Below are 56,681 nucleotides of genomic sequence, written 5' to 3'. Positions count from 1 at the left end.
CGGCGTCCGCGGTGGCCGACACCCGCAGGCGCCAGCTGCCGTTCAGCGACAGGGACCGCGCGTCGGAGGACGCGTACCAGGCGCGGGGCGGCAAGGACCCGCTGCCCGGGGAGACGTCCTCGACGTAATCGACGGATGGGGTCGTGCGGTAAGACATCGGTCTCCTAGCTCAGCCCTTGATGCCGGTCTGTGCGATCCCCTGCACCAGCCAGCGCTGGAGGAAGAGGAAGACGAAGACCAGGGGCAGGATGGATACGGCCGTGGCCATGAAGATCATGTGGAACACGACGGTCTGGTTGGTCATGTAACTGGACAGCGCGACCTGCACCGTCCAGGAACCGGGGTCCTGGCCGATGACCAGAGGCCACAGGAAGGCGTTCCAGCCGTTGATGAAGGTGATGGTCGCCATCGCCGCGAAGAAGTTCAGCGAGTTCGGCACTACGACGCGCCAGTATGCGCCGAAGTAGCCCAGCCCGTCCATGCGTGCCGCCTCCTCCAGTTCCTTGGGGAACCCCAGGAAGTACTGCCGGAACAGGAAGCAGGTGAAACCACTGAACAGCCCGGGAATGATCAGACCCCGGTAGGTGTCGACCCAGCCGAGTGAGGAGACCAGCACGAAGCTCGGGACGAAGGTGACCGCGGTCGGGACCATCAGGGTCCCCAGGACGGCGTAGAAGACCTTGTTGGCGTGCTTGTAGGGGATGCGGGCCAGACCGTAACCGGCGAGGGAGCACACCAGCAGGACGCCGACGGTGTGCAGGGTGGCCACGACCGCCGAGTTCCACAGGGACTGGGCGAAGGGGACCGTCTCGTCGGTGAACAGCTCCTTGATGTTCCCCCACTGGATGTCCGTGGGGAAGAACTTCCAGTTCTCTCCGGTGATCTCGGCGTCCGTGGAGAGGGCGTTGCGGACGAGGATGTAGAACGGGACCAGGAACAGGAAGGCGGCGACGCCGGTGGCGATGTAGAGGCCGGTGGAGCTCATCACGCCGCCGGAGCGCCTGACCCGGCTGGGCGCGTCCGGTGCCGGCGCGGCCTTGCGCACCTTGGTCATGGTGGTGGTCACTTGGACTCGTCACCCCTTCCGAAGCCCATGATCTTGCCCTGGAGCAGGGTCACGGCACAGATCAGCACGGTCAGGATGAGTGCGCCCGCGCTGCCGGCGCCGTAGTCCTGGCTTTCGCCCAGAGCCTTGTAGTACAGCTCGACGAGGGGCGGACGTCCCCAGGTGGTCTTCGACAGCAGGTTGAAGAACTCGTCGAAGGCCTGGTAGGCGGCGACGAGCAACAGCAGGATCACCGCGGTGGACGTGGCGCGCAGCTGGGGCAGGGTGATGTACCGGAAGGTCTGCCAGCCCGACTTGGCGCCGTCGATGGCGGCGGCCTCGTAGAGCTCGTCCGGGATGTTCTGCAGCGCGGCGATGAAGAGGATCATGTAGAAGCCGGACTGCAGCCACAGCCGGGCGGTCACGATGACCAGCCAGTACCAGGGCGGGTTGGGGTCGATCAGCCAGGCGATGTTCTCGACCCCGAACCAGCCGAGGACCGTGTTCATCAGGCCGAAGCGGACGCCGCTGAAGATGGACATCTTCCAGATGAGCGACGCGGCGACATAGCTGACCGCGGTGGGCAGGAAGAAGACCGAGCGGAAGAACGCCCGCATGAAGCGCATCCGGTTCACCAACAGGGCGAGGCCCAGCGACAGCGCCCAGGTGGTGGGCACGATGAACGCGGCGAAGACGGTGAAGGTACCGAGCGAGCCGACGAAGTCGTCGTTCGTCAGCATGTACACGTAGTTGTCGAAGCCGACGAACTCGTCCGGCGTGACGGTGAAACGGGCCTCGAAGAAGCTGAGCCAGAGGCTCCAGAGGATCGGCGCGTAGACGAAGATCGCCAGGCCGATCAGGAACGGCCCGGTGAAGAGCCAGAAGGCGAGGGCGGGGCTGCCCCGCAGGCCCCGCCGCGGCTTGGCCGGTGAGGCCTTCGCCGAGGCGGAGCCCGCGAGGGCGGGCTCGGTGGTGGTCGACATGTCGTGGTCCGTCCCGCGGCCTATCCGAACAGCTTCTTGAGCTCGCGGTTGACGGCCGCGTCGGCCTTGTCGAGGGCCTTCTCCGGGTCCATGCTCTTGCGGACGGAGTTGGCGAAGACGTCCTCGAGGGCGGTGATCATCGCCTGGGTCCAGCCGATGTTGTCGAAGTGGCCGAACTCGTTGAAGAGCTTGACGCCCTCAGCGGCGTTGCCCGACTTGAGCTTGTCGGCGGTCTTGGCGAGCGAGGTGCGCGGCGGGATGTGGAAGCCGTAGGAGGTGGCCCAGTCCTCCTGGTACTGCTTCTGGTCGATCCACAGCCACTTCACGTACTCCTTGGCCGCGTCGACGTCCTTGCCCTTGGCGTTGACGAACATCGACCAGCCGCCGTTGTAGACGGACTGCTTGCCGGAGTCGACGGTCTTCGGGAAGGGGAAGACGCCCCAGTCGTCGCCGAGCGCGTCCTGGATGGCCGGCATCGCCCACATGCCGCAGAACTGGATGGCGCACAGGCCCTGGTTGAACGAGGACGGGTCCCAGGACTCGGTCGGGGCGCCGAGGAGGAGGTCGCCGCTGGTGAACAGCTTGCGCATCTTCTTGATGCCCTCGACGACGCCGGGGGTGTGGTAGGCGATCTCGTTCTTCTCGTTGAGGGTGTCCGCACCGGCCGACCAGATCATCGGGTTGATCACCGAGTGCAGGTCGTTGCCCATGTACAGGCCCTTGACCTTGCCGGTGGTGAGCTTGGCCGCGGCCTCCATCAGCTCGTCCAGCGTGGTCGGCACCTCGACCTTGGCCTTCTCCAGCATCGACTTGCGGTAGAAGAAGAACTGCGGGTCGTCGATCATGCGGACGCCGTATATCTTCCCGTCGACCGTGTGCGACTTGATGTCGGCCGGGTTGAAGTCGTCCTTGACCGGGTCGATGATGTCGGTCAGGTCCGCCACCTGGCCGCTCTTCACCATCTGGATCTGCGGGTGGAACTCGAACAGGTCCGGCGCGCTCTTGGTGAGCAGGGACGAGAACAGCTTGCTCTCGTAGTCGGCGCTGGTGATCCACTGCGTGGTCACGTTGGCCTTCTTGTACGCCTTCGCGTACTTCTTGATGGCCTGCTCGGTGCCCGCCTCACCGTACGCGTGGAACATCTGCGTCAGGTTGGTGCCCGAACCGGAGCCGCCGCCCCGGCCGTTGTTGCCGCCGCACGCGGCCAGTCCGCCCGCGGCGGCCAGGCCCATCGCGGCCCGCAGTACGTTCCGGCGGTCCCAGTTCATGTTGCTCGATGCCGACATGCTGACGTCCTTGTCTCGAGTGCGGCTGCGGCTCTGCGGCTCACTGCCTGATGGCTCACGGCCCGAAGGCTCGCGCCAGATGGCTCAAAGAGAGGTGCGGTGCGGGACGCTAGAGCTTCGGCTAAGGCTTCGGCAAGGGGTTGGACGAAGTCTGTGCGAAGCGTTGCATCACGTTCGCGATTTCGAACGAGGGGGAGGGGTGGAGGAGTTGGTTCCGCCGTTACGAGGGTGGGGTGGTGGTACGGCTCCGCACGGGGGCGGCGCGTTTGCCGTTCTTCTGCCCGACGGTCTGCAGCGCGCCTTCGAGCGCGAACGTCGCCGCGCCGAGGCACACCGGGTCGGTGGGGATCGGGGAGAGGACGACCTCCGTGGCGGCCAGCGGCCGCGGCAACGCGTGCCGGGTCACGGCCTCGCGCACCTCGTGCAGCAGCGGCTCGCCCAGGGTGCGGGCCACCCAGCTGCTCAGCACGACGATCTCGGGGTTGAACAGGTTGACCAGGTCCGCGACGCCGGCGCCCAGATAGCGGGCGGTGTCGTGGACGATCCGGCGCGCCACGGGGTCGTCCGCCGCCACCCCGCGGGCCAGGGCGTCGATGGTCGCCGTCTGGTCGTCGGCGTGCAGCAGCGGGCTGTCGGGAGCGAGCTCGCGCAGGTTCTGCATGATGCCGCGTGCGCCGACGTAGGTCTCCACGCACCCGTGGTTGCCGCAGCGGCACGGCCGCCCGTCCAGCACCATCGTGGTGTGGCCCCACTCGCCGGCGCTGTTGCTGACCCCCCGGTGCAGTCCGCCGCCCAGGACGAGTCCGGCGCCCACGCCGGTGCCCAGGTTGACCACCACCGCGTTCCCGCGCCCGCGCGCGGCCCCGAACCACAGCTCGGCGACCGCGCTGGCGCGCAGCGGGTTGTCCAGGTACAGCGGGTAGGCGATGTGCTCGGTGAGCAGGTCGAGGAGCGGTACGTCGTGCCAGTCCCAGTTGGGCGCGTACTCGGAGACGCCGGTCGCGCGGTCCACCTGCCCCGGCACGCTCACCCCGACGCCCAGCACCCGGGCGCCCTCGATGCCGGCCTGCGTCACGACCGAACCGACGGCGGTGACCACATGCCCGACCACCTGCTCGGGCAGGCTCTCGCCGGGCCGGACGTCCTCCTCGGCGCGGGCCAGCACGTTCAGCCCGAGATCGAACAGCTCGACGTGGACGTAGGTCTCGGCGATGTCGACGCCGATCAGCGCGCCGCCCGAGGCGTTGACGGCGACCAGGCCCCGGGGGCGGCCGCCCGCGGAGTCCTCGAAACCGACCTCGGTGATCATGCGCAGGTCGAGCAGCTCGCCGACGAGGGTGGCGACCGTCGCGAGGCTGAGCCCCGTGGCGGCCGCCAGCTCCTGCCGTGACGTGGGTGACTCCGCGATGATCTGGCGCAGCACCTCGTAGCGGTTCGCGGTGCGGATGTCACGTGATGTGCGCTTCACCGGGGTGCCCCATTCCTTCCCAGACCGGCCGGGCCGGATCGACGTCGGCACCGGCGCGGCGCAAGGCTATGGGCTGCCGGGACTTTCGACAAGGGGTTTGGAAAGGGGCTTTATAAAGTGCCCGCCCGGTGAGGACTGGTGATGGCCGGAGGTGGCCGGAGGTGGCCGGGTGGCCTGGCCATGATGCCTCAGGACGGGTGTGACGGACCCCGGCGGGTCAGTCCGGCTTCCCGGCGGGGCCGCCGGTGCGGTGCGTCGGCACCTCGTCCGGGCGGTCGGCACCGGCGACCGCGGCGGCCAGCTGCCGCTGCACCCGCTCCGGCAGGGTCGTTCCCCCTACCGTGCCCACCAGGTCTCCGGCCAGATCGTGCAGTTTGGTGTTGGTGTTCTGGGAGGTCCTGACCAGCACACTCCAGGCCGCCTCGGGAGTCAGGCCGAAGGAGGCCATCAGGATGCCGCGGGCCAGGTCGATGGTGGGCCGGGTCTGCATGGCACGGCGCAGCTGGGCGACTTCGGCGCGCAGGTCCTGGCCGTCCTCCTCCGGAGGGGCCGTGCCGGACGGGGCCGGGGGCGCGGCGTCCTCCGCCCGGCCGGGGCCCGTGAACAGCTCCCGGGTGCCCGTCAGGTCGAGAACGCGCTCGACCGCGACCCCGCAGGAGCGGACGGTGACCGACTTGCCCTGATCGACGGCGCGGGCGTGCAGGTCCAGCAGGGCGTTGAGGCCGGAGCAGTCGCAGAACCCGACGGCGTCCAGACGCAGGTCCATGCCGCCGCCCGACAGGGTGAGCATGTCGTACAGCTCGGGCAGCAACCGCCGGCTGCCCAGGTCCAGCTCACCCCACATCGTCACGGTCATCCGGTCGCCGTCCGGAACGACGTCCATGGTCGCCATGCAGGGCGGGATCGCCGCCGGCGCACTGCCTCCCGCCGCGGGCGCGGCGTCTTCCCGGGTGTGAGACCGCGCAGCGTACGCAGGCTCCGGCATGGCCCTGTTCTCCCTCGTCCGTTCGCCTTGCCCTCGCTTCCAGCGTTGCCTCTCTACCCCACGACCGTCAACCAATACATGAAACGCAGTACGTGTTTTTGGGTGCGTGAATGTTCTGTCGCTAGAGTTGGAGCATGGATGGAGTGCCCGAGCCACACACCGGATGGACGTTCCTCACCAACCATGCGCGTGTGCTGGCTGCCATTGCCGACAACCACAGTGCTCGTATCCGGGACATAGCGGCCCACTGCCGCCTCACCGAACGAGCCGTGCAGAAGATCATCGCCGACCTGGAGCACGACGGGTACCTCTCCCATACGCGCGAGGGGCGTTCCAACGCGTACCGGATCGACCCCGGCAAGGTGCTGCGCCACCCGGCCGAGGCGGGACTGACCGTCGCGTCCCTGATGTCCCTGCTCGTCAAGGACGAGGTCGACCGCGCCACGACCACCGCCACCCGCACCCGCCCGCACGCCGCGACATGACCGCGGGCCCACCGCACGTCGTGGCCTGACGCGGGCGGGCCCGTACGCCGCCACCCGAAGAGTCCGCTGCGCGGAGCGACCCGAGTGGCCCCCGGCGCCGATCCGCACCCGGTGGGCGACGGCTCGCCCCCACGCCCCCGCCTACGCGAGCACATCCCGTACGAAGGTGTTGGCGAACTTCCCCCGCGGGTCCAGCTCCCGCGCCAGTGCCCGGAAGTCGCCGAGGCGCGGGTACAGCTCGCGCAGGGCCGGAGTGGGCAGGGTGAACACCTTGCCCCAGTGCGGGCGGGCCCCGAACGGGGCCAGCGCCGCCTCGACCCGCCGCACCACCGGCAGGACCGCCCGCGTGTCCTCGACCCAGGTGAAGTGCGCCGCGACGGTGTCCCGCCCGTGCGAGGGGCTCAGCCACTGGTCGTCACCGGCGACCGTGCGCACCTCGCAGGTCTGCAGGACGGGGGCGACGTGTTCCCGGATCGCGTCCAGCGCGTGCAGCATCTCCACGGCGTACCCGCGCGGCAGCAGGTACTCCGACTGCAGCTCCGCCCCGCTGCTCGGCACGAACTCCGCGCGGAAGTGCGGCAGCCGCTGGTGCCACGGCCCCGGCACACCGAACTGCTCCGTGCAGTTGACGGCGGGCATGCCCGGCACCGGATGCATCTTCTCCGTGGCGGGAGCCGCCCACGGGAAGGCGGGCAGCGGCTGGTCCGTACGCCGCTTCAGCCACACCTGCCCGAATCCCGGCTCGCGCCAGTCGGTGAACAGGCTGACGCTGTACCCCGTCGCCATCACCGTCTCGAACACCCCGGAGTCCAGCCCCTCCAGGGGCAGCCCGGTGAACACGTGCTGCTCGACCTCGAAGGCCGGCTCCAGGTCCAGGGTGAGCGCGGTGACCACGCCGAGCGCGCCGAGTGAGGTGACGGCCCCGCCGAACCGCTCCTCGTCCCGGCCTATGGTCACCACCGAGCCGTCGGCCGTGACCAGCTCGACCTCACGCACGGAGGCCGAGAGCGGGCCGTTGAGCACCCCCGAGCCGTGTGTTCCGGTCGCGACAGACCCGGCCACCGAGATGTGCGGCAGGGACGCCATGTTGTGCAGCGCGAGTCCCTGCCCGTGGACCCGGCGGGCCAGTTCCGCGTAGCGCACACCGCCGCCGACCCGGACCGTGCGGGCCACCGTGTCGATCTCCACCCGAGGAGGCAGGTCCGCCAGCGACAGCAGGACGCCGTCGGGGCCGGGTTCGGCGATCTCGTTGAACGAGTGCCCGCTGCCCAGGACCCGCACCCGGTCGCTGTCCGCGACCAGTGCTCGCAGCGCGGTCGGCGAGGCGGGCCGGTGGAGCTCCTTGGCCGCGTAGGTGATGTTGCCCGCCCAGTTGGTCACGGTCGCGTTCATCCGTCGTCCTTCCCCGAGACAGCGGGGACAGGAAAGCCCCCCGGGCGGAACGTACCCCGGTCGGCGTCCGTTGCCGCCGCCGTTCGTACCGGCCTACGGTAGAGACCTTAGAGAGCGGTTTCTGTCCCTGGTGGCCGTTCCAGCAGCGTCCCCGAGCCGGAAGGTCACCTCCTTGAGTCAGCGCCCCCAGGCACTGTTCGCCCTGGATGCCGAGAACGTGCCGCAGGTCTTCCCGCCCGAGGTGCTGGCACGGTTGCGGAAGTCCCTGGACATCGATCCGGACCTCGTGGCCCGGGACTTCGCCGACCCGCGCGTCCGGGACGCGCTGGCCCGGACCGAGGTCCTGGTGACCGGCTGGGGATGCCCCCGGATCGACGAGACGGTGCTCGACGCCGCTCCCCGGCTGCGGGCGGTGCTGCACTCGGCGGGTTCCGTGAAGTCCTTCGCCACCCACGCCCTGTGGGAGCGGGGCATCGCCGTCTCCTCGGCCGCCGTCGCCAACGCGCTGCCGGTCGCCGAGTACACCCTCGCCATGATCCTGCTCGCCGGGAAGGACGTCCTCGCCGCCCGCGACCGGATGCGCACGGACCGCCCCTCCACCGGCTGGGGTGTCGTCCCCGGCATCGGCAACCACGGCCGCCGGGTCGGTGTCATCGGCGCCTCCCGCATCGGCCGCCGCGTCCTCGAACTGCTCCGCCCCTTCGACCTGCGCCCCGTCCTCACCGACCCCTACGTCGACGAACGCGGAGCCGCCGCCCTCGGCGTCCCCCTGCTGCCCCTGGACGAGCTGCTGCGCACGTCCGGCATCGTCACCGTGCACGCCCCCGAGACGCCCGAGACCCACCACATGATCGGCCGCCGCGAGCTGGCCCTGATGCCCGACGGAGCCGTGCTGATCAACACCGCCCGCGGTGCGCTGGTCGACCACGACGCCCTCGTGGCCGAACTGCGCACCGGGCGCCTGACCGCGATCCTCGACGTCACCGACCCCGAGCCGCTCCCCGCCGACTCGCCCCTCTACGACCTGCCCGGCGCCTTCATCACCCCCCACCTTGCCGGCTCCCAGGGCAACGAGCTGGCCCGGCTCGGCCTCACGGTCGCGCAGGAGGCGGAACGGCTGCTGGCCGGCGAGCAGCCGGCGCACGCGGTCGACTGGGCGGCACTGGAGCGCGAAGCCTGACGATCACCGCAGGACAGAGGGTGACGAACGGGGCATTCCACCGGCTCGGGGGGACCCGGGTACCGGCCCCGCGCACCCAGGGGCATACCGTGAGGAGTCGTACGTCCGAACCGGGAGGAGAGACGGGATGGGCAGCCGTACCGCGCTGGTCGAGGATCTGATGGAGCGGTTCCCGCACGTACCGCGGGAGGCCGTCTTCAAGGAGGACCTGCTCCGCGGCGGCGTCGCCTTCGACCCGTCCGCGCTCAGCGACAACGAGGGCGGCGAGGTCAAGCCGAAGTCGTACTTCATCTTCTCCTTCGACCACGGCACCCTGCCCGAGCTGGGCGAGGCCGCGCTGCGCCGCCCGCCCGAGGAGATCATCCTCACCGGCGGCCCCTACGACCTGCGCCGCACCGTCGTCTCGGTGCGCGTGAACCCGTCCTCGCCGTACCGCGTCGCCGCGAACGACGACGGCATGCTCGGTCTCTACCTCGACGGCAAGCGCATCTCCGACGTCGGAGTGCCGCCGATGCCCGAGTACTACCGGCACACCCTCGCCAACGGGAAGTCGGTCATGGAGGTGGCCCCGACCATCCAGTGGGGCTACCTGATCTACCTGACCGCGTTCCGCGTGTGCCAGTACTTCGGTGCCAAGGAGGAGTGCCAGTACTGCGACATCAACCACAACTGGCGCCAGCACAAGGCGGCGGGCCGCCCGTACACGGGAGTGAAGGACGTCGACGAGGTCCTCGAGGCGCTCGAGATCATCGACAAGTACGACACCGCGAAGGTGTCCACCGCGTACACGCTCACCGGTGGCGCGATCACGTCGAAGGTCCAGGGCCTGGACGAGGCGGACTTCTACGGGCGGTACGCCAAGGCCATCGAGGAGCACTTCCCGGGCCGCTGGATCGGCAAGGTCGTCGCCCAGGCGCTGCCCAAGGACGACGTCCAGCGCTTCAAGGACTACGGGGTGCAGATCTACCACCCCAACTACGAGGTCTGGGACGAGTACCTGTTCAAGATGTACTGCCCGGGCAAGGAGCGGTACGTCGGCCGGGACGAGTGGCACAAGCGGATCCTCGACTCGGCCGAGATCTTCGGGGCGCGCAACGTCATCCCCAACTTCGTGGCGGGCGTGGAGATGGCCGAGCCGTTCGGCTTCAAGACGGTCGACGAGGCCATCGACTCCACCACCGAGGGCCTGCGCTTCTTCATGTCGCACGGCATCACGCCCCGCTTCACCACCTGGTGCCCGGAGCCGACCACGCCGCTCGGCAAGGCCAACCCGCAGGGCGCGCCGCTGGAGTACCACATCCGCCTGCTCCAGGCCTACCGGCAGACCATGGAGGACTTCGGTCTCTCCTCGCCCCCCGGCTACGGCCCGCCCGGCGCCGGCAACGCGGTCTTCTCGGTCAGCTCCTTCATGGACAGCCTCCCGGCCGACGCACCCACCGCCGTTTGATAACGCTTCGATGACAACGCCCCTCCGTACGAGGCGGCGTCGAGTCGCAGGGCGGCCGCACCCGTATGACACTCCGAGGCCGGAGCTATGGGGTGACGCCGCCCTGTCCTGATATCCGAACAGGGCGCTTGTCAGTTGTGTGGGAGGCGTGAAAAGCTCTTGCACTGCCGCGAGGTTCCCCCCAACTACAACACCGATGTGGTGAGTTGACCTCGCTCGTGGATGCAGGAGACCCATGCCCGACCTGCCGACCCCTCAGGACGCCACCGAGGCCGCGCTGTTCTCCGAGTGCTGGGACGCGGTCCTCGCGTACGCGGACCTGTGCACGTCCGGTTCCACGGCCGCCGCACAGCTCGGCCGCGAGGCGTTCGCGCACGGCGTGCGCGAGGCCCGGGCCGCCGAGACCGGCCAGGTCCGCGGCACCGCCCGCCGCCCTGCCCGGCTGCCCCGCATACCCCTGCTGCTGACCTCGGTACGCACCACGGCAGCGGCCTGGGAGGAGGCGGGACAGGGCCACAAACTCGACCCCGACCTGCGCCTGTGGCTCAACTCGGACGCGGCCGCCCGCTACACCGGCCCGCCCCTGCAGCGCCCGCTCGCGCTGCGCGGCCTGCGCGACCTGCAGCAGCCGGACGCCGAACTGCTCTGGTTCGCCGAGGTGGAGGCGCTGCCGCTGCCCCTGGTCGCCCGCCGCCTGGGACTCGATCCGGCCGGCGCCGCCGAGGAACTCCAGCAGGTGCGCACCCTGTTCCGGGACCGCTGCCACCGCAACCACCTCGACACGCCCATGGACGGCCGGTGCCGCAGCTACGCCCGCCTGCTGGACGCCGTCACCCGCTCCTCCGCCGCCGAGGCCCCCGGCGACCTCTCCCGCCACCTCGCCACCTGCGTGCAGTGCGCCGAGGCCGCCGCCTGTCTGCGCCTGCACGGCGGCGCCCTGCCCGGGGCGCTGGCCGGCGGCGTGATCGGCTGGGGAGGCCTCGCCTACCTGGAGCGCCGCCGCCGCGCCGCCGAGGTGCGGCTCGGTGCCGGCCGGCCCGGCTCGGCGGACAGGACGGGCGCGGAACCGGAGGACGGCGAACAGAAGGCGCGCGTCGCCCGCAACGGCCTCCTCGTCGCCGCGGTCCTGGTCTCCGTGCTGGCCCTCGGGGTCTCCCTGATGCCCTTCGGCGGCGACGGCGACGACCTCGGCGCACCCGGCGGCGACCGGCAGCCGGTGGCCGACAGCGCTCCGCCCCTGCCGTCCGCCCCGTCCCTGCCGCCCGCGACGTCGCAACCGGCCGACCGGAACACCCCGACCTCGAAGCGGCCGGAGAAGTCCCGCAAGCCGGAGGACAAGAACCGCCACACCGAACCGCAGGGCACCTCCTCGCCCACCGACCGGGCCGAACCCGACGAGAACGAGGAACCCGTCTGCAGGGTCGAGTACGACCTGGTCAACCAGTGGCCCGACGGCTTCCAGGCCACCGTCACCGTCACCAGCACCCGGCCCCTCGACGCCTGGCGCGTCGCCTGGTCGTTCCGGGACGGCCAGCAGGTCGGCCAGATGTGGGACGCCTCCGTCTCCCAGGACGGCTCCCGCGTCAGCGCCACGGCCGCCGACTACAACAAGTCGGTCCCCGCGGGCGGCGACCTGGCCTTCGGCTTCCTGGCCTCCTGGCGCGGCAAGAACTCCGCGCCCTACGACTTCGAGCTGAACGGCCAGGCCTGTGTGAAAAGCGGTTGACGCACCCGCGTCACGGCGGGATACCGTGACGTCGGTTCCGCGCACACCGCGGTTCCGTGCACGGGTTCCGTGCGGAGCGAAGTACCGAGCGACGAGGAGGTGTCGACCGATGGCTGTCATTGCGATGAGCGCTGCCCGCATCCAGTTCATGAAGTCCACCTCCATGGCCGCCGGCTGATCCGACCGACCGTCGGGCCGGGGCCGACCTCGGAAGGGTCACCCTTGTCTTCCTCCTCTGCTTCATCCGTTTCCTCCGCGCTCACCCCCTACGGCTGGGACGACGCCTGGGCCGAGGCGTTCGCCCCGTACGAGGCCGAAGGGCTGCTGCCCGGCCGGGTCGTGCGGGTCGACCGCGGGCAGTGCGACGTCGTCACCGCCGGCGGGATGCTGCGGGCCGACACCGCCTTCGTCACCCCGCACGACCCCCTCCGGGTGGTGTGCACCGGCGACTGGGTCGCCGTCGAACCCGGCGGAAACCCGCGCTACGTGCGCACCTATCTGCCGCGCCGCACCGCCTTCGTCCGCTCCACCTCCTCCCAGCGGTCCGAGGGACAGATCCTCGCGGCCAACGTCGACCACGCCGTCATCGCCGTGTCCCTCGCCCTCGAACTGGACCTTGGGCGCATCGAGCGCTTCCTCGCGCTCTCCTGGGAGTCCGGGGCCCAGCCGGTCGTCGTCCTCACCAAGGCCGACCTCGTGCCGGACGCCGTGACCCTCGCGCACCTCGTCCAGGACGTGGAGACGAGCGCGCCCGGCGTGCCCGTCGTGCCGGTCAGCTCCCAGGAGGGGGACGGGCTCGACGTGCTCGCCGCGATCGTCGGGTGGGGGACGTCCGTCCTGCTCGGTCAGTCCGGCGCGGGCAAGTCGACCCTCGCCAACGCGCTGCTCGGCGAGGACGTCATGGACGTCCAGGCCACCCGCGACGTCGACGGCAAGGGCCGCCACACCACCACCACGCGCAACCTGCTCGCCCTGCCCGGCGGGGGCGTCCTGATCGACACCCCGGGGCTGCGCGGCGTCGGCCTGTGGGACGCCGGGACCGGTGTCGGGCAGGTGTTCTCCGAGATCGAGGAACTGTCCGAGCGGTGCCGCTTCCACGACTGCGCCCACGAGGCGGAGCCGGGATGCGCCGTGCTGGCCGCCATCGACAGCGGTGAGCTGCCGCAGCGCCGGCTGGAGAGCTACCGCAAGCTGCTGCGGGAGAACCAGCGCATCGTCGCCAAGACCGACGCCCGCCTCCGGGCCGAGATCCGCAAGGACTGGAAGCGGAAGGGGGCGATGGGCCGCGCCGCGATGGAGGCGAAGCGGGGAGCGCACTGGCGTGCGTGAAGTTTGCCCCGGCTCGCTCGGGTCCACTGCGGTGGGCGCCCCGCTCACCGCCGTGCGCCCTGCCCAGCGTCGTGTCCGATTCCCGCCAGCGGTCGTGCGGTCGCGGGCGGGAGACTGGACCTGTGACGAACCAGGAAACGGACGAGGACACCAGGTACGAGGCCGTGCGCAGCCGGGACGCCCGTTTCGACGGCGTGTTCTTCTTCGCCGTCGAGACGACCGGCATCTACTGCCGGCCGAGCTGCCCCGCCGTCACCCCGAAGCGGGCCAACGTACGGTTCTTCGCCACGGCCGCCGCCGCGCAGGGCTCGGGCTTCCGGGCCTGCCGGCGGTGCCGCCCGGACGCCGTGCCCGGCTCCGCCGAGTGGAACGTCCGCGCGGACGTGGTCGGCCGGGCCGTCCGGCTGATCGCCGACGGCGTCGTCGACCGGGAGGGCGTCGCCGGGCTCGCCGGACGCCTCGGCTACAGCGCACGGCAGGTCCAGCGGCAGCTCACCGCCGAACTGGGCGCCGGACCGGTCGCGCTCGCCCGGGCCCAGCGGGCCCACACCGCACGCGTCCTGGTGCAGACCACCGAGCTGCCCATCACCGAGATCGCGTTCGCGTCGGGCTTCGCCAGCGTGCGGCAGTTCAACGACACCATGCGGGCGGTGTACGCGTCGACGCCGAGCGAGCTGCGCGCCGCCGCACCCGAACAGGGCCGGGGCCGCCGCACCGCCACCCCTGACGCCGGCATCCCGCTCCGGCTCGCCCACCGCGGCCCCTACCAGGCGGGACCCGTCTTCGACCTGCTGGAACACGAGGCCGTGCCCGGTGTCGAGGAGGTGAGCGGCCCGCCCGGAGCCCGCACCTACCGGCGCACTCTCCGCCTCCCGTACGGCACCGGCATCGTCGCCGTCGACGAACGCCCCGGTACCGCCCGGACCGGGCCCGGCGCCCACCCGGGCGGCTGGCTCGACACCCGGCTGCACCTCACGGACCCGCGCGACCTGACCACAGCCGTCCAGCGGCTGCGGCGGCTGTTCGACCTCGACGCCGACCCGTATGCCGTCGACGAGCGCCTCGCCGCCGACCCCCGGCTCGCACCCCTGGTCGCCGCCCGGCCCGGGCTGCGCTCGCCGGGCACCGCCGACCCGGAGGAACTCGCGGTGCGTGCCCTGACCGGCCGGACGGAGGCGGAACGGCTCGTACGCCGCTACGGCAAGGCGCTCGACGCCCCCTGCGGAAGCCTCACCCACCTCTTCCCCGAGCCGGCCGTGCTGGCCGGGGCCGAGCCCGCCGGTGCCCTCGGGGCGCTCACCGCCGCCCTCGCCGACCAGGCCGTACGCCTCGACCCGGGCGCCGACCGGGACGAGGCCCAGGACGCCCTGCGGGCCGTGCCCGGTCTGGACGCCCGTACCGTCGCCGAGATCCGCGCCCGTGCCCTCGGCGATCCTGACGTGGCCCCGCCCGGCCTCGACGCCCCCGACAACTGGCGCCCCTGGCGCTCATACGCCGTGAACCACCTGCGCGCAGCAGGGGAGTGGGAGTTGCGATGACCTGCCCGACGTACTGGACGAGTGTGCCCGGCCCCCTCGGGCCGCTGCTCCTCACCGCCGCCCCGACCGGCGAGCTGACCTCCCTGTCGGTGCCCGGGCAGAAGGGCGGACGCGAGGTGCGGGACGACTGGCGGCGCGACCCGGGGCCCTTCCGGGAGGCCGAGGAGCAACTCGGCGCGTACTTCGCCGGGGAACTGAAGGAGTTCCGCCTGGCCTGGCGCACCGAGGGCACCGCCTTCCGCGAGAAGGTCTGGGCCGCGCTGGACGACATCCCGTACGGCTCGACGGCCACGTACGGCGAGATCGCCGCGCGCATCGGAGCGCCCCGGGCAGCGGTACGGGCGGTCGGCGGTGCGATCGGGGCGAACCCGCTGCTGGTGGTCCGCCCGTGCCACCGGGTGATCGGGGCGGACGGCGCACTGACCGGATACGCGGGCGGTCTGGACCGCAAGATCCGGCTGCTGACCCACGAGGGGGTGCTGCCGTCCTGAGGCTGCCGGCTCAGCCCCAGAGGACCGCGCCCAGCCAGGCCGCCGCGATCAGCTGGCAGGTGAACAGTTCGGTCAGGATGCCGGAGCCGCCCGCGCGCATGATGGTGCGCAGGGCGGCCATCGCGTCGGTGTGGCGGCCGAGGCGGAACCGTTCGAAGAGGTAGACACCGCCGAGGAAGCCGGGGATCGCGCCGAGGACGGGTATCAGGACGAAGCCCAGGACCGAACCGGCCCCGGCGCAGGCCAGCATGCGCCGGGTGGTGCGGTTCATACGCAGCCGGCGGGGCGGGAGCGCCCAGCGGACGGCCTGGGAGACGAGCAGCAGGACCGTGGCTGCGACCAGCACCCACCAGGCGACGGGCTGCGGATCCTTCAGCGCCCACCACAGGACCGCTGCCCACACCAGCAGCGATCCCGGCATGGCGGGCAGCAGCACTCCGCACAGCCCGAGCAGGATGACCAGCCCGACCAGCAGGAGGTCCCACACTCCCATCTGACCAGACTGCCGGAACACCGGAGAACGCGCAGGTCAGAAGCGTGGACGGGGCCCAGACCCGCAGGTCAGCCACGCGCGCCGCGCCGGGCTCCGCATTTCGCATGACCGTTCTACGGATCACTCGACGTGCCGTTCACCGTCCCTTGGAGGACCGGTTTTTTCCACAAGCCCCGTTTTCATCCGGCTCGTGCGGTGGACAATTACGGGCATGAGCCAGCAGGGGGGAAGGCCCACCGGTCACGAGGACGACTGGTGGAGGGAGTTGTACGACGACTCCGCCGACGACACGGGCCCGGCACCGGCGCGGGATTCCCTCGACGACCGGTTCGCGTCGGCGTCGGGGGCGGTGACGGACGGGACCCGGGGGCGGACCGGTTCCTCGGGCCGGTCCGGCTCCTCGGACCGGCCAAGCTCCACGGACCGGCCGGGTTCGTCGGACCGACCGGAGGACCGAACCCTCGCAGCGGGGCCGGTCGTCCCGGCGCCCCGAGCCGGGGCCGACGACATGCCGGACGTCCCCCGCCCGAACAGCGGGCCGCCGCAACGCGCGCCCTGGGAGCCGCCGCGGCCCGGCCCCACCGGGCCGGTGAGCTTCCCGGCCGCGGCGCGCCCACCGCAGCGGCCCGGCCGGCCCGCGGGCCACGCACCCTCGGACGAGCGCCCGGGACCCTCCGCTTACGCGTCGGAGACTTCGGGGCTGCCGCCCGCGCCGACGGTTCCCGACACGGAGACGCCCCGGATCCCGCCGCCTCCCGCGGTCCCTCCGGCCTGGCCGAGCTCCGAGGCCCTCTCGGCCCCTGGGGCCGCCCCGGCGCCGCCAGGCACCGCGCCCGGCGAGTCCGCGCCCCACCCACCCGCCACCGAGCCGGGCCGTGCCGCGTCCCTCACCCCGACCGACCGGCCGCCCGTGCCACCGCGTCCCACCGAAGCGCCGCCCGTGCCACCGCGTCCCACCGAAGCGCCGCCCGAGGCGCCCTCACCCCCGGCCACCGACCCCTCTCCCGACGAACACCGCCCCCGGATCGAGCGCCCCGTGCCCGACTCCCGGTCCCGTGGCCACGTCGGCACCCGGCCGCCCACCTACGACGCCGAACCCACCGCCCTCCCGGCCGCCGATCCGGACGATCTCGGCGACCTCGTGGCGGACACCGTGCTGGACGGGGCCCGGTACGGGGCGTGCACGGTGCGGGCCGTCTCCCTGCGGGGGGACTCCGCGCGGTACCGCGGAGAACCCCGCCGCGACGCGCTGCTCACCGCCCGGTTCGGCGCGGGGGAGCACGCGCTGCTGCTGGTGGCGATGGCGACCGGGGCCAGGGCCACGCCCGGAGCGCACCGGGCCGCCGCCGAGGCCTGTCACTGGATCGGGCGAGCCGTCGGGCGCAGCCACGCACGGCTGGTGGAGGACATAAGGGACGGCCGGCGCGGCGATCTGAAGTCCGGGCTGCACCGGCTCACCGACCGCAGCCTCGGCAAGCTGCGGGCCAGCGCCTCCGAGCAGGGCGTCGACCCCGGGGAGTACGCGGCCAGCCTGCGCTGCCTGCTGCTGTCGGCCGACCCCGAGTGCCGGACCCGGGTGTTCTTCGGGGTCGGACCGGGTGGGCTGTTCCGGCTGCGGGAGGGGGAGTGGCAGGACATCGAGCCGCAGGTCGCCGAGGTCAAGGGCGACCCCGTCATGGGCTTCGGCTCGCCGTCCTCCGAGACTCCCGAGGGCGACCGGCTCACCATGGACCTGGGCATCCCGACGCCGCCCAGCCCGTACGAACCGGCCCCGGCGCCACCCCGCGAGCCCTTCCGCTTCCGCACCTCCGTCGCCCGCCCGGGTGACACGCTCCTGGTGTGCACCGGCGGCCTCGCCGACCCCTTGCGCGGCGAGCCCGAACTGGGCGAGTACCTCGCCGAGCGGTGGTCCCGCCCCGACCCGCCCGGCCTCGCCGCGTTTCTCGCCGACTCCCAGGTACGGGTCAAGGGTTATGCGGACGACCGCACGGCCGCCGCGGTGTGGGAGGCGTGAGCGCCACCGGTGTGACTTGATGGAACCCGGAGGGATCCCAGGAGACCGAAGGGGCAGACGAGAACCATGGCCAAACAGAACGTCGCGGAACAGTTCGTCGACATCCTGACCCGCGCCGGAGTCAAGCGACTGTACGGAGTCGTCGGCGACAGCCTCAACCCGATCGTCGACGCCGTCCGCCGCAACTCCGCCATCGACTGGATCCACGTCCGGCACGAGGAGACCGCCGCCTTCGCCGCGAGCGCCGAGGCGCAGATCACCGGCTCGCTCGCCGCCTGCGCCGGTTCCTGCGGCCCCGGCAACCTCCACCTCATCAACGGTCTCTACGACGCCCACCGCTCCATGGCCCCGGTCCTCGCCCTCGCCTCGCACATCCCCTCCAGCGAGATCGGCCTCGGCTACTTCCAGGAGACCCACCCCGACCGGCTGTTCGCCGAGTGCAGCCACTACAGCGAGATGATCTCCAGCCCGCAGCAGATGCCGCGGCTGCTCCAGACCGCCATCCAGAACGCCGTCGGCCGCAGCGGCGTCAGCGTCGTCACCCTGCCCGGCGACATCGCCGACCGGCCGGCCCCGGAAAAGACCGCCGAGACCGCCCTGGTGACCTCCCGTCCGACGGTCCGACCGGGCGACGCCGAGATCGAACGTCTCGTCGAGATGATCGACGAGGCCGGCAAGGTCACCCTCTTCTGCGGCAGCGGCACGGCCGGAGCGCACGCCGAGGTCATGGAATTCGCCGGGAAGATCAAGTCCCCGGTCGGGCACGCCCTGCGCGGCAAGGAATGGATCCAGTACGACAATCCCTTCGACGTCGGCATGAGCGGACTGCTGGGATACGGGGCCGCCTACGAGGCCACCCACGAGTGCGACCTGCTGATCCTGCTCGGCACCGACTTCCCCTACAACGCCTTCCTCCCCGACGACGTGAAGATCGCCCAGGTCGACGTCCGGCCCGAGAACCTCGGCCGCCGCTCGAAGCTGGACCTCGCGGTTTGGGGGGACGTACGGGAGACACTGCGCTGCCTGATCCCACGGGTGAAGGAGAAGAAGAACCGCCGCTTCCTCGACCGGATGCTCAAGAAGCACGCCGACGCGCTGGAGGGGGTGGTCAAGGCGTACACCCGCAAGGTCGAGAAGCACACGCCGATCCACCCCGAGTACGTGGCGTCCGTGCTCGACGAAGTGGCCGCAGACGACGCCGTGTTCACCGTCGACACCGGTATGTGCAACGTCTGGGCCGCCCGCTACATCTCCCCCAACGGCCGCCGCCGGGTCATCGGTTCCTTCTCGCACGGCTCGATGGCGAACGCGCTGCCCATGGCGATCGGCGCCCAGTTCACCGACCGCAAGCGGCAGGTCGTGTCGATGTCCGGCGACGGCGGCTTCTCCATGCTGATGGGCGACTTCCTGACGCTGGTGCAGTACGACCTGCCCGTGAAGGTCGTCCTGTTCAACAACTCCTCGCTGGGCATGGTCGAGTTGGAGATGCTGGTCGCCGGCCTCCCGTCGTACGGCACCGCCAACAAGAACCCCGACTTCGCCGCCGTCGCCCGCGCCTGCGGTGCGTACGGGGTGCGCGTCGAGAAGCCCAAGGACCTCTCTGGGGCCCTGAAGGACGCTTTCAAGCACAAGGGACCCGCCCTCGTCGACATCGTCACGGATCCCAACGCGCTGTCCATCCCGCCGAAGATCAAGGCCGAGATGGTGACCGGGTTCGCCTTGTCCGCCTCGAAGATGGTGCTGGACGGCGGGGTCGGCCGGATGCTGCAGATGGCCCGCTCCAACCTGCGCAACGTGCCCCGGTTCTGAGAGGGCTCTAGTTGTAGGGCGTCCATCCGCGTGCGGAGGTGTCGTACACGTAGCGGGGCAGGCCCTTGATGCCGCTGGTCCGGAACGGGCGGCCGTCGTCGTCGATCCGGACCGTCCCCCTGCGGCCCTGGGAGGACCAGTCCAGCTCCAGGTACCAGCGGCAGTCGCACCCTTGCGTCCGGGCGTTGACCAGCAGCACCTCGGGATCCTGGGCGGAGACGCGGTAGGGCATGCGCATCGCCGGGATCGGCGTACCGGTGTCGTTCCCGGCGACCGCTCGGGCGATGGGGCGGTCCTTGTCCAGATTGACGTCGAAGGAGCGCGGGGTGACGGCACCCCCGCAGCCCCGGTCCATGGCATACGAGTTGCCCTGTGCCGGGGCCGTCCGTCCCACCACGCGCACGCGCAGCGCCTCCAGTACGACGGCCGTGTCGGTGCGCCCCTGCACGGACAACCGCACGAGCGTCTCGCCGCCGTGCACCGCGTTCTGCGACGCCGCCCAGACTCCGGCGTCCTGCGGCACCGGCGGCGGTGGGACCTGCGCGGGCGGCTTGGCGACGACGTAGTCGTGACCGCAGCCGAGCTTCCAGGCCTGGGAGTCGGCGGACCAGGTCAGGGGTGGGGCGGAGGTGCCCCCGCTTGGAGGTGAGGCGGTGCGGGTGGAAGGGGACGGGGAGGGCTTCGGCTGCTCCGGGGTGGCGGAGGGTGAGGAACGCCGGGGAGCGGGGGATGTGCCGTTCGGGGTGGGGGAGGGGCTCTTTTGGTGCGGCCCTTGCGTCGTCGCCGTACCGGTGGAGGCCGGGCCGGTCACAGGCGTCCGGTCGCCGGTGGTCGTACGCCGGTCGTCCGGCAGCGCGGCGAGGCTCGCGAGCACCGCGAGGGCCGCGCAGGCGGCGGCCAGTCCGGCCGCGACGCTTCTGCGGCGATACCAGGGGCGGCCAGGGGTCGTGTCCGCCTCCGCGGTGTCCGTGTTCGTGTCCGGGTGCGTGTCCGTCTCCGCGCCTGCTTCCGCCGTACCGGCAGCGTTCGCCGTCCGGGGGCGCTGCCGCGCCGCCACGGCCAGGAGCCAGCGGCGGTGCAGTTCCAGACGTTCCTCCGGTGACGCCCCGCACAGGGCGGCGAAGCGCTCCACCGGGGCGAAATCGACGGGGACCGCGTCGCCCGCGCAATAGCGGTGCAGCGTCGAGGTGTTCATGGCCAGGCGGCGGGCCAGCGAACCGTAACTTCGGTCCGTGCGCTCCTTGAACGTCCTCAGCAGCGCCGCGAACTCCCCGACGTCGTCGACGTCGTGCTGTGCCGACACCGTTCCCCCGCTCCGTAGCTCCGAACCCGCCCGGAACGGCATCCCAGGCGCCCCATGTACCTGCACGTCAGACGGGCTGGGATGGTTCCACCGGGCCCGATCGGATGCGGGCTGTTGCATCCGGGCCGTGGGACCGCTGATGCTCTTGGTGTCGCACCGGCCGGGCCCGGGCCGACCAGCCGGCCTGGCCGCGGCATCCTCATCCACGCACTCACCCACGGGGGAACACCCATGCCCATGCGCATGCGAGCAAGCGCTCTCACCGCACTCGCCGTAGCCGCCCTCGCGGCGGGCACGGTCATCACGGCACCGGCCGCCGGTGCCGCGCCGAAGGCCACCGCACCGAAGTTCCTGTCGGCGTCCCAATTGCCGCCGCACCCGACGTCGGCCTGGACCGCCGGCCCGGTCACCGAAGGGTTCCCGGAGGGACTCGGCTTCTGTGTGAGTACGGAGGGCGTGCCCTCCTACGACTACCGGCACCGGGAGTTCCGCACCGATCTGGACACGGGCGCCGTGCAGTTGACCGTCGTGGCGGACACAGCCGCCCTGGCCAAGGCCTTGGCGAAGCACTACGACGACCTGATCCGCACCTGCGCCGACCGCATCGAGAAGAACGACCCGGACGTCGAGGCCGAGGGCCGGGACTACGGTTCGCTGCCCGTCGAGGAAGGCGCCCGGGTCCGGGGCCTGCACACCGAGACGTCCTGGGGCGCCACGGACATCTCGCTGCTGTCCGTCGGCCGGGACGGCAGGACCGTCACCGTCGTGTCGTGGGGCCAGATGGGCGACTTCGACGACGCCCCCGTCGCCGCCTTCAAGAAGACGACGACCACCGCCGTCGACAAGCTGTACTGACCGGGCGTCCGCCGGAAGACCGGGGCCGTCCTCCCGCCACGGGGGTGGGGAGGACGGCCCCGTACCGGTTGCGGCGCCCGTCAAGACCGTCGTACTTCGGCCAACTTCACCGGAGCGCCCCGCAGGGGGGCGGTCGCCCCGGTGCTTCGCCGCGTACGCAGGGATCGGCAGCCGGCCGTCGGCTCATCGTCCGATCTCCGGCGGTCAGGATCCGTCCGGGGACGATGACCGGCTACCCTCTTGTCCCCCTCCCCTCCGTCGCCGTACCGCTCGGTGGCCCGCCGCCCGGGCCGCCCGGCCTGTTCCGGTGGCCGAACACCCGGTCGTCGACGATCCGGCATGACTGCCGCGTGTGCGATGGGGCATGGATCCCCGTGAACGTGTTCGAGCAGGAGGGGAACCGACATCGGCGCGCGGGCGGGGGTCATGGAGAGGCAGGCACGACGAGGCGGTCCCATAGCGATCGGGGGCTTCTCGGCGAAGACGGTGGAGGACAGGACCGACGATGTCAGGGAACACGATGAGGCGCCGCAGTTGAGGCGCCGGCTGGGACGGGCGGACCTGCGGGCCGTCCCGGAAGCCCGCAGGGCGCTGCGGGAACTGCTCGGGCAGTGGGGGAAGCACGGGCAGTCCGACGTGGCCGAACTGCTCACCAGCGAGCTCGTCACCAACGCGATCGTGCACACCGACCACGACGCGGTCCTCACGGCCACCGTCGGGCCCCGCGGACTGCGGGTGGAGGTCCGGGACTTCGTCGCGCGCAGACCACGAATGCGCGCACCGGTCGCCGACGAGGGGACGAACGGCAGGGGCCTGTTCCTGGTGCAGTCCCTCGCCGACGCCTGGGGTGTCCGGCCGCACGGCGTGGGCAAGGCCGTCTGGTTCGAGCTGGAGGCCGGGGCGGCGTGAACGCCGAAGGGGCGTGGCCCGCAGGCCACGCCCCTTCGCCGTTCCGTCACGGCTCGGCTAACCGAACTGCTGCTCAAGGTCCTTGAGCTTGCGCTCCAGGGAGTCCAGACGGGGCAGCGCCATGGTGTCGTCCTCCGCGGTGAGGTCGACGGTCACCGGATCAGCTCCTTTGCGGACCGGCTGAAGGGAGGGACGCGAGCGCACGGGCAGGGGCTCCGGCGCGGATATGGCAGGCTCCGCGGAGACCTGCGAGGAGCCGCGCTCCACCTGCACCTCCAGCTGCCGCCCGCCGCCGCGGCCGAAGTGGCCCCGGTGACCGCGGCTGATCGCCTTCAGCTGGGCCCGCTCCACGCGCTGCTGGTCGCGCCGGCGCTGCCGGGTCTCTTCCTTCTTGCGCTTGTCGTCGCGCACCTCGTCGACCGCCTCGTCCAGGCTGCGCACACCCTCGAGGAGCATCAGCGACCAGGCACGATAGGTCTCCCGGGGGGCCCGCAGCCAGCGCACCATGCGGATCTGGGGCAGCGGACGGGGCACCAGGCCCTGCTCCCGCAGGGCGGCGCGGCGGGTCTGCTTCAGGGCGCGGTCGAACAGGACCGCCGCCGACAGGGACATGCCCGCGAAGAAGTGGGGGGCACCCGCGTGGCCGACGCCCCGGGGCGCGTGCACCCAGTTGAACCAGGCCGCGGCGAAGGCGAACGTCCAGACCAGTATCCGGGAGCCGAGAGCGGCGTCACCATGACTGGCCTCGCGCACCGCGAGGACGGAGCAGAACATCGCGGCGCCGTCCAGGCCGAACGGCACGAGGTACTGCCAGCCGCCCGAAAGCCCGAGGTTCTGCTCGCCGAAGCCGACCAGGCCGTGGAAGGAGAGCAGGGCGGCGACGGCCGCACAGCAGAAGAGGAGGAGGTAGGAGAGGGTGCCGTAGAGGGCTTCCTTGCGTCTGCGTCGTTCCTCGCTGCGCTCCCAGGAGTCGTCCGCGCTCGTGTCCTTGACCGAGGAGCGCTTGCCGCGCGCGAGCACCGCCACCGCCGCCAGCATGCCCAGGAGAAGCACGGCGCCCGGAAGCAGCCAGTTCAGCGATATGTCGGTCAGTCTCATCTGGGTGGTCCCTTGCATTGGGATAGGGCGTAACGCCCGCCATAGTGGCCCAATCGCACCGACCCTCAGGGGGTTTCGGGGCAAGAGGCCGCCAAGGAAGTGCAAGGGAATGCCCAGGGCAGCGATCTGCTCGAACTGCCGCTTGAGGCTCGGAAGTTGAGTTCGAACAAGACTACCCGCACGAGTGGTTCTCCGGAAAGTTCCCGTGACACGTGGGGATGATGTGAATCGCCCGTGGGCAGGCCGGTGCCCGCTGCCCGTGCCGCGATGATCTTAGGGGACGGCGGGGAGCCGGATCCCCCCGTCGCTCAACCGGCCGTCGCCAGCAGCTTGGTGACGCGGTCCGTGTCGCAGGTGCGCGGGCAGGTCGCGCAGGTGTCCTCCGGGCGCAGCGTGTAGAACATGCAGCAGCTCGCCCGGTCGCGGGTGAGCAGGGGCTCGCCGCCCGGGCCGGTCAGCTCCCGGAACGCCGCCGTGCCGACGTACGGCTTGGTCGCCCCCGGCAGGAGCAGCTCCAGCTCGCGCATCGCACGCCGCTCCTCGATCTCGCCGAGCAGTTGGGCGACGTACCACAGCCCTTCGACGATCTCGTCGGTGGCCATACCCCACAGGGCGCGCCCGCGGCGCCGCATCCGGGGGCCGAAACCGGCCAGCACCGGTTCCAGGTGCTCGGCGACCGCCGCCCGTACCTCCGCCCGCAGCGCCTCCTCGTCGGGGACGACCCGGGCGCCGGGCAGCGCGGCCGCCTCGTCGCCGGGCAGGCAGGCGAAGCCGGCGGGGCGGACGGCGAGGTGCCCGAGGGCGTGGCCCGGGGCGGTGCGGTCGTAGGAGACATGGGTCACGGGGTAGCGGGGGACCCGGCGGTGCAGGAACCACGGCACGGTGATCAGGAGGCAGGCGGGCCAGGCGTAGCGGTGCAGGCCGAAGCCGGCGACGACGTCGGGGCGGGCCTGCGCGTCGTAGTCCCGCCGGATCTGGTCCACGTCCCACGCCAGGAAGCGGTCCAGGGCGGGGCCGGCCGCCGCGAGGTCGGCGGCGGTGGTCCAGCCGCGGCCGTGCGGGGTCTCGTCCGAGGCGTCCAGTTCGGTGACGGCGAGCCCCGGGAGGACCTCGGCCAGCCGGGTGTAGGCGCCGGAGACGGCCGAAAGGGGCGCAGGCATGTGATCACCGATCCGTCGGGTGAAACGGGGTTCTGGGAGGTAAGCCTAACCTTACTCAAGATCTTGAAAAGTTGAACGAAGATGTGAACTCGGAGCCGGGGCGCTTATGGTGCTTGACGGACGAGTAACAACCCGCCGTAATGACGCCAAGTACCGATACGTCCGGAGGAGGACCCGTGAGGCAGGGAGCGCAGGGCTCCGCGGAAACGGGGACTCCGTGGGCGGCGGGCCCGTCCGGGTCGGGCGCGCCGTCCAGGGCGAGTGGCCCGTCCGGGCAGGTTCGGGTGCCGCGGCAGGCCGGGGACGTGCGGGGCGAGCACACGCACAGTGAGCCGCCCGCGCCGGTCGCTCCGCGGGGCAGGCCGGTGGTCCAGCGGGCCTCGGTGCGCGGGCAGATCCTGGACGCGCTGCGGGCCGCACTGGTGGCGGGGGACCTGCGGCCCGGGGAGGTGTACTCGGCGCCGGTGCTGGGCGAGCGGTTCGGGGTGTCGGCGACACCGGTCCGGGAGGCCATGCAGCAACTGGCTCTCGAAGGGGCCGTCGAGGTCGTGCCCAACCGTGGGTTCCGGGTGGTCGAGCGGGGTGTGCGGGAACTGGGCGAGCTGGCCGAGGTCCGGTCGCTGATCGAGGTACCGGTGATGCTGCGGCTGGCCCGTACCGTGCCGTCCGAACGCTGGGCCGAGTTGCGGCCCCTCGCCGAGGCGACGGTCCGCGCGGCGTCCTCGGGCTGCCGCGCGACCTACGCGGAGTCCGACCGGGGATTCCACCGGGCTGTGCTGTCCCTCTCGGGCAACGTGCAGCTGGTCCGGATCGCGGAGGACCTGCACCGCAGGGCGCAGTGGCCGCTGGTCGGAGTCGGGCGGGGGGTGCGGGGGCGTGCCGAGCTGCTGGCGGACGCGCATGAGCACACGGCGCTGCTGGACGCACTGGTCGCGCGCGATCTGGATGTGGTGCGGGCGCTGGTGGGTGAGCATTTCACGGGGGCGGCTGCGGCCGGCTGAGTGTGGCTCACCCTTCAAGCCGTCGCCGCCGGCGGTACCGGTGGGGCCAACTGGCGGGCCAGCCACGTCGGTACGCCGCCCAGGAGGCGGAACAGCCGGCGGGCCTCCTCCCGCAGCCGCGACGCCTCCGGCTCCGTCTCGGTGTCGGCGAGGGACACCAGTGCCGGGGCCGTGCCGACGAGATAGCCCAGCTCCTCCCGGATCCGCAGCGACTCCGCGAACCCGTGCCGCGCCTCCGCCAGCTCCCCTTCGCGCAGGGCGAGTCCGGCCATGTGACGCCAGGTGAACGACAGCAGCAGCGGGTCGGAGTGCGCCGTCGCGCCCGCGTGGGCACGCCGGTACGCGGCGCGGGCGGCCTGGGGCGCGCTCGTCAGGTTCTCGGCCAGGAGTCCGCGCCGGAAGTCGAGCAGCGCCCGCGCCGGAGCCCCCGGAGCAACCAGGGCCGCCGCCCGGCCGAGCGCGGCCCGTGCCTCGTCGGCCCGGTCCCGGACGGCGAGCACGGTCGCCGCGTAGGCCAAGTACCCGCGTTCACAAGCGGCCGCGCCTCGTTCGTCGTCGCTGTGGGCCAACGCCTCGGCCGTGCGCAGCGCGTCCTCGGCCTCTTCCCAGCCCTGCTCGGTGTACAGACACCGTTCGACCAGCAGCGCCGCGCGCTGCAGCGCCGCCGCCGGTGTGGCCGGCAGCAGCAGGGCGGCCGCGTCGGCCCAGCACCCGCGGGAGCGCAGCCGCCATACCGCGGTCTGGAGGGGATCGTCACCGGCGGTCGTTCCGTTACCAGACATGGCGGTATGCGCCACGTTGCCCTCCCCGAGCACGCCATCGAGCTGTTGAGTGGTGGCGGCATCTCAGCATGAATCGGCGGGCCGGGCCAAGGGGGTGGGTGAAGGATTTCACAAAGTCGTGGGACGCGAGGGTGCCCGGGGTTTGCCCCCGGGACACCCCGCGTATCAGCTCATGCGCAGTGCCAGGAAGAAGTCCAGCTTGTCCTCGAGGCGTGACAGGTCACGGCTCGTCAACTGCTCGATCCGCCCGACCCGGTAGCGCAGCGTGTTGACGTGCAGGTGCAGACGGGTGGCACAGCGGGTCCAGGAACCGTCGCAGTCGAGGAAAACCTCCAGCGTCGGGATCAGCTCGGCGCGGTGGCGGCGGTCGTAGTCCCGCAGGGGGTCCAGGAGGCGGGCCGTGAAAGCGCGGCGGACGTCGTCCGGGACGAAGGGCAGGAGCAGGACGTGCGAGGCCAGTTCCTGGTGGCCCGCCGCGCAGACCCGGCCCGGGCGGGCCGCGGCGACGCGCCGGGCGTGGCGTGCCTCCTCCAGCGCGCCGCGCAGCCCCTCCGCCGAGTGGACGGCCGCGCTGACGCCCAGGGTGAGCCGGCCGTCGTCGTCGAGGCCGGCCGTGAGGGGGTCCCGGACCGACGCCAGGAGCGTGTCCGCGAGGACGCCCGCCTCCGAGCCGTCGTGCTCCGTCGAGACGGCCGGGAGGGGGACCAGGGCGATGGCCTCGTCGCCCGTGTGGGCCACCGCGATGCGGTCGGAGTGCTCCGGGCCCGCGACCGCCGGATCGACGAGGACCTCCTCCAGCAGGGCCTGTGCCACCGGGCCGCCCTCGATCTCCCCGCCCTCCCAGTCCACGCGGGCCACGACCACCTGCCAGTGCGGTGCGGCGCCCAGACCGGGCAGCAGCACCGGCGCGGCCACGCGCAGGCGGGCGGCGATCTCGGCGGGTGCCGCGCCCGTCTGGACCAGTTCCAGGACCTCCTGGGCCAGGCGGCGGCGGACCGTGCGGGCCGCGTCACGGCGGTCCCGCTCGACCGCGATCAGCTGGGTCACGCCGTAGAGCAGGTCCAGGCGCTCCTCGGGCCAGTCCCCGGCGTCCGCCTCCACGGCCAGCAGCCAGTCCGCGAGGACGGTCTCGCGCACGTCCCGGGCCGACTGCGGGGAACGGCCCGTGGAGCGGACCGGGAACAGGGAGTACGTCGTGGCGCCCAGGACGACGCGGTGGGGGCCGCGGCGGCCCGTCCGGGTGGCGGCCAGGTGCTCCCCGGCGAGCCGGGCGCACGTCTCGGCCGGCAGGGCGGGACCCGTCGCCTTCGAGCCCGCGATCAGGCGGCCGGTGGGGGACAGGACCCAGGCCCGCAGGTCCAGGTCCGAGCCGAGCAGGTCCAGCACCACGTCGGGGCCGCCGCCCGCCGGGCCCGCCGTCATCATGCGGCGGTGGCGGTCGACCACCGCCGCGAGGTCCCCGGCGCGCTCGCCGGAGACCTGCCGTACGACGTGCTCGGTGATCGTCGCGAACGCCACCGACTCGTGGACCGCGAAGAGCGGGAGGCGGTGGCGGGCGCAGGCCACGACCAGGTCCTCCGGCACGTCGCCGAGCTCGGCCTCGCCGGCGGCGAGCGCCGTCACACCCGCCTGCACCAGGATCCGGACGAACGGTTCCGAGTCGCCCGCGTTCCGTCGCCAGGCCAGGCCCGTGAGCACCAGTTCGCCGCCCGCGAGGTAGCGGCTGGGGTCGCGCAGGTCGGTGGTCATCACACCCCGCACGGTGCGGTCCAGCTCGTCCTCGCCGTCGAGCAGCTTGAGGCCCAGCGCGTCGGTGTCCAGCAGTGCGCGCAGCCGCATTCTCGTCGCCGCCGTTCTTTGTCTCGAAATCAAGCCCTGCCCCGGCTGTGTTCCAGGTCACGCGGTCGCGTCGCGCGTTTCCACAGGAGAACGAGGAGGTTTCCACGGGCCTCCGTTCATACGAATCTACAAGATGCCTGCCCTGGCCAGCCAACTCCTTCATGGTTTCCGTGACTGACTCGCTTGGCGCAGCGCGCTGTGTACTGAGGCCACTACGCGTGAACAGCACATGAACGAGCCGGGACCGCCGCACACGGATTGGCTCAATCTGAACGCCCCACGAGAAGACGAAGAAGAGAGCCGGTCATGGACTTCCTTCGCCCCGCCAGCTGGGAGGAGGCGCTCGCCGCGAAGGCCGAGCACCCCACAGCTGTGCCGATTGCGGGTGGCACCGACGTGATGGTCGAGATCAACTTCGACCACCGCCGGCCCGAGTACCTCCTGGACCTGAACCGCATCGGCGAGCTGTCCGAGTGGGAGGTCGGCGGGGAGAGCGTGCGGCTCGGTGCCTCCGTGCCGTACACGCAGATCATGGAGAACCTGCGCGCCGAGCTGCCGGGTCTCGCCCTCGCCTCGCACACGGTCGCCTCCCCGCAGATCCGCAACCGCGGCGGCGTCGGCGGCAACCTCGGCACCGCCTCCCCGGCCGGGGACGCCCACCCCCCGCTGCTCGCCGCGGGCGCCGAGGTGGAGGTGGAGTCGGTGCGCGGGAGCCGTCTCATCCCGATCGACGCGTTCTACACGGGCGTGAAGCGCAACGCGCTGGCGGCCGACGAGCTGATCCGCGCCGTGCACGTGAAGAAGGCCGACGGGCCGCAGCAGTTCTCCAAGGTGGGCACCAGGAACGCGATGGTCATCGCCGTGTGCGCCTTCGGGCTCGCGCTGCACCCCGGGACGCGGACCGTGCGGACCGGGATCGGCTCGGCCGCCCCGACACCCGTCCGGGCCAAGGCAGCCGAGGAGTTTTTGAACGCCGCGCTGGAGGAGGGCGGCTTCTGGGACAACGGCAAGATCATCACCCCGTCGGTCGCCAAGCAGTTCGCGGACCTGTGCTCCGCCGCCTGCAACCCCATCGACGACGTCCGCGGCACCGCGAGCTACCGCCGCCACGCGGTCGGCGTCATGGCACGCCGCACGCTGACCTGGACCTGGGAGTCCTACCGCGGCACCCGCCGCCTCACCGAGGGAGCTGCGTGATGCGCGTCAACTTCACGGTCAACGGCCGTCAGCAGGAAGCCGACGACGTGTGGGAGGGCGAGTCCCTGCTGTACGTGCTGAGGGAACGGCTCGGGCTGCCGGGCTCGAAGAACGCCTGCGAGCAGGGCGAGTGCGGCTCGTGCACGGTCCGTCTGGACGGCGTGCCGGTGTGCTCCTGCCTGGTCGCCGCCGGGCAGGTGGAGGGCCGCGAGGTCGTCACCGTCGAGGGGCTCGCCGACTTCGCCAAACAGCGCGCCGAGGGCGGCTGCGCGTCCGGCGCCTGCGGTACGTCGTTGCAGAGCGCCCAGGCGTGGGACGCCAAGGGCACCGACTCGCAGACCGGCGAGGGCGGCGAACTGTCCGCGATCCAGCAGGCGTTCATCGACGCCGGCGCCGTGCAGTGCGGCTTCTGCACACCGGGTCTGCTGGTCGCGGCCGACGAGATGCTGGAGCGCAACCCGAACCCGAGCGACGCGGACATCCGCGAGGCCCTGTCGGGCAACCTGTGCCGCTGCACCGGCTACGAGAAGATCATGGACGCGGTCCGCCTCGCGGCCGCCCGGCAGTCAGAGGCGGTCTGATCATGGCTTCTCCCAGCGGAACCCCCACGAAGATCACCCAGGGCTCCCGGACCAAGGGCGGCATCGGCGAGTCCACGCTCCGCCCCGACGGCATCCTCAAGGTCACCGGAGAGTTCGCGTACTCGTCCGACATGTGGCACGAGGACATGCTGTGGGGACAGATCCTCCGCTCGACCGTCGCGCACGCCGAGATCGTGTCCATCGACACGAGCGAGGCCCTGGCCATGCCCGGCGTGTATGCCGTCATGACCTACGACGACCTGCCGACCGACGTGAGGAACTACGGGCTGGAGATCCAGGACACCCCGGTCCTCGCCCACGGCAAGGTCCGCCACCACGGCGAGCCGGTCGCCATCGTCGCCGCCGACCACCCGGAGACCGCGCGCCGGGCCGCCGCGAAGATCAAGGTCGACTACCGCGCACTGCCCGTCATCACCGACGAGGCCTCCGCCACCGCCCCGGACGCCCTCCTCGTCCACGAGAACCGCGACGACCACCACGCGGGCCACGTCCCGCACCCGAACATCGTCCACCGCCAGCCGATCGTCCGCGGTGACGTCGCCGCGGCACGCGAGCGGGCCGACGTGATCGTCACCGGCGAGTACACCTTCGGCATGCAGGACCAGGCCTTCCTCGGCCCCGAGTCGGGACTCGCCGTGCCGGAGGAGGACGGCGGCGTCCACCTCTACATCGCCACCCAGTGGCTGCACAGCGACCTGCGCCAGATGGCGCCCGTGCTGGGCCTGCCCGAGGACAAGGTGCGCATGACGCTGTCCGGCGTCGGAGGCGCGTTCGGCGGCCGCGAGGACCTGTCGATGCAGATCCACGCCTGCCTGCTCGCCCTGCGCACCGGCAAGCCCGTCAAGATCGTCTACAACCGTTTCGAGTCGTTCTTCGGGCACGTCCACCGCCACCCCGCGAAGCTGTCCTACGAGCACGGGGCCACCAAGGACGGCAAGCTCACCCACATGAAGTGCCGGATCGTCCTGGACGGCGGCGCCTACGCCTCCGCCTCCCCGGCCGTCGTCGGCAACGCCTCCTCCCTGTCCGTCGGGCCGTACGTGGTCGAGGACGTGGACATCGAGGCCATCGCCCTCTACACCAACAACCCGCCCTGCGGCGCGATGCGCGGCTTCGGCGCGGTCCAGGCGTGCTTCGCCTACGAGGCGCAGATGGACAAGCTCGCCGCGAAGCTCGGCATGGACCCGGTGGAGTTCCGCCGGCTCAACGCCATGGAACAGGGCACACTCCTGCCGACCGGCCAGCCCGTCGACTCCCCGGCCCCCGTCGCCGAACTGCTGCGCCGCGTCAAGGCGATGCCGATGCCGCCGGAGCGCCAGTGGGAGTCCAGCGCGGGCGCCGACGTACGGCAGCTGCCGGGCGGCCTGTCCAACACCACGCACGGCGAAGGCGTCGTACGCGGGGTCGGCTACGCGGTCGGCATCAAGAACGTGGGTTTCTCCGAGGGCTTCGACGACTACTCCACCGCCAAGGTGCGCATGGAGGTCGTCGCCGGCGAGCCGGTCGCCACCGTGCACACCGCCATGGCGGAGGTCGGCCAGGGCGGCGTCACCGTCCACGCGCAGATCGCCCGCACCGAGCTGGGCGTCACGCAGGTGACCATCCACCCGGCCGACACCCAGGTGGGCAGCGCCGGTTCGACGTCGGCCTCCCGGCAGACGTACGTCACCGGCGGCGCGGTGAAGAACTCCTGCGAGCTGGTCCGCGAGAAGGTCCTGGAGATCGGGCGCCGCAAGTTCGGCTCCTACCACCCGGCCTGGGCGACGGCCGAACTGCTCCTGGAGGGCGGCAAGGTCGTCACGGACGGCGGTGAGGTCCTCTCCGACCTGGTCGACGTCCTGGAGGACGAGGCCGTCGAGGTCGAGGCGGAGTGGCGGCACCGGCCGACCGAGCCCTTCGACCTGCGCACCGGCCAGGGCAACGGGCACGTGCAGTACTCCTTCGCCGCCCACCGGGCCGTCGTCGAGGTCGACACCGAGCTCGGCCTGGTCAAGGTCATCGAACTGGCCTGCGCCCAGGACGTCGGCAAGGCGCTCAACCCGCTGTCGGTACTCGGCCAGATCCAGGGCGGGACCACGCAGGGCCTGGGCGTGGCGGTCATGGAGGAGATCGTCGTCGACCCGAAGACGGCGAAGGTCAAGAACCCCTCCTTCACCGACTACCTGATCCCCACCATCCTCGACACGCCGACCATCCCGGTCGACGTCCTCGAACTCGCCGACGAGCACGCCCCGTACGGGCTGCGCGGCATCGGCGAGGCGCCCACCCTGTCGTCGACTCCGGCGGTCCTCGCGGCGATCCGCGCGGCGACCGGTCTGGAGCTGAACAGGACACCGGTCCGCCCCGAGCACCTGACCGGCACACAGCTCTCCGAGGGCTGAGCAGTCACGTCGCCCTGGGGGGCTTCGTCCCCCAGGGCTCCTTGTTCGTCTCGGGCCGTCCCCCGGGTCGTGAACATCCCAACCCCCTTTGAAACTTGGGAGACGGCACCCATGACCCAGCAGTCCACAGAGCCGAGGACCACAGCCGACGACGCGGGTGAAGGCACCCGCGTCCCGGCCGGACGGTCCTGGCTCGACCGGTACTTCCACATATCCCACAGAGGGTCCAGCGTCGCCCGCGAAGTGCGCGGCGGCGTCACGACCTTCATGGCGATGGCGTACATCCTCCTGCTCAACCCCCTGATCCTGTCTGGCAAGGACGCGGCCGGGGACACGCTCGCCCAGCCGGCCCTGATCACCGCGACCGCGTTCGCGGCGGCCTTCACCACCCTGCTGATGGGCTTCGTCGGCAAGGTGCCGCTGGCGCTCGCCGCCGGCCTCTCCGTCTCCGGCGTGCTCGCCTCCCAGGTCGCACCCCAGATGACCTGGCCGCAGGCGATGGGCATGTGCGTGATGTACGGCGTGGTCATCATGCTGCTGGTCGTCACCGGACTGCGCGAGATGATCATGAACGCGATCCCGCTCGCGCTCAAGCACGGCATCACCATGGGCATCGGCCTGTTCATCGCCCTCATCGGTTTCTACAAGTCCGGCTTCGTGCACCAGGGCAAGGCCACGCCCCTCGCGCTCGGCCCGGCGGGCGAACTGGCCGGCTGGCCCGTGCTGCTCTTCGCCGGGACCCTGCTGCTGATCTTCATGCTCCAGGCCCGGAACGTCCCGGGCGCCATCCTCATCGGCATCCTCAGCGGCACGGTCGTCGCGGCGATCCTGAACGCCGCCGGCGTCATCGACCCCCGGCAGTGGGCGGGCGGCGCTCCGGAACTGCACGGCAGCGCCGTCTCCATGCCCGACTTCTCCCTCTTCGGGGACGTGCGGTTCGGCGGCTGGGGCGAGGTCGGCGCGATGACGGTCGGCATGATCGTCTTCACGCTGGTGCTCGCCGGGTTCTTCGACGCGATGGCCACCATCATCGGCGTCGGCACCGAGGCGAAGCTCGCCGACGACAAGGGCCGCATGCCGGGCCTGTCCAAGGCGCTGTTCATCGACGGAGCCGGCGGCGCGATCGGAGGCGTGTCCGGCGGTTCGGGGCAGACGGTGTTCATCGAGTCGGCCACGGGCGTCGGCGAGGGCGCCCGCACCGGCCTCGCCTCGGTCGTGACGGGCCTGTTCTTCGCGGCCTGCCTGTTCTTCACCCCGCTCACGGCGATCGTGCCGCAGGAGGTGGCGTCCGCCGCCCTCGTCGTCATCGGCGCCATGATGCTGATGAACGCCCGGCACGTGGACTGGGCCGACCGGGCCACCGCCGTCCCGGTGTTCCTCACGGTCGTGCTGATGCCGTTCACGTACACCATCACCACCGGTGTCGCCGCGGGCGTCATCTCCTACGCCGCCATCAAGACCGCCCAGGGCAGGTGGCGGGAGATCGGCGCCTTCATGTGGATCCTCACGGCGGTGTTCCTCGTGTACTTCGCCCTCAACCCGATCGAGAGCTGGCTGGGCGTCCACTGACGCCCCGGCCGCCGCAACCCCAAGGAGACCGAGACAGATGCTGGACATCGCCGAGGAGCTGAACCGGTGGGTCGAGCAGGGCCGTGACTTCGCCGTCGCCACCGTGGTGGCCGTCGGCGGCAGCGCGCCCCGGCAGCCCGGCGCCGCGCTCGCGGTGGACACCGAGGGCACGGCGATCGGCTCGGTCTCCGGGGGCTGCGTCGAGGGCGCGGTCTACGAACTGTGCGAACAGGCGCTGCGGGACGGCGAAACCGTCCTGGAGCGCTTCGGCTACAGCGACGACGACGCCTTCGCCGTGGGCCTGACCTGCGGCGGCGTCATCGACATCCTGGTCACCCCGGTACGGGCCGGCGATCCGGTCCGCCCGGTGGTCGCGTCCGCGCTCACCGCCGCCGCCCGAGGGGAGGCGGCGGCGGTGGCGCGGATCGTGTCGGGCCCGCGCGAACTGACGGGCCGGGCCCTGGTGGTCCGCCCCGACGGTTCCCACGAGGGCGGCTTCGGCGGCCATCCGGAACTGGACCGCACGGTCGCCGCCGAGGCCGGCGCCTATCTGGACGCCGGCCGCACGGGCACCCTGGAGATCGGCGAGCAGGGCTCTCGCTGCGGAGCCCCGCTCACGGTCCTGGTGGAGTCCTCGGTCCCCGCGCCCCGCATGATCGTGTTCGGCGCCATCGACTTCGCCTCCGCACTGGTCCGGATGGGCAAGTTCCTCGGCTACCACGTCACGGTGTGCGACGCGCGCCCCGTCTTCGCCACCCGGACGCGCTTCCCGGAGGCCGACGAGATCGTGGCCGACTGGCCCCACCGCTACCTGGAGGGCACCGACGTCGACGCCCGCACGGTCCTGTGCGTGCTGACCCACGACGCCAAGTTCGACGTGCCCCTGCTGAAGCTGGCGCTGCGGCTGCCGGTGGCGTACGTCGGTGCCATGGGGTCCAGGCGCACCCACCTGGACCGCAATGCCCGGCTGCGTGAAGTCGGCGTCAGCGACATGGAGTTGAGCCGGCTGCACTCGCCGATCGGTCTGGACCTCGGGGCCCGCACGCCCGAGGAGACGGCTCTGTCGATCGCGTCGGAGATCGTCGCCGGACGGCGTGGGGGCAGCGGGGTCTCCCTGACCGGGGCGCACACGCCGATCCACCACGAGCCGGACCCGGGCACCGTCGGGCGGATCGGGTCGGTGGCCTGAGACCCCGGCCGGGCGGGCCGCGTCCGCGGCCGGTGCGTCAGGGCTGTCGGAGCAGATGGTTCAGGGCCCGCCCGAACACGTACCGGGAGGAACGCCGCAGCGCGCCGTCCAGGAGCGACGGCAGGAACCGGACCCGGATCTCCTCCCGCCAGATCACCCGCGTACGGCCTCCCGGCCCGGGCCGCACCTCGAGTTCGGCCCACCCCAGCACCACCCTGCCGCGCTTCTCCAGCCGGCACATCCCCGCCGCCCCGCCCCCGGGCGGCTGCCACACGGTGACCTCCATCGGGTCGTCGAAGACCAGCGGCCCCACGCCCGAGCGGGCCACGACGAGCGTGCCCTCGCGTGTCGGCTCGTGCGGCACGACCCTGACCACCGTGAGCGGCACCACGTCACCGTGCCGGTGCCATCGTGTGATCCGCCGCCACGCCTCGTCGAGGGGGAGCGGGGCCGTGCGTTCGAGCAGGAAGTTCGCCACGGCACGATCGTAGGGAACCCACGGGGCGTTACCGGTACACCTCGCCCGGCTCGGCCTTCCCCGGTGCCAGGAGTTGAGGCACCGTCACGAAGACGAAGCCGCGTTCCTTCAAGGCGTCGATGATTCCCGGCACCGCCGGCACCGTGCCGTCGTAGAGGTCGTGGAGGAGGATGATCCCGTCCCGGGAGGACTGGGCGAGGACGCGGCGGGTGATCAGGTCGGAGTCGGTCGTCCGGTAGTCCTTGGCGGTCACGCTCCACAGCACCTCGGCCAGGCCGAGTTCGCGGCAGATGGCGTGCACGGTGTCGTCGGTGCGGCCCTGCGGAGGGCGCATCAGGGTCGGGCGCCGGCCGGTGAGGCGCTCTATCTCCTGGTTGGGGCGTTCCAGCTCCTCGCGTATCTCCTCGGGTCTCAGCCGGGTCAGGATCTTGTGGTCCCAGGTGTGGCTGGCCACATCGTGGCCCTCGTCGGCCATGCGCCGTACCAGCTCCGGGTACTTCTCGATGTGCCGCTTGCCGAGGAGGAAGAAGGTCGCCGGCACCTGCTTGTCCTTCAGGATGTCCAGCAGTCGCGCGGAGTGCTCGCTCGGTCCGGCGTCGAAGGTGAGTGCGATGCACTTGACCTCGCGGCAGTCCACGGTGCCGAAGCGGGCCGGCTGCACGTCCTCGGCCGGGCGGGCCCGGACTGCGCTGGGAGCCGTGGTGTCGGTTCCCGCGCAGCCGCTCAGGGCGAGGGTGAGGGCGGCGATCGCCGTGAGTGTTCCGGCAGTTCGGAACGGGGGCCCCGTTTTCTTCATCTTCTTGGTCAGAGAAGGCATGTCGGGACTATACATTGCGTGTATATACGCGGTTTATAGTCGCCGAGGTGTTCCCCGACGGGCCCGACGCGGTGTTTGGGGGAGCCGTACCGCGGCACTCGCCAGCACGGCAGTCCGCGTACGCCGCCGGAGGGAGGGCCGCCCGTATGACCCCGTACGCCGTCGTGATCCCCACTCTCGTGCCGGACACCCTCGCCGACTGTCTCGGCGCGCTCGCGGCCGCGACCGGACCGCGCCCCGAGGAGATCGTCCTGGTCGACGACCGGGCCGATCCCGAACCCGGGCCGCTGCGGCACCCGTTGAGCGTCCTCGGCGACCTGGGGGAGCGGACCACCGTGCTGGGCGGCGGCGGTCGTGGGCCCGCCGCCGCCCGCAACACCGGGCTGCGCGCCGTGCACACACCGTGGACCGTGTTCCTCGACGACGACGTCCAGGTGGGAGCCCACTGGTGCGAGCAGCTGGCCGAGGACCTCGCCGGGGCGTCCCCCGACACCGCGGGCGTCCAGGGCGTCCTCGCCGTGCCGCTGCCCGGCGAACGCCGTCCCACCGACTGGGAACGCGGCACGGCCGGACTCGTCCGGGCCCACTGGGTCACCGCCGACATGGCCTACCGCACCGAGGTCCTCAAGGAGGTCGGCGGCTTCGACGAACGCTTCCGGCGCGCCTTCCGCGAGGACGCCGACCTCGCGCTGCGCGTCCTCGACGCGGGCTGGCGCATCCGGCAGGGCCGCCGTACCACCCGCCACCCCCTGCACGGCGCCTCCCGCTGGGCTTCCGTGCGCCAGCAGCGCGGCAACGCCGACGACGCCCTGATGCGGCATCTGCACGGCCCCGACTGGTGGGACAAGGCCGTCGCGCCGCGCGGCCGGATCCGCACCCACGCGGCCATCACGACCGCCGGTCTCGCCGCCTGCGCCCTCGCCGCCGCCGGGCACGGCCGGGCGGCCACGGCCTGTGCGCTCGGCTGGGCGGCGGGCACGGCGGAGTTCGCCCGCGCCCGTATCGTCCCCGGTCCGCGCACCCGCCACGAGGTCACGACGATGCTGGCGACCAGCGTGCTCATCCCGCCCACCGCGACCTGGCACCGGCTGGCAGGTGCCTGGCACCACCGTCACACCCCCGCCTGGCAGGAGGAGGCCACCCCGTGAGCCCGGTGAAGGCCGTGCTGTTCGACCGCGACGGCACGCTCGTCGAGGACGTCCCGAACAACGCCGACCCCGACCGTGTACGCCCCGTCGAGGGCGCTCGCGAGGCGCTTTCGCTGCTGCGGGAGCGCGGCATCCGCACCGGTGCCGTCACCGACCAGCCGGGTGTCGCGGGCGGGCTGCTCACCGACGCCGACGTGCGGCGGGTCAACCACCGCGTGGACGAACTCCTCGGCCCCTTCGACGTGTTCGCCGTCTGCCCGCACGGCCCGGACGACGGCTGTCACTGCCGCAGGCCGCAGCCCGGCATGTTGCTGTGGGCGGGCGGCCGGATCTGCACCGGGCCCGCCGAACTCGCCGTCATCGGCTCCACCGCTGCGGACGCCGAGGCCGCGCGCCGGGCGGGCGCGCACGGCATCCTGGTCCCGGACGGGCACACGCGCCCCGAGGAGGCCGCCCGGGCCGACCACGTCGCCCCGGACCTGCTCACCGCGGTCCGGGCGCTGCTGGACGGACCACCGAAGGGCCGCGTCCTCGCCGACGAACGCCCCATCCGGCAGGCGTTCACGACGGGCCCGTGAACCGGCCCGGACCCGGGTGGCCACAGGCCACGGCCGTTACCGCATCGAGTACACCGAGGCCCGTGCCCGAGTGCTGACCCGTGACGGCCGCGGAAGTGCCGCACGGCACCCGATGAGCGGGTCTGCGGCGGCGGAGCCGGGCCGGGCGCGGCAGGCTGCTGGCATGACCTCGGATCCGGCGGCGCAGCCCGCCCGCCCCCGTCTCATCGTCCTTCGGGCCCTCGGACTCGGGGACCTGCTCGCCGGTGTTCCCGCGCTGCGCGCGCTGCGGCGGGCCCATCCGGGGCACGAACTCGTGCTGGCGGCACCCGCCGAGCTCGCGCCGGTCGCGGCCGCCACGGGGGCCGTGGACCGGCTGCTGCCCGCGAGTGCCCCCGGCCGGGCCGTCCCGCCCACGCTCGACTGGACCGGCCCGCCCCCGGACATCGCCGTCGACCTGCATGGCAACGGCCCGCCCAGCCACCGGCTGCTCCTGAGCCTGCGCCCGCACAGACTGCTCGCCTTCGCCCACCCGGAGCTGCCCGGCGTCGAAGGGCCGCCCTGGTACCCGGAGGAGCATGAACGCGACCGCTGGTGCCGGCTGCTGCGGGCCTACGGCATCGACGCCGACCCGGGCGACCTGTCGCTGCCCCGCCCGCGTACGGCGTCCCCGGCGCCCGGGGCGGCCGTACTGCATCCCGGCGCCGGGTCGCCCGCGCGCCGCTGGCCCGTCGAGCGGTACGCGGCCGTCGCGGCCGACTTGCGGGCCCGGGGCCTGCGGGTCGTGGTGACGGGAGGTGCGGCCGAGAACGACCTGGTGGCCCGGCTCGCCAAGGAGGCCGGCCTGCCGGACACCGACGTGTTCGGCGGCGGCCTGCCGTTCGAACGGCTGTCCGCGCTGGTCGCCGGTGCCTACGCCGTGATCAGTGGCGACACCGGCATCGCCCACCTCGCCGTCGCCCACGGCACGCGCTCCGTCACCCTGTTCGGCCCGGTCGCGCCGAGCCGCTGGGGCCCGCCGCCCGACCCGCGCCACCGTGCCCTGTGGTACGGCCCGGAGGGCGATCCGCACGGTCGCCGCCCCGACCCGGCGCTGCTGCGCATCACCGCCGACGACGTACTGCGCGCCGTCGGCGAACTGCCCGGCCCACAGTGGCCGTAGCGGCCCGCGTCGCGCTCAGCTCCCGCACCACCTGCACATCAGCCGGAACCCGGCGAACATCGTCAGGGGCCATATCGCGGCGAACGCCCAGATCACTCCGGGCTCGGACGTGACGATCCCGGCCACCATCAGCCCGGTGGAGATCGCGAAGAGGACCGCCACGGTCCAGACGCGAGGGCGATAGGACGCCAGACGGGCCAGGACGCGGGCGGGGTCGGGGCGGCGGCTCACTCGATGGGTGCGCAGCTTGCGGTCGAGGCGACGGTCGCGGCGCAGGGCCCGTTCCATCTCATCGAGGATGCGCTGCTCGTTCTCGGGAAGTCGGCCGATGGACACGCTCTCTCCTTCCGGGCGGCCGGACCGTCTCTCCTCCCGGGGGGACGTGCGGCGGGGAAGTACAGCGGGGGACGTACAAGCGGGTGCCCCGTGGGGCCGCCGAGCTAACCGGGCACCGGGCGCGCCAGAGCCTCGACGAGCCGGTCCGCGCTGTCCGGCACCGTGCCCTCGCGGAATCCGTCGCGGATCTGCCGCGCGGTCACCCGGCCGCCGGTCAGGCACCAGTCCCACCAGCGGTCCAACTGCCGCACGTCCAGCCGCTCGGCGGGCACCAGCGCGGGCCAGCCGCAGGCACGGGCCTGCGCGGTCAGCTTGGCGCCGCCCGCGACGGGGTCGACGGCCAGCACCGGCGTGCCCACCCGCAGCGCGATCACGAGCCCGTGCAGCCGGTCGGTGACGACCAGGTCCAGCCGGGCCAGCACGGACTGCAGTTGCGCGGGCGTGGCGCTCAGGTGCCAGTCGTGCGTGTCCAGCCGGGTCTCCAGCTCCAGCCTGCCGCAGTCCTTCGCGGCCAGCCAGCGCGTCACCTCCTCGGCGACCTGCCCGTGTCGCCGCAACTGCCCGTACTCGTGCTGTCCGTGCGCGAGGATCACCCCGACCACGGGCCGCGCCGGCACGTCCGGGGCGCGGGCCGCGAGGTCCTCCACCGGCTCGCTGTCCGGTCCGTCCCGGGGCAGCACACGGTGGAAGCCGGTCACGGCCGAGCTGCCGGGGTCGATCACCGAGGTGCCGACGGCGATCCGCACGCAGTGCGCGAACCTCCGGTGCAGCTCCTCCACCTGCGGCCCGTGCAGCGGGCCGCACACGAACACGAGATGGGTGTAGTCCTCGGGCCACAGCCGGTCCAGATGCAAAGCCTCCGGACGGAAGCGGGGGCTCCAGGCGACGTCGTAGGGGATGCCCGTCCCCCGCAGCACGTCCTCCACCCGGCGCAGGGCCAGTACGTCCCCGGCGGTCGCCTCCCGGTCCTGGAAGCTGAACCACCCGGTGAGCAGCACCCTGCGCGGTCGCTTGCCCTGTTGTGTGTGCACAAGCCCTGAGTGCCCGGACAGCAGGAAGACATTCAGGGCATTACGGTCATGGCCCGTCCCGTCACCAGGCGTGAGAGGGCTCCAGGACCGGGCGCCCTGTGCGGTGCCGGTACGACGGTCGGGCAGGGCCGTGCCGGGGCAGCGGCCGAGGCCATGCTGCGCGGCGGGGCGACGGTGGTGCACCCCGTCGCCGATCAGCACTGCGGGCGGCGCGCGTTGACGCCGCCCGTCAGCGGGCCTGCGCCACCGGTTCCTCCACCTTCGCGTTCGCGTCCACCGTGCCGCCCGGGTGCCGCAGAGCGCACAGGAAGGCGATGCCCAGGGCGATGGCCATCCCGTAGAACACCCACTGGTTGGCCTCCGCGAAGTCCATGCGGATCGCCGACATCGCGTCCCGGGTGGCCTCGGCGGCGGGGCCGGTGCCGGTGGGAGGCCGGGCGTCGCCGTTGCCGGTGACCGATTCGGTGACGTCGCGCGCCACGCTCTCAGCCGTCCCCGTGGGCACGCCCTGGGACTCCAGGGTGCCCGTGACGTTGTCGGTCGTGACGTGCGTCAGGATCGTGCCGTAGATCGCCATGCCCACGCTGGCGGCGAAGTTGCGCACGGTCTGGGTGATGCCGGTGACCTCGCCGTAGGAGGTGCCGATGGCCCGGTTCACGGCGTCCGTCGACGCCGGCGCCAGGATGAAGCCGATGCCGGCCCCGGCGAGCGCCGCGTAGAGCCACTGGTCGTGCATGGTCAGGTTGGTGAGTTCGCCCGCCCAGAGCGCGAACCCGACGGCGCCCACCACCCCGCCCAGTTTCAGGGCCGGCCTCGCGCCCTTCTTGTCGAGGATCCGGCCGCCCCACTGGGAGGCGATCGCGAAGCCCACGAAGATGTACAGCAGGAACAGCGCCGCCTGGTTCGGCGAGGCGCTCAGCGACACCTGGGCGTAGACGGAGGCGAAGAAGAACAGCGGGACGAACGCGAGCATCGCGAAGAACAGCACCAGCGCGTCCACGCTGAACGCCTTGTCGCGGAAGACCCGCAGATCGATCAGCGGATGCTCCACCCCGCGTTCGAAGCGGACGAACCCGGCCAGCACCGCGAGGCCGCCCCCGATGCACACCCAGGTCGCCCAGCTGTCCCAGCCCCACGAGAACGCCTGCTGGAAGCCGAGGACGCTCAGGCCCATGCCGATCGCGATGAGGACGGCACCCGGCACGTCCAGCGTGCCGGACCGCCGCCGGTCGGGGATGTGCGCCAGGGCCGTCAGCACCAGCGCCACGACCGCCACCGGGACGTTGACCCAGAACACGGCCCGCCAGGTCCAGTCGGTCAGCCAGCCGCCCAGCAGCGGGCCGATGGCGGTCAGCGCGCCGGTGATCCCGAAGAACAGCGCCAGGGCACGCCCGCGCCGCTCGACCGGGAACACCGTCACCACCACGGCCAGAGCCGCCGGGAACAGCAGGGCAGCCCCCAGCCCCTGGGTGGCCCGGAAGACGATCAGCCAGGCCTGTGCGGCACCGCCCTCGGGAACACACCCGCACAGCACCGACGAGACGACGAACACCAGCGTGCCGATCACGACGACCCGGCGCGGCCCGTAGAGGTCCGCGAGACGGCCACCGAGAGCGAAGAACGCCGCGAGGGCCAGCAGATAGGCGTTGACCACCCACTGCATGCCGGAGGACGACAAGTCCAGTTCGCGGACGATGTCCGGGGCCGCGATCGACACGATGGTCTGGTCGATGAACGTCATGGCGACGGCGAACATCATCGCCGCCAGCGCGACGCTCTGATGCGGTGCTGACCGGGAGGGGGCCGCGGCCTCGCCGCGCCCCGGGCGCGTGCTGCTCACGATCTCAGTCTGCGCCCGGCGATGGCGTGTCGCATCACATGACTCATCGGTCCCGGGAGCCACGCCGATACCGCGGAATGTGCTCTCCGGCAACCCCTGGGCGGTGTGAGGACGACCTCCTCGGCCATGTGACCGTGGTCCGCCACGGATGCCGCGTCGAACGTGCAGGATGCGGGCACCAAGGAGGACAAGCAGTCGAACGACGGGAGAGGCAGACGATGGTCCCAGCGGAACCGCAACCCCAGGGGATCGGCATACCGGCCGAATCCACTGCGGGCGAGACCAGGGTGGCGGCCACGCCGGCCACCGTGGGGAGACTCGTCGCGCTCGGGTACGACGTCACGGTCGAACCGGGGGCGGGAGCCTCGTCCCGCTTCTCCGACGCGGCCTACGAGGAGGCGGGAGCCCGGCTCGGCGATCCGTGGCAGGCGGAGATCGTGCTGAAGGTCAACGCCCCCTCCACCGAGGAGATCGGCCGCCTGCGCGACGGGGCGACGCTGATCGCGCTGGTCAGCCCCGGTCTCAACCCGGACCTGGTCGAGGAACTGGCACGGCGTCCGATCACCGTGCTCGCCATGGACGCCGTGCCGCGCATCTCGCGCGCCCAGTCGCTGGACGTCCTCAGCTCGATGGCGAACATCGCCGGATACCGGGCCGTGGTCGAGGCCGCGCACGCCTTCGGCCGCTTCTTCACGGGCCAGGTCACCGCCGCCGGCAAGGTGCCGCCCGCCAAGGTGCTCGTGGCCGGGGCGGGAGTGGCCGGGCTCGCCGCGGTCGGCGCGGCCCGCAGCCTCGGCGCCGTGGTCCGCGCCACCGACCCGCGTCCCGAGGTCGCCGAGCAGGTGCGCTCCCTGGGCGGCGAGTTCCTGACGGTCTCGACCGAGCAGGAGGTGAGCACCGACGGCTACGCCAAGGCCACCTCGGACGACTACAACCGGCTCGCGGCGCAGATGTACGCCGAGCAGGCCGCCGACGTCGACATCATCATCACCACCGCGCTCATCCCGGGCCGTCCCGCGCCGAGGCTGATCACGGCCGAGGACGTGGCGCGCATGAAGCCCGGCAGCGTGATCGTCGACATGGCCGCCTCCCAGGGCGGCAACGTCGAGGGCACGGTCGCCGGCAAGGCGGTCGTCACCGACAACGACGTGACGATCATCGGGTACACCGATCTGCCCGGCCGGCTCCCCGCCCAGGCCTCGCAGTTGTACGGCACGAACATCGTCAACCTGATGAAGCTGCTCACCCCGGGCAAGGACGGCCGGCTCGTCCTCGACTTCGACGACGTGGTGCAGCGGTCGATGACCGTGGTCCGCGAGGGCGAGAAGACCTGGCCGCCGCCCCCGGTCCAGGTGTCCGCCGCGCCCGCACCGGCCGCGGCCAAGGAGCCGGAACCTACCGCCGCACAGACACCCGCCAAGCCCGCCCGCCCGGCCTGGTCCTCCTACGCCCTCGTCGGTGCCGGAGCGCTCGCACTGTTCCTGGTGACGGCCTTCTCCCCGAGCGAACTCCTCGGCCACTTCACGGTGTTCGTCCTGGCGATCGTCATCGGCTTCTACGTCATCGGCAACGTGCACCACGCGCTGCACACCCCGCTGATGTCGGTCACCAACGCCATCTCCGGCATCGTGGTGGTCGGCGCGCTGCTGCAGATCGGGCAGGGCGACACCGCCGTCACCGTACTGTCGTTCGCCGCGATCCTGCTGGCGAGCATCAACATCTTCGGCGGATTCGCCGTCACCCGCCGCATGCTCGGCATGTTCTCGAAGGGCTGATCAGGGATGACCACAGACACGGCCGCCCAGGCCGCCTACGTCGTCGCCGCGCTGCTGTTCATCCTCAGCCTCGCCGGCCTCTCCCAGCACAAGACGTCCCGCTCCGGAGTCGTCTGGGGCATCGCGGGCATGGTCGTCGCGCTCGCCGCCACGGTCGGGCTCGCCTCCCGCAGCATCACCGCGACCGGGCTCGTCCTGATCGCCGTCGCCACGGCCCTCGGCGCGGGCGTCGGCCTGTGGCGGGCCCGGGTGGTCGAGATGACCGGCATGCCCGAGCTGATCGCCATCATGCACAGCCTCGTCGGTCTCGCCGCCACCTTCGTCGGCTGGAACGGCTACCTCGACGTCGACGCCGAGCTGTCGGGTTCGCTGCTGGGCATCCATCACGCCGAGGTGTTCATCGGGGTGTTCATCGGCGCCGTCACCTTCACGGGTTCCGTCGTCGCCTACCTGAAGCTCTCGGCGCGCATCAACTCCCGCCCGCTCACGCTGCCCGGCAAGCACGTCCTCAACATCGGCGCGCTGGTCGCCTTCGTGGGGCTGACCATCGCGTTCGTGGCCCGCCCGAGCATGGGCCTGCTCATCGCGGTCACCGTGATCGCGCTCGCCCTCGGCGCGCATCTGGTCGCCTCCATCGGCGGCGGTGACATGCCGGTGGTGGTCTCCATGCTGAACAGCTACTCCGGCTGGGCCGCCGCCGCTTCGGGCTTCCTGCTCGCCAACAACCTGCTCATCGTCACCGGTGCGCTGGTCGGCTCCTCCGGTGCCTACCTGTCGTACATCATGTGCAAGGCGATGAACCGCTCCTTCATCTCGGTGATCGCGGGCGGTTTCGGCACCCCCGCGGCGGCCGCCGACGAGGGCGAGCAGGGCGAGCACCGGGAGATCAACGCCGAGGAGACCGCCGAACTCCTCGGCAACGCCACCTCGGTCATCATCACGCCGGGCTACGGCATGGCCGTCGCGCAGGCGCAGTACCCGGTCGCCGAACTGGCGCGCAAGCTGCGCGACCGGGGCGTGGAGGTGCGCTTCGGCATCCACCCCGTGGCCGGCCGGCTGCCCGGGCACATGAACGTGCTGCTCGCCGAGGCCAACGTGCCGTACGACATCGTCCTGGAGATGGACGAGATCAACGACGACTTCGCCGCCACGTCGGTCGTCCTGGTCATCGGCGCCAACGACACGGTCAACCCGGCCGCCACCGACAACCCGTCCAGCCCCATCGCCGGCATGCCGGTGCTGCACGTGTGGGAGGCGGCGAACGTGGTCGTCTTCAAGCGGTCGATGGCCGCCGGGTACGCGGGCGTGCAGAACCCGCTGTTCTTCCGCGAGAACACCCAGATGCTCTTCGGCGACGCCAGGCAGCGCGTCGAGGACATCCTGCGCGGCCTGGACTCCCTGGACACGCCGGTCCGGGAGATGGCCGGCACGTCGCGCTGAGCGCGGTGCCCCGCCGGTACGGACCGGCGGGGCACCGGCGCCCGCGGGTGCGGTGGGCCCGGTAAGGGCGTTGACTGGTGGGGACAGGCATCACGGCGACGCCGGGCACGCACGGACGGCGCAGCCCGCGTTGCGACACCGGCATGGTGCGGAGTCGACCATGACCCATCAGCTTCGGGTACGCGTGTGCGCGGTACTGGCAGCCGCTTTGCTGGCCGTTTCGGGGGGTTACGCGTACGGGGCCCCCGCGCGCGACGACATGGACCTCGACATCGAAACGGCCGTGCAGGGCGTCGACGCCTTCTGGGACGCCCACTGGTCCGAGTTCTTCACCGAGACGTACGTTCCGCCCACCGTCCTGGGCGAGTACGACGGCGCCTCCGCGGACGTCCCCACCTGCGACGGCGAACCGCTGGCCGACGACAACGCCTTCTACTGCAGGACGGACGAGGACTACCTCGCCTGGGACACCGACCTCATGCGCTCCGGCTACCGGTACGGGGACGCGTTCGTGTACCTGGTCGTCGCGCACGAGTGGGGTCATGCCATACAGAACCGCCTCGACGCCGAACTCCAGACGGTGGACGCCGAGTTGCAGGCGGACTGCCTGGCCGGTGCGGAACTCGAGGGTGCCGCTCAGGACGGAACGGTCGTCTTCGACTCGGGGGACGTCGACGAGGTGCGCACGGCCCTCGTCCGGGACGCCGACCAGACCCCCTGGACGAAGGAAGGGGACCACGGGAGCGCCTCCGAGCGGGTCGACGCCTTCGCCACGGGCCAGGAGGTGGGGGTCGAGGGCTGCTTGCCGCAAGAGGCGTCCGCGGAAGGCGCGTCGGCCCCGGTCCGGTAGGAGAAGCCGCGCGGAACCGGCGCGTTCGCGGTGCGGACAGCATGCGCGAGGCCGGCCCGACGAGATGTCGGGCCGGCCTCGCGGCGGTGCTGCGGGGTCAGTCCGTGCCGGAGTCCATCGCCGCGCGGTCCAGCCACGCGTCCTCCTCCGAGACCTCACCGCGGGAGGCGATGGCCTCGGCGCCGCCCTGCGGCAGCTCCGGCATGGTGCCGATCAGCCCGGTCGCGGCGGCCTGGGAGGCGCCGATGGTGGGGCTGCCCGTGCCGATCAGGCCGATGCCGGCGTACTGCTCCAGCTTGGCGCGGGAGTCGGCGATGTCGAGGTTGCGCATCGTGAGCTGGCCGATCCGGTCCACCGGGCCGAACGCGGAGTCCTCGGTGCGCTCCATGGACAGCTTGTCCGGGTGGTAGCTGAACGCCGGGCCCGTGGTGTCGAGGATCGAGTAGTCCTCACCGCGCCGCAGCCGCAGCGTCACCTCGCCGGTGACGGCGGCGCCGACCCAGCGCTGCAGCGACTCGCGGATCATCAGCGCCTGCGGGTCCAGCCAGCGGCCCTCGTACATCAGCCGGCCGAGGCGCCGGCCCTCGGTGTGGTACTGGGCGAGGGTGTCCTCGTTGTGGATCGCGTTGACCAGGCGCTCGTAGGCGGCGTGCAGCAGGGCCATGCCGGGGGCCTCGTAGATGCCGCGGCTCTTGGCCTCGATGATCCGGTTCTCGATCTGGTCCGACATGCCCAGGCCGTGCCGGCCGCCGATGGCGTTGGCCTCCATGACCAGGTCGACGGGGGAGGCGAACTCCTTGCCGTTGACCGTCACCGGGCGGCCCTCGGCGAAGCCGATGGTCACGTCCTCGGCGGCGATCTCGACCGACGGGTCCCAGAACCGGACGCCCATGATCGGCTCGACGGTTTCGACGCCGGTGTCCAGGTGCTCCAGCGTCTTGGCCTCGTGGGTGGCGCCCCAGATGTTGGCGTCCGTGGAGTACGCCTTCTCCGTGCTGTCCCGGTAGGGCAGTCCGTGGGCCAGCAGCCACTCGGACATCTCCTTGCGGCCACCGAGCTCGCTCACGAAGGCCGCGTCGAGCCAGGGCTTGTAGATCCGCAGGTGCGGGTTGGCGAGCAGTCCGTAGCGGTAGAACCGCTCGATGTCGTTGCCCTTGAAGGTCGAGCCGTCGCCCCAGATCTGGACGTCGTCCTCCAGCATGGCCCGCACCAGGAGCGTGCCGGTGACGGCGCGGCCGAGCGGGGTGGTGTTGAAATACGCCCGTCCGCCCGAGCGGATGTGGAACGCGCCGCAGGTCAGCGCGGCCAGGCCCTCCTCGACCAGCGCGGCTCGGCAGTCGACCAGGCGCGCGATCTCGGCGCCGTAGGTCGTGGCACGGCCGGGAACCGAGGCGATGTCGGGCTCGTCGTACTGGCCGATGTCGGCGGTGTAGGTGCACGGGACGGCGCCCTTGTCGCGCATCCACGCGACCGCGACGGAGGTGTCGAGACCGCCCGAGAAGGCGATGCCGACGCGTTCGCCGGCGGGCAGGGAGGTGAGGACCTTGGACATAGAAAGAGTATGTATCACTTTGCATAGTCATGCAAGTGCCCTGTGCGGTGACGCAGGGGAGGTCACTGAGCCGCCGAGGCGGGCGCCAGGAGCTTGGGCCAGTCCTGGCCGGCGGCCCAGTCGGTGAAGCTGTGCCAGCCGGCTTCGGGGTGGTCGCGACGCAGCTCTGTCACGTCGACGTCGAGGCCCGAGGTGGTGAAGTACTCGAACATGGCGGTCAGGTCCGCGGAGCGGGTCCGCACGTGGGTCAGGGGTACCTCCTGGTGGCGGATCGGACGGCCGGTGGCCACCGCGAGGGCCTGCGCCATCTCGGCGGGGGTGAGCTCGTCGGAGGCGATGTCGATGCGACGCCCGGAGAACTCGTCGCGGTGCTGGAGGACCAGTGCGGCGAACGCGCCGATGTCGCCGGCGGGGATGAGAGCAAGCGGCGCGTCGGCGGGCATGGGCCAGGCGAACGTGCCCTGACGCAGCCCTTCCAGCGTCCATCCGCTGGTGTAGTTGTCCATGAACGCGGCCGGGGCGATCACCGTCCAGGGCACTCCGGCCCCGCGCAGATGCCGCTCCACCAGGTGTTTGCTCTCGTAGTGCGGGATGCCGGTGCCGCGGTCGGCGTGTGCGGCGGAGGTGAGCACGACGTGCGTGAGGCCGGCCGCTGCCGCGGCGTCGACGAGGGCCTTGCCCTGCCGGGTTTCGGTGGCGGGGTCGGTGCCGAACGGGGTGGTGACCGCGAAGAGCGAGTGCGTCCCCGAGAGGGCCGCGTCGAGGGACGTGCGGTCGTCGAAGTCGGCGTGGCGGACGTCGGCCCCGAGGCCGCGGAGGGTGTCGGCGGCGAGCGAATCGGGACTGCGGGTCAAGGCGCGCACTCGGTGGCCGGCCGCGAGCAGGGCTCGGGCGGTGGCCCCGCCCTGGGCTCCGGTGGCTCCGGAGACGGCGACGTTGAGCATGGATCTCCCCCAAGGATAGAATGACTGCGTTGCGCATTAACTGCGTCACGCAGCAGACTAGTACGAGATTGCTGCGTCGCGCAGCAATAAGGAGTGTGATCCAGGTGGCGGAGTCGCGGCGTGCCCGGCTGTACGAGGAGTTGTCGATGGAGTCCCGCCGCTACCTGGCGGCGTATGTGCTGTTCAATCAGGCTCTCGCCGACCATCTCGGTCTGCACCCGACCGATGTGCAGTGTCTGAGTCTGCTGACGGCCCGGCCGGGACCGCTCACCGTCCGGCAGATCGCCGACATGACGGGCCTGACGACAGGCTCGGCCACACGTCTGGTGGACCGTCTCGAACGAGACGGGTACGTGGTCCGCACTCCCGACCGGCAGGACCGCCGGCGGGTGCTGGTCGCCCCGGTGGCGGAGCGCGTCGCCCGCGTCACCGCGGTATGGGACGACCTCGGCCGGTCGTGGCAGGCGCTGCTCGACGGTCACACCGAGGACGAGCTCGAGGTGATCACCCGTCACATGCGACAGGCGCACGATCTCAGCCACACCCAGATGCGGCACCTGCGATCCAAGCCCAAGCCGGACTGAGAGACGAATTGCCCGGGCCCGATGCGGACCAGGCTTCGGGCCGGCGTCGGGACGGCCGGCGAAGTCACCCGGTGCCGGAGCCCCCGAGCGCCCCCAGGATCCGCTCCGCCGCCAGAGTCGGAGTCAACTCGCCTTCCCTGACTTGCTCTTCCAGCACCGGCGCCAACGCCCGTACCGCAGGGTCGGCCTGCAGGCGGCCGAGGAGTTCGTCGCGGACCATGGTCCAGGTCCAGTCGACCTGCTGGTCACGGCGCTTGGCGGTGAGGCGGCCGGTGGAGTCCAGCAGCGTGCGGTGCTGCTCCAGGCGCTCCCACACCGTGTCCAGGCCGGTCGACTCGCGGGCGCTGCAGTGCAGCACCGGCGGCGTCCAGAACGCGTCCTTGCCGTGCATCAGCCGCAGGGCACCCGCCAGTTCCCGCGCGGCCGCCCGGGCGTCGCGCTCGTGCGGCCCGTCCGCCTTGTTGACGGCGATCACGTCCGCCAGCTCCAGCACGCCCTTCTTGATGCCCTGGAGCTGGTCGCCCGTGCGGGCGAGGGTGAGCAGCAAAAATGTGTCGACCATGTTCGCGACGGCGGTCTCGGACTGGCCGACACCGACCGTCTCCACCAGGATCACGTCGTAGCCGGCCGCCTCCATCACCACGATCGACTCACGGGTGGCCTTGGCGACCCCGCCCAGCGTGCCCGCCGTGGGGGAGGGGCGCACGAACGCCGCCGGATCCACGGCCAGGCGCTCCATCCGGGTCTTGTCGCCCAGGATGGAGCCGCCGGTACGGCTGGAGGACGGGTCGACGGCCAGCACCGCCACCCGGTGCCCGAGCGAGGTCAGCAGCGTGCCGAACGCGTCGATGAACGTCGACTTGCCCACGCCGGGCACCCCGCTGACCCCGATCCGCCGGGCCCGGCCGCTGTGCGGCAGCAGCGCGGTCAGCAACTCCTGGGCCAGCGCCCGGTGCTGGGGCCGGGTCGATTCGACGAGTGTGATCGCGCGGGCGATGATCGCCCGCTTCCCGTCGAGCACGCCCTTCACATACGCGTCGACATCGATCACAGTTCGTGCCCGAGGCCGTCCGACAGCCGCCGCACCAGGTCGTACGCCGCGTCCGGGATCACCGTCCCGGGCGGGAAGACGGCCGCCGCGCCCATCTCCAGCAGCGTCGGCACGTCCTGCGGCGGGATCACCCCGCCGACCACGATCATGATGTCCTCGCGGCCCTCCTCGGCCAGCGCCTCGCGCAGCGCCGGGACGAGGGTGAGGTGACCGGCCGCCAGCGAGGAGACGCCGACGATGTGCACGTCCGCCTCGACGGCCTGCCGGGCCACCTCGGCGGGCGTCTGGAACAGCGGGCCGACGTCCACGTCGAAACCGAGGTCGGCGAACGCCGTGGCGATCACCTTCTGGCCGCGGTCGTGGCCGTCCTGGCCCATCTTCGCGACCAGGATGCGCGGGCGGCGGCCCTCGGCCTCCTCGAAGGCGGACACCAGGGTGCGGGTGCGGTCCACGCTCGGGGACTCTCCGGTTTCGTTGCGGTACACGCCGGAGATCGTACGGATCTGCCCCGCGTGCCGGCCGTACACCTTCTCCAGGGCGTCGGAGATCTCCCCGACGGTGGCCTTCGCGCGGGCCGCGTGCACGGCCAGCTCCAGCAGGTTGCCCTCGCCGCCGGCCGCCCGGGTGAGCGCGTCCAGCGCGTCCTGGCAGGCCCGCTCGTCGCGCTCCGCGCGCAGCCGCCGCAGCTTCTCGATCTGCTGGGCGCGCACGGAGGAGTTGTCGACCTTCAGGACCTCGATCTGCTCGTCGGACTCCACCCGGTACTTGTTGACGCCGATGACCGGCTGGCGTCCCGAGTCGATCCGGGCCTGCGTGCGGGCCGCGGCCTCCTCGATGCGCAGCTTCGGGATGCCCGCGTCGATGGCCTTGGCCATACCGCCCGCGGCCTCGACCTCCTCGATGTGCTGCCAGGCGCGCCGGGCCAGGTCGTACGTCAGCTTCTCCACGTACGCGCTCCCGCCCCACGGGTCGATCACGCGGGTGGTGCCGGACTCCTGCTGGAGCAGCAGCTGCGTGTTGCGGGCGATGCGCGCCGAGAAGTCGGTGGGCAGCGCGAGCGCCTCGTCGAGGGCGTTGGTGTGCAGCGACTGAGTGTGCCCCTGCGTCGCCGCCATCGCCTCGACGCAGGTGCGCGTCACGTTGTTGAACACGTCCTGCGCGGTCAGCGACCAGCCCGAGGTCTGCGAATGGGTGCGCAGGGAAAGCGACTTGGCGTTCTGCGGGTCGAACTGCTTCACCAGCTTCGCCCACAGCAGCCGCGCCGCCCGCAGCTTGGCGACCTCCATGAAGAAGTTCATGCCGATCGCCCAGAAGAACGAAAGGCGCGGCGCGAACGCGTCCACGTCCAGGCCCGCTTCACGCCCCGCGCGGATGTACTCGACGCCGTCCGCGAGGGTGTACGCCAGCTCCAGATCGGCCGTAGCACCGGCCTCCTGGATGTGGTACCCGGAGATGGAGATGGAGTTGTAGCGCGGCATCCGCTGCGAGGTGTAGGCGAAGATGTCGGAGATGATCCGCATCGACGGCTTCGGCGGATAGATGTAGGTGTTGCGGACCATGAACTCCTTCAGAATGTCGTTCTGAATGGTTCCGGCCAGCTTCTCCGGCGGTACGCCCTGCTCCTCCGCCGCCACGATGTACAGCGCCAGCACCGGCAGCACGGCACCGTTCATCGTCATCGACACGGTCATCTTGTCCAGCGGGATCCCGTCGAACAGCTGCCGCATGTCGTAGATCGAGTCGATCGCCACGCCCGCCATGCCGACGTCGCCGGTCACCCGCGGGTGGTCGCTGTCGTAGCCCCGGTGCGTGGGCAGGTCGAAGGCGACGGACAGGCCCTTCTGGCCGGCCGCGAGGTTGCGCCGGTAGAAGGCGTTGGACTCCTCGGCCGTCGAGAAACCGGCGTACTGGCGGATCGTCCAGGGCTGGTTGACGTACATCGTCGGGTACGGGCCGCGCAGGTACGGCGCCGCTCCCGGCCGCGTGTCGAGGAAGTCCAGGCCCTCCAGGTCGTTGCCGGTGTAGAGCGGCTTGACGGCGATGCCCTCCGGGGTCTCCCAGAGCAGGTCGTCCCCGCCGGAGGCGTTCTTGACCGCCGCACGCCATTCGTCGGCGCCGCCGTCGGGGGCCGGGGTGCCCAGCTCGATCCCGGAGAAGTCGGGGATGGTCATCAGGACGCAACTCCCATGCGGTCGAGGGTGGCGGACAGCACGGCGACGGCGTCACAGCCCGCGAACACGTACGCGTCGACACCGGGGTACTCCCCGGGCCGGCCCGCGAGGAACACATGCCGGGCACCGGCGGCCTTCAGCTCCTGGACGGTGGCCTCGGCCCGCTCCGCGTACAGCGCGTCGCTGGAGCACAGCACGGCCTCCGTCGCACCGCTCTCCTCGAAGGTGCCCTCCGTGACCGGCTCGATGCCGCCGGCCTGGAAGAGGTTCGAGGCGAAGGTGAGGCGCGCGGTGTGGGCGGCGGCCGGGCCCAGCGCGGCGAGGAAGATCCGCGGCCGGGACCCGGTCGCGGCGAGATGGGCGTCGGAGCGGGCGCGCAGCGCCTCGTACGCCTCGTCACGGCGCACCCGCGGCAGCCCGCCGGAGCGCGGCTCGGGAGCGTCCGCGCGGACGACCGGCTTCTCCGCGAGGAACGGGAACTCGCTGACACCGGTGATGGGTTCGCGCCGCTTGGCCAGCCGGCCGGTGCGCGCCTGCCAGGTCTCGGCGAGATCCCGCTCCAGGTCACCCGAGCGCAGAGCCGCCGCCAGGCCGCCGAGCCGCTCGATCCGCCGGAAGAACTCCCAGCCCGCGTGGGCGAGTTCGTCGGTGAGTCGCTCCACGTACCAGGAGCCGCCCGCCGGGTCGATCACCCGGGCCAGGTGCGACTCCTCGATGAGGATGGTCGAGGTGTTGCGGGCGATCCGGCGCGCGAACGCGTCCGGCAGGCCGAGGGCGTGGTCGAAGGGCAGCACGGTGACCGCGTCGGCCCCGCCCGCACCGGCGGCCAGCGTGGCGATCGTGGCGCGCAGCATGTTCACCCACGGGTCACGGCGCGTCATCATCACCGGCGACGTCACGACGTGCTGGAGCTGCGCCCCCGCGCGCGGCGCCCCGCAGGCCTCGGACACCCGGGCCCACAGCCGGCGCGCGGCCCGCAGCTTGGCGATCGTCAGGAACTGGTCGGCGGTGGCCGCGTACCGGAACTCCAGCTGGGCACAGGCCTGTTCGACGTCCAGCCCGGCCTCGGTCAGCTCCCGCAGGTACGCCACCCCGGTGGCCAGCGAGCAGCCCAGCTCCTGGGCGGCCGAACCACCGGCCTCGTGATACGGCAGCGCGTCCACGGTCAGCGCACGCAGTCCCGGGTACTGCCCGGCGCACAGCCGCGCGAGCTCGGCCGCCGGCGCGCTCTCGCACCGCTGCCCGGTACGGGCCTCGTACCCCAGCGGATCCGCACCCAGGTTGCCGCGCGCGGCCTCGCGAGCGACTCCCCGCTCCTCGTACACCCGCAGCAGCTCCCGGGCGGCGGACTCGGTGTCGCGTCCCGCGTCCAGGACGACGGGCGCCAGATCGAGGTACACGCCGTCGAGAACCCGGCCGAGGTCCGCCGGCGCGATGCCGCCTTCTCCGACCGTCAGCCACAGCGAGGTGACGCCGTTCTCCAGGTCCCCGAGCACCGCGTCACGGTCGGCCACCGTGTGCCGTTGCCGTACGTCCCAGCCGCCGGCCGTGTTCCCCTCGGGGCGGCCGCCGCGCACAAAGGGGGCGAAACCGGGGAAGCCCGGCTCGGGCGCGGCGTCGTGGGCGGTGTAGAGGGGGCGGGTGCGCAACCCGTCCTCCAACGCGGTGGACAGGGCTTCCTCGGCCTCGGCCCCCTCGACGTCCTTGCCCGATTTGCGCAGCACACCCGCCACAAGGCGCTGCCACTGCTCATGGGGCACGTCAGGGAACTCGCCGGCCAGCTCAAGCCCGTCGTCAGGCAGGACCGTCATGCTCGGATGTTAGGCCACGTTAACGAACGAGCAGCAGAGGGAACGGCTGTGACGTTGCCCTCGCCACGGTTGTGACCTCGCTCTCCCCGCCCGTGCGACCTGCCCGGGAGGGACGGAGATCGCCGCCCATGGTAGCGACGGAACCGCTGCCGCGGGCCGAAACGTCACGGGTCGGCTGTGCCTGCCCGACCATGCGGCGCAGCGCACACTCGACGGCGGGCGGTGGGCAGTGTGGGCACTGAGCGCCGGGGTAGATGAACGTCCGAAAGGTCACTTGGCAACACGAACAACAACGAAAGAGCCCCACATGGTCATCCCGCTTATGAAGCAGGCGGAGGATGAGCCGGGCGCGGACGAGCAGGCCACCCTCCGTTACGGCGTGGTCTGGGCAGAAGGCGCAGCGTGTGCCGTCGAGGCACGCCGAGCGCTGCGCGCGTTCCTGTCGCACGTACCGTGTACCGGCCGCACGCCCGTGCCGGCCCCGCTCGCGATCGATGCCGAACTGGTCGTCAGCGAACTGGTCACCAACGCGATCCGGCACGCACCCGGCCCCTGCGGGATGACTCTGCGGACGTCCGGTGACGGACTGGCCATCACCGTGTGGGACACCTCCGCCGAGCAACCGGTGGTCATGAGGCGCGACGGGCAGCGTTTCGGCGGTCACGGGATGCACGTGGTGCACACGGTCAGCAGCGAGGTGACCGTCGTGTTCCTGGACGACGGCAAGGAGATCACCGCCTGCCTGCGCCCGGCGCCGCACAACGGCCCCGACGAGATACGCGAAGCAGGTCCCGCCACGTGACTCCGGCCGAGACCCCTCCGCCGGAGGCGCTCACCACCCGGTGAACAGCAGATGGTTCAGCAGCAGCGCGAGCAGCGCCTGGGAGGTGAGCCAGAGGCGAGGGCGGTCGAGGAACGCGCAGGCCGCGAGCAGCCACAGGACGAAGGGGAGCCAGATGCGTTCCGTCTCCGCCTTGCTCATGCCGGACAGGTCCGCGACCAGCAGGGCGGCCGACGCGGCGCACACGAGGAACGCCAGGCGCACCTCGGCCCGGGGCGCGGTGCGGTGCCCGACCAGGGCCGCCACCGTCCGCCGCAGCCCCGCCACCGTCGCCGGACCCGTGACGAGCACCGCGCAGGCCAGGTTGGCCCACACCCAGTACCCCTGGGGACGGATGCCGCCCGCGCCCTGGCCGTAGCGCGTGACCAGCAGGCGGTAGGCCTCCCACCAGTCGAAACCCGCGAGCGTGAACACCGTCGGCACCACGGCGAACCCGGCGAGCAGTACCACCGGCAGCACCGGGCGCTCCCTGATCCCGCGGCGGCCGAGCACCAGGACGGCCGCCGCGATCAGCGCGACGAGGGTGAGACCGTACGACAGGTAGCAGGACAGGCCCAGCAGCAGCCCGGACGCGCCCGCCCACCCCGGAGATCTCCGGGTGACCGCCAGCGCGAGCAGGGCCACGGCCCAGGCCGCCACCGCCGCGAAGTACGCGTCGGCCGAGGTGCCCATCCACACGGCCGCCGGGGCCAGTACCAGGAAGGGGGCCGCCCGCCGGGCGGGTGCCTCGCCGGCCA

At 72.0% G+C, this 56,681-nt stretch carries 49 protein-coding genes (2 of these 49 running past the window's edge); 25 read left to right on the top strand and 24 right to left on the bottom strand.

The features are described from left to right. The 6 genes from ADK65_RS00505 to ADK65_RS00480 form a co-directional block, all read right to left on the bottom strand. Positions 1-157, bottom strand: partial view of a glycoside hydrolase family 2 TIM barrel-domain containing protein gene (locus ADK65_RS00505; protein WP_053667733.1) — the 5' portion only. It extends 2,717 nt beyond the left edge of the window; only the first 157 of its 2,874 coding nucleotides appear in the window; it begins with the start codon at positions 155-157; its stop codon lies off the left edge, out of view. A 12-nt stretch (positions 158-169) separates the two neighbouring features. Continuing rightward, on the bottom strand, positions 170-1,054 hold the full coding sequence (locus ADK65_RS00500) for a carbohydrate ABC transporter permease (protein WP_053667999.1): 885 nt from the start codon (positions 1,052-1,054) through the stop codon (positions 170-172). An 8-nt stretch (positions 1,055-1,062) separates the two neighbouring features. Next, on the bottom strand, positions 1,063-2,028 hold the full coding sequence (locus ADK65_RS00495) for a carbohydrate ABC transporter permease (protein ID WP_053667732.1): 966 nt from the start codon (positions 2,026-2,028) through the stop codon (positions 1,063-1,065). Positions 2,029-2,048: 20 nt separating this feature from the next. Continuing rightward, complete coding sequence (locus tag ADK65_RS00490; protein WP_053667731.1) at positions 2,049-3,314, bottom strand: ABC transporter substrate-binding protein; 1,266 nt, start codon at positions 3,312-3,314, stop codon at positions 2,049-2,051. A 220-nt stretch (positions 3,315-3,534) separates the two neighbouring features. Beyond that, positions 3,535-4,782 (bottom strand): ROK family transcriptional regulator, encoded by a 1,248-nt coding sequence (locus ADK65_RS00485; RefSeq protein WP_053667730.1) that lies wholly within the window; start codon positions 4,780-4,782, stop codon positions 3,535-3,537. 217 nt (positions 4,783-4,999) lie between these two features. After that, positions 5,000-5,674, bottom strand: coding sequence for an ANTAR domain-containing protein (locus ADK65_RS00480; RefSeq protein WP_063787977.1), 675 nt, complete (start codon positions 5,672-5,674; stop codon positions 5,000-5,002). A 227-nt stretch (positions 5,675-5,901) separates the two neighbouring features. Between ADK65_RS00480 and ADK65_RS00475 the strand changes: the two genes are divergently transcribed. Further along, positions 5,902-6,252 (top strand): helix-turn-helix transcriptional regulator, encoded by a 351-nt coding sequence (locus ADK65_RS00475; protein WP_053667728.1) that lies wholly within the window; start codon positions 5,902-5,904, stop codon positions 6,250-6,252. 141 nt (positions 6,253-6,393) lie between these two features. On the opposite strand, the gene ADK65_RS00470 is transcribed toward ADK65_RS00475, so the two are convergent. After that, positions 6,394-7,644, bottom strand: a complete 1,251-nt coding sequence (locus tag ADK65_RS00470; protein ID WP_053667727.1) for an FAD-binding protein — start codon at positions 7,642-7,644, stop codon at positions 6,394-6,396. 172 nt (positions 7,645-7,816) lie between these two features. Here ADK65_RS00470 and ADK65_RS00465 point away from each other — a divergent pair, with 172 nt between their 5' ends. The 6 genes from ADK65_RS00465 to ADK65_RS00440 all read left to right on the top strand — a co-directional run bounded on the left by ADK65_RS00465 (position 7,817) and on the right by ADK65_RS00440 (position 15,355). Further along, on the top strand, positions 7,817-8,824 hold the full coding sequence (locus ADK65_RS00465) for a hydroxyacid dehydrogenase (protein WP_053667726.1): 1,008 nt from the start codon (positions 7,817-7,819) through the stop codon (positions 8,822-8,824). Between the two features lie 127 nt (positions 8,825-8,951). Then, positions 8,952-10,271: a radical SAM protein gene (locus ADK65_RS00460; protein ID WP_053667725.1), complete on the top strand. Its 1,320-nt coding sequence runs from the start codon at positions 8,952-8,954 to the stop codon at positions 10,269-10,271. 235 nt (positions 10,272-10,506) lie between these two features. Then, positions 10,507-11,997, top strand: coding sequence for a cellulose-binding domain-containing protein (locus tag ADK65_RS00455; RefSeq protein ID WP_053667724.1), 1,491 nt, complete (start codon positions 10,507-10,509; stop codon positions 11,995-11,997). Positions 11,998-12,219: 222 nt separating this feature from the next. Beyond that, a complete protein-coding gene (rsgA, locus tag ADK65_RS00450) occupies positions 12,220-13,326 on the top strand; it encodes a ribosome small subunit-dependent GTPase A (protein WP_053667723.1) in 1,107 nt (368 codons plus the stop codon). Positions 13,327-13,448: 122 nt separating this feature from the next. Beyond that, on the top strand, positions 13,449-14,864 hold the full coding sequence (locus ADK65_RS00445; protein ID WP_053667722.1) for a DNA-3-methyladenine glycosylase 2 family protein: 1,416 nt from the start codon (positions 13,449-13,451) through the stop codon (positions 14,862-14,864). Further along, positions 14,861-15,355, top strand: a complete 495-nt coding sequence (locus ADK65_RS00440; RefSeq protein WP_053667721.1) for a methylated-DNA--[protein]-cysteine S-methyltransferase — start codon at positions 14,861-14,863, stop codon at positions 15,353-15,355. Before ADK65_RS00445 ends, ADK65_RS00440 begins: the two co-directional genes overlap by 4 nt. 10 nt (positions 15,356-15,365) lie before the next feature. Here the strand turns inward: ADK65_RS00440 and ADK65_RS00435 are convergent, their stop codons facing one another. Further along, entirely contained in the window at positions 15,366-15,848 is a 483-nt protein-coding gene (locus ADK65_RS00435) for a DUF456 domain-containing protein (protein WP_053667720.1), read from the bottom strand. A gap of 211 nt (positions 15,849-16,059) precedes the next feature. On the opposite strand from ADK65_RS00435, the gene ADK65_RS36670 reads away from it, so the two are divergent. Together ADK65_RS36670 and ADK65_RS00420 are read left to right on the top strand one after the other, a co-directional pair. Next, on the top strand, positions 16,060-17,862 hold the full coding sequence (locus ADK65_RS36670; RefSeq protein WP_078955741.1) for a protein phosphatase 2C domain-containing protein: 1,803 nt from the start codon (positions 16,060-16,062) through the stop codon (positions 17,860-17,862). Between the two features lie 66 nt (positions 17,863-17,928). After that, on the top strand, positions 17,929-19,671 hold the full coding sequence (locus tag ADK65_RS00420) for a pyruvate dehydrogenase (protein WP_053667717.1): 1,743 nt from the start codon (positions 17,929-17,931) through the stop codon (positions 19,669-19,671). Positions 19,672-19,678: 7 nt separating this feature from the next. Here the strand turns inward: ADK65_RS00420 and ADK65_RS00415 are convergent, their stop codons facing one another. Then, positions 19,679-20,974, bottom strand: a complete 1,296-nt coding sequence (locus ADK65_RS00415; RefSeq protein ID WP_053667716.1) for a helix-turn-helix domain-containing protein — start codon at positions 20,972-20,974, stop codon at positions 19,679-19,681. A gap of 231 nt (positions 20,975-21,205) precedes the next feature. Between ADK65_RS00415 and ADK65_RS00410 the strand changes: the two genes are divergently transcribed. Further along, positions 21,206-21,829: a hypothetical protein gene (locus ADK65_RS00410; protein ID WP_053667715.1), complete on the top strand. Its 624-nt coding sequence runs from the start codon at positions 21,206-21,208 to the stop codon at positions 21,827-21,829. Between the two features lie 426 nt (positions 21,830-22,255). Next, the gene (locus ADK65_RS00405) at positions 22,256-22,738 is read left to right on the top strand and encodes an ATP-binding protein (RefSeq protein WP_053667714.1); all 483 of its coding nucleotides are present in this window, start codon (positions 22,256-22,258) and stop codon (positions 22,736-22,738) included. Between the two features lie 57 nt (positions 22,739-22,795). Here ADK65_RS00405 and ADK65_RS00400 read toward each other — a convergent pair whose 3' ends face one another. Both ADK65_RS00400 and ADK65_RS00395 read right to left on the bottom strand, forming a co-directional pair. Beyond that, positions 22,796-23,836, bottom strand: a complete 1,041-nt coding sequence (locus ADK65_RS00400; protein ID WP_053667713.1) for a DUF2637 domain-containing protein — start codon at positions 23,834-23,836, stop codon at positions 22,796-22,798. 308 nt (positions 23,837-24,144) lie between these two features. Beyond that, positions 24,145-24,996 (bottom strand): (2Fe-2S)-binding protein, encoded by an 852-nt coding sequence (locus ADK65_RS00395; RefSeq protein WP_053667712.1) that lies wholly within the window; start codon positions 24,994-24,996, stop codon positions 24,145-24,147. Between the two features lie 176 nt (positions 24,997-25,172). Here ADK65_RS00395 and ADK65_RS00390 point away from each other — a divergent pair, with 176 nt between their 5' ends. Continuing rightward, entirely contained in the window at positions 25,173-25,997 is an 825-nt protein-coding gene (locus tag ADK65_RS00390; protein WP_053667711.1) for a GntR family transcriptional regulator, read from the top strand. Positions 25,998-26,011: 14 nt separating this feature from the next. Here the strand turns inward: ADK65_RS00390 and ADK65_RS00385 are convergent, their stop codons facing one another. Then, a complete protein-coding gene (locus tag ADK65_RS00385) occupies positions 26,012-26,779 on the bottom strand; it encodes a hypothetical protein (RefSeq protein ID WP_324614225.1) in 768 nt (255 codons plus the stop codon). A gap of 165 nt (positions 26,780-26,944) precedes the next feature. Further along, on the bottom strand, positions 26,945-28,618 hold the full coding sequence (locus ADK65_RS00380; RefSeq protein WP_053667710.1) for a PucR family transcriptional regulator: 1,674 nt from the start codon (positions 28,616-28,618) through the stop codon (positions 26,945-26,947). Between the two features lie 306 nt (positions 28,619-28,924). Between ADK65_RS00380 and ADK65_RS00375 the strand changes: the two genes are divergently transcribed. The 5 genes from ADK65_RS00375 to ADK65_RS00355 all read left to right on the top strand — a co-directional run bounded on the left by ADK65_RS00375 (position 28,925) and on the right by ADK65_RS00355 (position 35,556). After that, complete coding sequence (locus ADK65_RS00375) at positions 28,925-29,815, top strand: FAD binding domain-containing protein (RefSeq protein WP_053667709.1); 891 nt, start codon at positions 28,925-28,927, stop codon at positions 29,813-29,815. Continuing rightward, positions 29,815-30,396, top strand: a complete 582-nt coding sequence (locus ADK65_RS00370) for a (2Fe-2S)-binding protein (RefSeq protein WP_053667708.1) — start codon at positions 29,815-29,817, stop codon at positions 30,394-30,396. Before ADK65_RS00375 ends, ADK65_RS00370 begins: the two co-directional genes overlap by 1 nt. 2 nt (positions 30,397-30,398) lie before the next feature. Beyond that, positions 30,399-32,798 (top strand): xanthine dehydrogenase family protein molybdopterin-binding subunit, encoded by a 2,400-nt coding sequence (locus tag ADK65_RS00365; protein ID WP_053667707.1) that lies wholly within the window; start codon positions 30,399-30,401, stop codon positions 32,796-32,798. A 111-nt stretch (positions 32,799-32,909) separates the two neighbouring features. Next, entirely contained in the window at positions 32,910-34,367 is a 1,458-nt protein-coding gene (locus ADK65_RS00360) for an NCS2 family permease (RefSeq protein ID WP_053667706.1), read from the top strand. Between the two features lie 37 nt (positions 34,368-34,404). Then, positions 34,405-35,556 (top strand): XdhC family protein, encoded by a 1,152-nt coding sequence (locus ADK65_RS00355; RefSeq protein ID WP_053667705.1) that lies wholly within the window; start codon positions 34,405-34,407, stop codon positions 35,554-35,556. 37 nt (positions 35,557-35,593) lie between these two features. Here the strand turns inward: ADK65_RS00355 and ADK65_RS00350 are convergent, their stop codons facing one another. Next, positions 35,594-36,034: a hypothetical protein gene (locus ADK65_RS00350; protein WP_053667704.1), complete on the bottom strand. Its 441-nt coding sequence runs from the start codon at positions 36,032-36,034 to the stop codon at positions 35,594-35,596. Positions 36,035-36,062: 28 nt separating this feature from the next. Continuing rightward, positions 36,063-36,851 (bottom strand): polysaccharide deacetylase family protein, encoded by a 789-nt coding sequence (locus ADK65_RS00345; protein ID WP_420708930.1) that lies wholly within the window; start codon positions 36,849-36,851, stop codon positions 36,063-36,065. 146 nt (positions 36,852-36,997) lie between these two features. Here ADK65_RS00345 and ADK65_RS00340 point away from each other — a divergent pair, with 146 nt between their 5' ends. The 3 genes from ADK65_RS00340 (at position 36,998) to ADK65_RS00330 (ending at position 39,718) form a co-directional block, all read left to right on the top strand. Further along, positions 36,998-37,999 (top strand): glycosyltransferase family 2 protein, encoded by a 1,002-nt coding sequence (locus ADK65_RS00340; RefSeq protein WP_053667702.1) that lies wholly within the window; start codon positions 36,998-37,000, stop codon positions 37,997-37,999. After that, positions 37,996-38,577 (top strand): HAD family hydrolase, encoded by a 582-nt coding sequence (locus ADK65_RS00335; protein ID WP_053667701.1) that lies wholly within the window; start codon positions 37,996-37,998, stop codon positions 38,575-38,577. Before ADK65_RS00340 ends, ADK65_RS00335 begins: the two co-directional genes overlap by 4 nt. Before the next feature lie 163 nt (positions 38,578-38,740). Next, entirely contained in the window at positions 38,741-39,718 is a 978-nt protein-coding gene (locus ADK65_RS00330) for a glycosyltransferase family 9 protein (protein WP_053667700.1), read from the top strand. Between the two features lie 15 nt (positions 39,719-39,733). On the opposite strand, the gene ADK65_RS00325 is transcribed toward ADK65_RS00330, so the two are convergent. The 3 genes from ADK65_RS00325 to ADK65_RS00315 form a co-directional block, all read right to left on the bottom strand. Further along, the gene (locus ADK65_RS00325) at positions 39,734-40,054 is read right to left on the bottom strand and encodes a DUF3040 domain-containing protein (RefSeq protein ID WP_053667699.1); all 321 of its coding nucleotides are present in this window, start codon (positions 40,052-40,054) and stop codon (positions 39,734-39,736) included. Between the two features lie 104 nt (positions 40,055-40,158). Next, positions 40,159-41,085 carry a polysaccharide pyruvyl transferase family protein gene (locus tag ADK65_RS00320; protein ID WP_053667698.1) on the bottom strand — a complete coding sequence of 309 codons (927 nt, stop codon included), beginning with the start codon at positions 41,083-41,085 and terminating at the stop codon, positions 40,159-40,161. Between the two features lie 229 nt (positions 41,086-41,314). Beyond that, a complete protein-coding gene (locus ADK65_RS00315) occupies positions 41,315-42,844 on the bottom strand; it encodes an MFS transporter (RefSeq protein ID WP_053667997.1) in 1,530 nt (509 codons plus the stop codon). A 299-nt stretch (positions 42,845-43,143) separates the two neighbouring features. Here ADK65_RS00315 and ADK65_RS00310 point away from each other — a divergent pair, with 299 nt between their 5' ends. The 3 genes from ADK65_RS00310 (at position 43,144) to ADK65_RS00300 (ending at position 46,990) form a co-directional block, all read left to right on the top strand. Further along, positions 43,144-44,700 (top strand): Re/Si-specific NAD(P)(+) transhydrogenase subunit alpha, encoded by a 1,557-nt coding sequence (locus tag ADK65_RS00310; protein WP_053667697.1) that lies wholly within the window; start codon positions 43,144-43,146, stop codon positions 44,698-44,700. Between the two features lie 6 nt (positions 44,701-44,706). After that, the gene (gene pntB / locus ADK65_RS00305; RefSeq protein WP_053667696.1) at positions 44,707-46,140 is read left to right on the top strand and encodes a Re/Si-specific NAD(P)(+) transhydrogenase subunit beta; all 1,434 of its coding nucleotides are present in this window, start codon (positions 44,707-44,709) and stop codon (positions 46,138-46,140) included. Positions 46,141-46,300: 160 nt separating this feature from the next. After that, on the top strand, positions 46,301-46,990 hold the full coding sequence (locus tag ADK65_RS00300) for a neutral zinc metallopeptidase (protein WP_053667695.1): 690 nt from the start codon (positions 46,301-46,303) through the stop codon (positions 46,988-46,990). A gap of 97 nt (positions 46,991-47,087) precedes the next feature. Here ADK65_RS00300 and argG read toward each other — a convergent pair whose 3' ends face one another. Both argG and ADK65_RS00290 read right to left on the bottom strand, forming a co-directional pair. Next, complete coding sequence (gene argG / locus ADK65_RS00295; RefSeq protein WP_053667694.1) at positions 47,088-48,542, bottom strand: argininosuccinate synthase; 1,455 nt, start codon at positions 48,540-48,542, stop codon at positions 47,088-47,090. Positions 48,543-48,604: 62 nt separating this feature from the next. After that, positions 48,605-49,486: an NmrA/HSCARG family protein gene (locus ADK65_RS00290; protein WP_053667693.1), complete on the bottom strand. Its 882-nt coding sequence runs from the start codon at positions 49,484-49,486 to the stop codon at positions 48,605-48,607. Positions 49,487-49,632: 146 nt separating this feature from the next. Between ADK65_RS00290 and ADK65_RS00285 the strand changes: the two genes are divergently transcribed. Beyond that, positions 49,633-50,070 carry a MarR family winged helix-turn-helix transcriptional regulator gene (locus tag ADK65_RS00285; RefSeq protein ID WP_053667996.1) on the top strand — a complete coding sequence of 146 codons (438 nt, stop codon included), beginning with the start codon at positions 49,633-49,635 and terminating at the stop codon, positions 50,068-50,070. A gap of 64 nt (positions 50,071-50,134) precedes the next feature. Here the strand turns inward: ADK65_RS00285 and meaB are convergent, their stop codons facing one another. Genes meaB through ADK65_RS00270 form a run of 3 tightly spaced genes read right to left on the bottom strand, consistent with a single transcriptional unit; the run spans position 50,135 to position 55,103 of the window. Beyond that, positions 50,135-51,121 carry a methylmalonyl Co-A mutase-associated GTPase MeaB gene (meaB, locus tag ADK65_RS00280; protein WP_053667692.1) on the bottom strand — a complete coding sequence of 329 codons (987 nt, stop codon included), beginning with the start codon at positions 51,119-51,121 and terminating at the stop codon, positions 50,135-50,137. After that, positions 51,118-53,292: a methylmalonyl-CoA mutase gene (gene scpA, locus ADK65_RS00275; RefSeq protein WP_053667691.1), complete on the bottom strand. Its 2,175-nt coding sequence runs from the start codon at positions 53,290-53,292 to the stop codon at positions 51,118-51,120. Before scpA ends, meaB begins: the two co-directional genes overlap by 4 nt. Continuing rightward, positions 53,292-55,103: a methylmalonyl-CoA mutase family protein gene (locus ADK65_RS00270; protein ID WP_053667690.1), complete on the bottom strand. Its 1,812-nt coding sequence runs from the start codon at positions 55,101-55,103 to the stop codon at positions 53,292-53,294. The genes scpA and ADK65_RS00270 overlap by 1 nt, the downstream gene beginning before the upstream one ends. Positions 55,104-55,410: 307 nt before the next feature. Between ADK65_RS00270 and ADK65_RS00265 the strand changes: the two genes are divergently transcribed. After that, positions 55,411-55,905 carry an ATP-binding protein gene (locus tag ADK65_RS00265; RefSeq protein WP_053667689.1) on the top strand — a complete coding sequence of 165 codons (495 nt, stop codon included), beginning with the start codon at positions 55,411-55,413 and terminating at the stop codon, positions 55,903-55,905. A 30-nt stretch (positions 55,906-55,935) separates the two neighbouring features. Here the strand turns inward: ADK65_RS00265 and ADK65_RS00260 are convergent, their stop codons facing one another. Beyond that, positions 55,936-56,681: the 3' portion of a hypothetical protein gene (locus ADK65_RS00260; RefSeq protein WP_234352762.1), read on the bottom strand. The gene runs 610 nt beyond the window's last position; 746 of the gene's 1,356 nt are visible here — the last part of the coding sequence; the start codon falls outside the window, past its right edge; it ends in the stop codon at positions 55,936-55,938.

This window comes from Streptomyces sp. NRRL B-1140, assembly GCF_001280065.1.
Lineage (GTDB): Bacteria > Actinomycetota > Actinomycetes > Streptomycetales > Streptomycetaceae > Streptomyces.
This window is presented reverse-complemented; position numbering and strand designations above follow the sequence as displayed.

Excerpts from the sequence above, each read along its gene's own strand:
- ADK65_RS00380 (WP_053667710.1), bottom strand. The coding sequence starts at position 28,618 with ATGCGGCTGCGCGCACTGCTGGACACCGACGCGCTGGGCCTCAAGCTG.
- argG (WP_053667694.1), bottom strand. The coding sequence starts at position 48,542 with ATGTCCAAGGTCCTCACCTCCCTGCCCGCCGGCGAACGCGTCGGCATC.
- ADK65_RS00330 (WP_053667700.1), top strand. The coding sequence starts at position 38,741 with ATGACCTCGGATCCGGCGGCGCAGCCCGCCCGCCCCCGTCTCATCGTC.
- ADK65_RS00440 (WP_053667721.1), top strand. The coding sequence starts at position 14,861 with ATGACCTGCCCGACGTACTGGACGAGTGTGCCCGGCCCCCTCGGGCCG.
- ADK65_RS00455 (WP_053667724.1), top strand. The coding sequence starts at position 10,507 with ATGCCCGACCTGCCGACCCCTCAGGACGCCACCGAGGCCGCGCTGTTC.
- ADK65_RS00405 (WP_053667714.1), top strand. The coding sequence starts at position 22,256 with ATGGAGAGGCAGGCACGACGAGGCGGTCCCATAGCGATCGGGGGCTTC.
- ADK65_RS00285 (WP_053667996.1), top strand. The coding sequence starts at position 49,633 with ATGGAGTCCCGCCGCTACCTGGCGGCGTATGTGCTGTTCAATCAGGCT.
- scpA (WP_053667691.1), bottom strand. The coding sequence starts at position 53,292 with ATGACCATCCCCGACTTCTCCGGGATCGAGCTGGGCACCCCGGCCCCC.
- ADK65_RS00265 (WP_053667689.1), top strand. The coding sequence starts at position 55,411 with ATGGTCATCCCGCTTATGAAGCAGGCGGAGGATGAGCCGGGCGCGGAC.
- ADK65_RS00310 (WP_053667697.1), top strand. The coding sequence starts at position 43,144 with ATGGTCCCAGCGGAACCGCAACCCCAGGGGATCGGCATACCGGCCGAA.
- ADK65_RS00300 (WP_053667695.1), top strand. The coding sequence starts at position 46,301 with ATGACCCATCAGCTTCGGGTACGCGTGTGCGCGGTACTGGCAGCCGCT.
- ADK65_RS00500 (WP_053667999.1), bottom strand. The coding sequence starts at position 1,054 with ATGACCAAGGTGCGCAAGGCCGCGCCGGCACCGGACGCGCCCAGCCGG.
- pntB (WP_053667696.1), top strand. The coding sequence starts at position 44,707 with ATGACCACAGACACGGCCGCCCAGGCCGCCTACGTCGTCGCCGCGCTG.
- ADK65_RS00290 (WP_053667693.1), bottom strand. The coding sequence starts at position 49,486 with ATGCTCAACGTCGCCGTCTCCGGAGCCACCGGAGCCCAGGGCGGGGCC.
- ADK65_RS00400 (WP_053667713.1), bottom strand. The coding sequence starts at position 23,836 with ATGAGACTGACCGACATATCGCTGAACTGGCTGCTTCCGGGCGCCGTG.
- ADK65_RS00370 (WP_053667708.1), top strand. The coding sequence starts at position 29,815 with ATGCGCGTCAACTTCACGGTCAACGGCCGTCAGCAGGAAGCCGACGAC.
- ADK65_RS00340 (WP_053667702.1), top strand. The coding sequence starts at position 36,998 with ATGACCCCGTACGCCGTCGTGATCCCCACTCTCGTGCCGGACACCCTC.
- ADK65_RS36670 (WP_078955741.1), top strand. The coding sequence starts at position 16,060 with ATGAGCCAGCAGGGGGGAAGGCCCACCGGTCACGAGGACGACTGGTGG.
- ADK65_RS00270 (WP_053667690.1), bottom strand. The coding sequence starts at position 55,103 with ATGACGGTCCTGCCTGACGACGGGCTTGAGCTGGCCGGCGAGTTCCCT.
- ADK65_RS00385 (WP_324614225.1), bottom strand. The coding sequence starts at position 26,779 with ATGTCTGGTAACGGAACGACCGCCGGTGACGATCCCCTCCAGACCGCG.
- ADK65_RS00495 (WP_053667732.1), bottom strand. The coding sequence starts at position 2,028 with ATGTCGACCACCACCGAGCCCGCCCTCGCGGGCTCCGCCTCGGCGAAG.
- ADK65_RS00375 (WP_053667709.1), top strand. The coding sequence starts at position 28,925 with ATGGACTTCCTTCGCCCCGCCAGCTGGGAGGAGGCGCTCGCCGCGAAG.
- ADK65_RS00420 (WP_053667717.1), top strand. The coding sequence starts at position 17,929 with ATGGCCAAACAGAACGTCGCGGAACAGTTCGTCGACATCCTGACCCGC.
- ADK65_RS00395 (WP_053667712.1), bottom strand. The coding sequence starts at position 24,996 with ATGCCTGCGCCCCTTTCGGCCGTCTCCGGCGCCTACACCCGGCTGGCC.
- ADK65_RS00355 (WP_053667705.1), top strand. The coding sequence starts at position 34,405 with ATGCTGGACATCGCCGAGGAGCTGAACCGGTGGGTCGAGCAGGGCCGT.
- ADK65_RS00475 (WP_053667728.1), top strand. The coding sequence starts at position 5,902 with ATGGATGGAGTGCCCGAGCCACACACCGGATGGACGTTCCTCACCAAC.
- ADK65_RS00470 (WP_053667727.1), bottom strand. The coding sequence starts at position 7,644 with ATGAACGCGACCGTGACCAACTGGGCGGGCAACATCACCTACGCGGCC.
- ADK65_RS00435 (WP_053667720.1), bottom strand. The coding sequence starts at position 15,848 with ATGGGAGTGTGGGACCTCCTGCTGGTCGGGCTGGTCATCCTGCTCGGG.
- ADK65_RS00490 (WP_053667731.1), bottom strand. The coding sequence starts at position 3,314 with ATGTCGGCATCGAGCAACATGAACTGGGACCGCCGGAACGTACTGCGG.
- ADK65_RS00315 (WP_053667997.1), bottom strand. The coding sequence starts at position 42,844 with ATGATGTTCGCCGTCGCCATGACGTTCATCGACCAGACCATCGTGTCG.
- ADK65_RS00345 (WP_420708930.1), bottom strand. The coding sequence starts at position 36,851 with ATGCCTTCTCTGACCAAGAAGATGAAGAAAACGGGGCCCCCGTTCCGA.
- ADK65_RS00480 (WP_063787977.1), bottom strand. The coding sequence starts at position 5,674 with ATGGCGACCATGGACGTCGTTCCGGACGGCGACCGGATGACCGTGACG.
- ADK65_RS00360 (WP_053667706.1), top strand. The coding sequence starts at position 32,910 with ATGACCCAGCAGTCCACAGAGCCGAGGACCACAGCCGACGACGCGGGT.
- ADK65_RS00460 (WP_053667725.1), top strand. The coding sequence starts at position 8,952 with ATGGGCAGCCGTACCGCGCTGGTCGAGGATCTGATGGAGCGGTTCCCG.
- ADK65_RS00365 (WP_053667707.1), top strand. The coding sequence starts at position 30,399 with ATGGCTTCTCCCAGCGGAACCCCCACGAAGATCACCCAGGGCTCCCGG.
- ADK65_RS00410 (WP_053667715.1), top strand. The coding sequence starts at position 21,206 with ATGCCCATGCGCATGCGAGCAAGCGCTCTCACCGCACTCGCCGTAGCC.